The 57,671-nt window shown below is 61.0% G+C and carries 52 protein-coding genes, 1 rRNA gene and 1 pseudogene (1 of these 54 running past the window's edge); 26 read left to right on the forward strand and 28 right to left on the reverse strand.

The genetic code is table 11. The annotated features are described in order from the left end of the window. Together F0185_RS05060 and F0185_RS05065 are read right to left on the reverse strand one after the other, a co-directional pair. Window positions 1–76, reverse strand: a 16S ribosomal RNA gene (locus tag F0185_RS05060); the annotation flags it as partial. A 404-nt stretch (window positions 77–480) separates the two neighbouring features. Then, window positions 481–1,131: a DUF4124 domain-containing protein gene (locus F0185_RS05065; protein ID WP_167222211.1), complete on the reverse strand. Its 651-nt coding sequence runs from the start codon at window positions 1,129–1,131 to the stop codon at window positions 481–483. A 255-nt stretch (window positions 1,132–1,386) separates the two neighbouring features. On the opposite strand from F0185_RS05065, the gene F0185_RS05070 reads away from it, so the two are divergent. From F0185_RS05070 to F0185_RS05120, 11 genes are all read left to right on the forward strand, one after another. After that, window positions 1,387–2,874, forward strand: coding sequence for a B12-binding domain-containing radical SAM protein (locus F0185_RS05070; RefSeq protein WP_167222838.1), 1,488 nt, complete (start codon window positions 1,387–1,389; stop codon window positions 2,872–2,874). A 118-nt stretch (window positions 2,875–2,992) separates the two neighbouring features. Continuing rightward, window positions 2,993–4,126 (forward strand): MlaE family ABC transporter permease, encoded by a 1,134-nt coding sequence (locus F0185_RS05075; protein WP_187362449.1) that lies wholly within the window; start codon window positions 2,993–2,995, stop codon window positions 4,124–4,126. A gap of 41 nt (window positions 4,127–4,167) precedes the next feature. Continuing rightward, entirely contained in the window at window positions 4,168–4,983 is an 816-nt protein-coding gene (locus F0185_RS05080) for an ABC transporter ATP-binding protein (protein ID WP_229476788.1), read from the forward strand. A 3-nt stretch (window positions 4,984–4,986) separates the two neighbouring features. Further along, the gene (locus F0185_RS05085; RefSeq protein ID WP_167222215.1) at window positions 4,987–5,946 is read left to right on the forward strand and encodes an MlaD family protein; all 960 of its coding nucleotides are present in this window, start codon (window positions 4,987–4,989) and stop codon (window positions 5,944–5,946) included. A gap of 8 nt (window positions 5,947–5,954) precedes the next feature. Then, on the forward strand, window positions 5,955–6,602 hold the full coding sequence (locus tag F0185_RS05090; RefSeq protein ID WP_370663977.1) for an ABC-type transport auxiliary lipoprotein family protein: 648 nt from the start codon (window positions 5,955–5,957) through the stop codon (window positions 6,600–6,602). Beyond that, a complete protein-coding gene (locus tag F0185_RS05095) occupies window positions 6,599–7,804 on the forward strand; it encodes a VanZ family protein (RefSeq protein WP_167222219.1) in 1,206 nt (401 codons plus the stop codon). The genes F0185_RS05090 and F0185_RS05095 overlap by 4 nt, the downstream gene beginning before the upstream one ends. Beyond that, window positions 7,801–8,118, forward strand: coding sequence for a (2Fe-2S) ferredoxin domain-containing protein (locus F0185_RS05100; protein WP_054265111.1), 318 nt, complete (start codon window positions 7,801–7,803; stop codon window positions 8,116–8,118). The genes F0185_RS05095 and F0185_RS05100 overlap by 4 nt, the downstream gene beginning before the upstream one ends. A gap of 12 nt (window positions 8,119–8,130) precedes the next feature. After that, window positions 8,131–8,796, forward strand: coding sequence for an alpha/beta hydrolase (locus F0185_RS05105; protein WP_370663978.1), 666 nt, complete (start codon window positions 8,131–8,133; stop codon window positions 8,794–8,796). Between the two features lie 54 nt (window positions 8,797–8,850). Beyond that, window positions 8,851–9,996, forward strand: coding sequence for a D-alanyl-D-alanine carboxypeptidase family protein (locus F0185_RS05110; RefSeq protein WP_167222221.1), 1,146 nt, complete (start codon window positions 8,851–8,853; stop codon window positions 9,994–9,996). Window positions 9,997–10,101: 105 nt separating this feature from the next. After that, window positions 10,102–11,028, forward strand: a complete 927-nt coding sequence (locus tag F0185_RS05115; protein ID WP_167222223.1) for an aldo/keto reductase — start codon at window positions 10,102–10,104, stop codon at window positions 11,026–11,028. 25 nt (window positions 11,029–11,053) lie between these two features. Beyond that, entirely contained in the window at window positions 11,054–11,353 is a 300-nt protein-coding gene (locus F0185_RS05120; protein WP_166885372.1) for a metal-sensitive transcriptional regulator, read from the forward strand. An 11-nt stretch (window positions 11,354–11,364) separates the two neighbouring features. On the opposite strand, the gene pssA is transcribed toward F0185_RS05120, so the two are convergent. Beyond that, window positions 11,365–12,144, reverse strand: a complete 780-nt coding sequence (gene pssA, locus F0185_RS05125) for a CDP-diacylglycerol--serine O-phosphatidyltransferase (protein ID WP_229476759.1) — start codon at window positions 12,142–12,144, stop codon at window positions 11,365–11,367. Between the two features lie 148 nt (window positions 12,145–12,292). Between pssA and F0185_RS05130 the strand changes: the two genes are divergently transcribed. Both F0185_RS05130 and F0185_RS05135 read left to right on the forward strand, forming a co-directional pair. Beyond that, entirely contained in the window at window positions 12,293–13,243 is a 951-nt protein-coding gene (locus tag F0185_RS05130; protein ID WP_167222227.1) for a CAP domain-containing protein, read from the forward strand. A 75-nt stretch (window positions 13,244–13,318) separates the two neighbouring features. Further along, window positions 13,319–13,951 (forward strand): Hpt domain-containing protein, encoded by a 633-nt coding sequence (locus F0185_RS05135; RefSeq protein WP_167222228.1) that lies wholly within the window; start codon window positions 13,319–13,321, stop codon window positions 13,949–13,951. Between the two features lies 1 nt (window position 13,952). Here the strand turns inward: F0185_RS05135 and F0185_RS05140 are convergent, their stop codons facing one another. The 15 genes from F0185_RS05140 to rpmH all read right to left on the reverse strand — a co-directional run bounded on the left by F0185_RS05140 (window position 13,953) and on the right by rpmH (window position 24,679). Next, window positions 13,953–14,159, reverse strand: a complete 207-nt coding sequence (locus F0185_RS05140; RefSeq protein WP_187362469.1) for a hypothetical protein — start codon at window positions 14,157–14,159, stop codon at window positions 13,953–13,955. A gap of 282 nt (window positions 14,160–14,441) precedes the next feature. Then, window positions 14,442–14,996 carry a DUF1439 domain-containing protein gene (locus F0185_RS05145; RefSeq protein ID WP_167222230.1) on the reverse strand — a complete coding sequence of 185 codons (555 nt, stop codon included), beginning with the start codon at window positions 14,994–14,996 and terminating at the stop codon, window positions 14,442–14,444. A gap of 118 nt (window positions 14,997–15,114) precedes the next feature. Further along, the gene (locus tag F0185_RS05150) at window positions 15,115–16,413 is read right to left on the reverse strand and encodes an RNA polymerase sigma factor (protein ID WP_167222232.1); all 1,299 of its coding nucleotides are present in this window, start codon (window positions 16,411–16,413) and stop codon (window positions 15,115–15,117) included. A 3-nt stretch (window positions 16,414–16,416) separates the two neighbouring features. Then, the gene (locus tag F0185_RS05155) at window positions 16,417–17,241 is read right to left on the reverse strand and encodes a YciI family protein (protein ID WP_167222234.1); all 825 of its coding nucleotides are present in this window, start codon (window positions 17,239–17,241) and stop codon (window positions 16,417–16,419) included. A gap of 88 nt (window positions 17,242–17,329) precedes the next feature. Then, window positions 17,330–17,743, reverse strand: coding sequence for a YciI family protein (locus F0185_RS05160; protein WP_167222236.1), 414 nt, complete (start codon window positions 17,741–17,743; stop codon window positions 17,330–17,332). Window positions 17,744–17,756: 13 nt separating this feature from the next. Continuing rightward, window positions 17,757–18,242, reverse strand: coding sequence for a VOC family protein (locus F0185_RS05165; RefSeq protein ID WP_167222238.1), 486 nt, complete (start codon window positions 18,240–18,242; stop codon window positions 17,757–17,759). Between the two features lie 26 nt (window positions 18,243–18,268). Continuing rightward, on the reverse strand, window positions 18,269–18,733 hold the full coding sequence (locus F0185_RS05170; protein WP_167222240.1) for a GyrI-like domain-containing protein: 465 nt from the start codon (window positions 18,731–18,733) through the stop codon (window positions 18,269–18,271). Between the two features lie 100 nt (window positions 18,734–18,833). After that, window positions 18,834–19,616, reverse strand: coding sequence for an EAL domain-containing protein (locus tag F0185_RS05175; protein WP_167222242.1), 783 nt, complete (start codon window positions 19,614–19,616; stop codon window positions 18,834–18,836). 92 nt (window positions 19,617–19,708) lie between these two features. After that, window positions 19,709–20,266 carry a riboflavin biosynthesis intermediates N-glycosidase gene (ybiA, locus tag F0185_RS05180; protein WP_167222244.1) on the reverse strand — a complete coding sequence of 186 codons (558 nt, stop codon included), beginning with the start codon at window positions 20,264–20,266 and terminating at the stop codon, window positions 19,709–19,711. 40 nt (window positions 20,267–20,306) lie between these two features. Beyond that, window positions 20,307–20,618, reverse strand: a complete 312-nt coding sequence (locus F0185_RS05185; protein WP_167222246.1) for a hypothetical protein — start codon at window positions 20,616–20,618, stop codon at window positions 20,307–20,309. Between the two features lie 4 nt (window positions 20,619–20,622). Next, a complete protein-coding gene (gene mnmE, locus F0185_RS05190; RefSeq protein ID WP_167222248.1) occupies window positions 20,623–22,002 on the reverse strand; it encodes a tRNA uridine-5-carboxymethylaminomethyl(34) synthesis GTPase MnmE in 1,380 nt (459 codons plus the stop codon). A gap of 112 nt (window positions 22,003–22,114) precedes the next feature. Continuing rightward, window positions 22,115–23,779: a membrane protein insertase YidC gene (gene yidC, locus F0185_RS05195; protein WP_167222250.1), complete on the reverse strand. Its 1,665-nt coding sequence runs from the start codon at window positions 23,777–23,779 to the stop codon at window positions 22,115–22,117. An 11-nt stretch (window positions 23,780–23,790) separates the two neighbouring features. Further along, window positions 23,791–24,051: a membrane protein insertion efficiency factor YidD gene (yidD, locus tag F0185_RS05200; protein ID WP_166885400.1), complete on the reverse strand. Its 261-nt coding sequence runs from the start codon at window positions 24,049–24,051 to the stop codon at window positions 23,791–23,793. Continuing rightward, entirely contained in the window at window positions 24,048–24,512 is a 465-nt protein-coding gene (rnpA, locus tag F0185_RS05205; RefSeq protein ID WP_167222252.1) for a ribonuclease P protein component, read from the reverse strand. Before rnpA ends, yidD begins: the two co-directional genes overlap by 4 nt. 32 nt (window positions 24,513–24,544) lie before the next feature. After that, window positions 24,545–24,679 carry a 50S ribosomal protein L34 gene (gene rpmH, locus F0185_RS05210; RefSeq protein WP_010401996.1) on the reverse strand — a complete coding sequence of 45 codons (135 nt, stop codon included), beginning with the start codon at window positions 24,677–24,679 and terminating at the stop codon, window positions 24,545–24,547. 676 nt (window positions 24,680–25,355) lie between these two features. Between rpmH and dnaA the strand changes: the two genes are divergently transcribed. The 3 genes from dnaA to gyrB all read left to right on the forward strand — a co-directional run bounded on the left by dnaA (window position 25,356) and on the right by gyrB (window position 30,868). Continuing rightward, on the forward strand, window positions 25,356–26,771 hold the full coding sequence (gene dnaA / locus F0185_RS05215) for a chromosomal replication initiator protein DnaA (RefSeq protein ID WP_166885403.1): 1,416 nt from the start codon (window positions 25,356–25,358) through the stop codon (window positions 26,769–26,771). 330 nt (window positions 26,772–27,101) lie between these two features. Next, window positions 27,102–28,208 (forward strand): DNA polymerase III subunit beta, encoded by a 1,107-nt coding sequence (gene dnaN, locus F0185_RS05220; RefSeq protein ID WP_054265133.1) that lies wholly within the window; start codon window positions 27,102–27,104, stop codon window positions 28,206–28,208. A 167-nt stretch (window positions 28,209–28,375) separates the two neighbouring features. Next, entirely contained in the window at window positions 28,376–30,868 is a 2,493-nt protein-coding gene (gene gyrB / locus F0185_RS05225) for a DNA topoisomerase (ATP-hydrolyzing) subunit B (protein WP_167222254.1), read from the forward strand. A gap of 638 nt (window positions 30,869–31,506) precedes the next feature. Here the strand turns inward: gyrB and F0185_RS05230 are convergent. From F0185_RS05230 to F0185_RS05255, 6 genes are all read right to left on the reverse strand, one after another. Next, a complete protein-coding gene (locus F0185_RS05230) occupies window positions 31,507–31,941 on the reverse strand; it encodes a very short patch repair endonuclease (RefSeq protein WP_167222256.1) in 435 nt (144 codons plus the stop codon). A 175-nt stretch (window positions 31,942–32,116) separates the two neighbouring features. Continuing rightward, window positions 32,117–33,778, reverse strand: a complete 1,662-nt coding sequence (locus F0185_RS05235; RefSeq protein ID WP_167222258.1) for a DNA cytosine methyltransferase — start codon at window positions 33,776–33,778, stop codon at window positions 32,117–32,119. A 498-nt stretch (window positions 33,779–34,276) separates the two neighbouring features. After that, on the reverse strand, window positions 34,277–39,811 hold the full coding sequence (locus F0185_RS05240) for a putative type IV secretion/conjugal transfer ATPase (protein WP_167222260.1): 5,535 nt from the start codon (window positions 39,809–39,811) through the stop codon (window positions 34,277–34,279). Then, window positions 39,808–41,340: a hypothetical protein gene (locus F0185_RS05245; protein ID WP_167222262.1), complete on the reverse strand. Its 1,533-nt coding sequence runs from the start codon at window positions 41,338–41,340 to the stop codon at window positions 39,808–39,810. Before F0185_RS05245 ends, F0185_RS05240 begins: the two co-directional genes overlap by 4 nt. Then, window positions 41,337–43,466 (reverse strand): ATP-binding protein, encoded by a 2,130-nt coding sequence (locus F0185_RS05250; protein WP_167222264.1) that lies wholly within the window; start codon window positions 43,464–43,466, stop codon window positions 41,337–41,339. Before F0185_RS05250 ends, F0185_RS05245 begins: the two co-directional genes overlap by 4 nt. Before the next feature lie 419 nt (window positions 43,467–43,885). Then, window positions 43,886–44,236, reverse strand: a complete 351-nt coding sequence (locus tag F0185_RS05255; protein ID WP_167222266.1) for a hypothetical protein — start codon at window positions 44,234–44,236, stop codon at window positions 43,886–43,888. Between F0185_RS05255 and F0185_RS05260 the strand changes: the two are divergent. The 8 genes and pseudogenes from F0185_RS05260 to F0185_RS05295 all read left to right on the forward strand — a co-directional run. Beyond that, window positions 44,235–44,592, forward strand: a pseudogene (locus F0185_RS05260) (transposase); the annotation flags it as partial. The gene F0185_RS05255 and the pseudogene F0185_RS05260 sit on opposite strands and share 2 nt — an antisense overlap. Before the next feature lie 199 nt (window positions 44,593–44,791). After that, complete coding sequence (locus F0185_RS05265; protein WP_167222268.1) at window positions 44,792–45,118, forward strand: cupin domain-containing protein; 327 nt, start codon at window positions 44,792–44,794, stop codon at window positions 45,116–45,118. Beyond that, window positions 45,115–45,714 carry a TetR/AcrR family transcriptional regulator gene (locus F0185_RS05270; RefSeq protein ID WP_167222270.1) on the forward strand — a complete coding sequence of 200 codons (600 nt, stop codon included), beginning with the start codon at window positions 45,115–45,117 and terminating at the stop codon, window positions 45,712–45,714. Before F0185_RS05265 ends, F0185_RS05270 begins: the two co-directional genes overlap by 4 nt. 164 nt (window positions 45,715–45,878) lie before the next feature. After that, window positions 45,879–47,060, forward strand: a complete 1,182-nt coding sequence (locus tag F0185_RS05275) for a hypothetical protein (protein ID WP_167222272.1) — start codon at window positions 45,879–45,881, stop codon at window positions 47,058–47,060. A gap of 252 nt (window positions 47,061–47,312) precedes the next feature. Further along, window positions 47,313–47,921, forward strand: coding sequence for a DUF2760 domain-containing protein (locus F0185_RS05280; RefSeq protein WP_167222274.1), 609 nt, complete (start codon window positions 47,313–47,315; stop codon window positions 47,919–47,921). Then, entirely contained in the window at window positions 47,918–49,759 is a 1,842-nt protein-coding gene (locus tag F0185_RS05285) for an Hsp70 family protein (RefSeq protein ID WP_167222276.1), read from the forward strand. The genes F0185_RS05280 and F0185_RS05285 overlap by 4 nt, the downstream gene beginning before the upstream one ends. Window positions 49,760–49,767: 8 nt before the next feature. Beyond that, window positions 49,768–52,581 carry an Hsp70 family protein gene (locus F0185_RS05290; RefSeq protein WP_167222278.1) on the forward strand — a complete coding sequence of 938 codons (2,814 nt, stop codon included), beginning with the start codon at window positions 49,768–49,770 and terminating at the stop codon, window positions 52,579–52,581. 179 nt (window positions 52,582–52,760) lie between these two features. Then, the gene (locus tag F0185_RS05295) at window positions 52,761–53,855 is read left to right on the forward strand and encodes a phospholipase A (RefSeq protein WP_167222280.1); all 1,095 of its coding nucleotides are present in this window, start codon (window positions 52,761–52,763) and stop codon (window positions 53,853–53,855) included. 211 nt (window positions 53,856–54,066) lie between these two features. Here F0185_RS05295 and F0185_RS05300 read toward each other — a convergent pair whose 3' ends face one another. Genes F0185_RS05300 through F0185_RS05310 form a run of 3 tightly spaced genes read right to left on the reverse strand, consistent with a single transcriptional unit; the run spans window position 54,067 to window position 56,236 of the window. Continuing rightward, window positions 54,067–54,831 (reverse strand): hypothetical protein, encoded by a 765-nt coding sequence (locus F0185_RS05300; protein WP_166885430.1) that lies wholly within the window; start codon window positions 54,829–54,831, stop codon window positions 54,067–54,069. Window positions 54,832–54,876: 45 nt separating this feature from the next. Continuing rightward, the gene (locus F0185_RS05305) at window positions 54,877–55,665 is read right to left on the reverse strand and encodes a DUF2491 family protein (RefSeq protein WP_167222282.1); all 789 of its coding nucleotides are present in this window, start codon (window positions 55,663–55,665) and stop codon (window positions 54,877–54,879) included. A 1-nt stretch (window position 55,666) separates the two neighbouring features. After that, window positions 55,667–56,236 carry a hypothetical protein gene (locus F0185_RS05310; protein ID WP_223164452.1) on the reverse strand — a complete coding sequence of 190 codons (570 nt, stop codon included), beginning with the start codon at window positions 56,234–56,236 and terminating at the stop codon, window positions 55,667–55,669. Between F0185_RS05310 and F0185_RS05315 the strand changes: the two genes are divergently transcribed. Beyond that, complete coding sequence (locus F0185_RS05315) at window positions 56,214–56,672, forward strand: hypothetical protein (RefSeq protein ID WP_223164453.1); 459 nt, start codon at window positions 56,214–56,216, stop codon at window positions 56,670–56,672. The two genes, F0185_RS05310 and F0185_RS05315, sit on opposite strands and share 23 nt — an antisense overlap. Before the next feature lie 95 nt (window positions 56,673–56,767). Further along, window positions 56,768–57,253 (forward strand): phage regulatory CII family protein, encoded by a 486-nt coding sequence (locus F0185_RS05320; protein ID WP_167222289.1) that lies wholly within the window; start codon window positions 56,768–56,770, stop codon window positions 57,251–57,253. Between the two features lie 40 nt (window positions 57,254–57,293). Here F0185_RS05320 and F0185_RS05325 read toward each other — a convergent pair whose 3' ends face one another. Next, window positions 57,294–57,671 carry the 3' portion of a hypothetical protein gene (locus F0185_RS05325; protein WP_167222291.1) on the reverse strand. It continues 39 nt past the right edge of the window, so 378 of the gene's 417 nt are visible here — the last part of the coding sequence; the start codon falls outside the window, past its right edge; it ends in the stop codon at window positions 57,294–57,296.

Raw genomic sequence — 57,671 nt, forward strand, 5'->3', positions numbered from 1 at the left:
CGCGCTGCCGTTCGACTTGCATGTGTAAGGCATGCCGCCAGCGTTCAATCTGAGCCAGGATCAAACTCTTCAGTTCAATCTCTGTTTAATGTCCTTGCGGACAGATCGCTCACTCAAAATACTGACAAGCTCATCTTTCGATGCGCCGTGTTTCTTTTTTGTGAACATTTGATAATTTAAGTATTCAACATTGCTTACGCTTTGTTGGCACCTTCATCAAACGCCCACACTTATCGACTGTTAATTGTTAAAGAACTTGTTCTGTACTACCTTCTGCCGTTTGCTACGAAGCGTTGTGTTCGTTGCAGCAGAGACGTGAGATTATGCAGCGTTTCGCGTTTCTCGTCAACCTCTTTTTGTTACTTCGCCTCTTTCGAAACGCCCCTGAACTGCCTGCCAACTACTTGATTTCGCTGGCGTTTCAGCGGGGAGGCGAACTATAGCAAAGCGGCGGCGTTTGCACAAGCCACCACCTCCACATTACTTGGGTTTGTAGGTGATCAGCGGCAAGGCCACGTCCGCATTATTGACGACGTCGTTGCCGCCACCGGACATATCGATAGTTGCCTTCTCGCACCAGCGCACCTGCCCCGCAGGCCCTTGCGCCAGTACGTCGGTCATGGCTTCGTGAATCTTGGCCGCTACCTCATTTTGCAATGCGGTGCGCCTGGCTGGGGCCATGTCGGCCATCGCGCGCCGCTGCTTCTCAATAAAGCTGCTGTTGCGTTGCGTCCAGCCATTGGCTGCGGTAACGAACTTCTTGCTCTGCGCTGTCGCCTTCGAGCACACGGGCTCGAACTTGGCGGCCACTTCCGACATGAGCGACACCACCAGCACCGCATGCTGGAGTTCGGGCGAAGGGATGCCGGCGGCCGAGATGCCGGTACCCGCCCCCTCGGCGCCAGAGCCCTTCGGCGCCGGCCCTATCTTGGGCTGGGGCGGCGGCGGACCTTCCACCGGACGCAGCACGGAGCCCTTCATCACGCTGACCTTGAGCTTCTCGCCATTTTGCGGGCGGTCGGAAAACGTGACTTTCCCATCCGGACCGACGGTCTTGTACATCTGCTGCGCGGATGCGGCGCAGCAGAACAGGGCGGCAGCGATGACAAAAATGGGCTGTAATTTATTCATGTGACAAAAAATGGCGCAACACTCCACGCGAGGGCGATCGATTCATATACTAACGTAGCATTGGGACGGAATGCGTAAACATATTTCTCGTACGCACGATTCTGGACGAGAACACAACAGCTTGGTCCTTCAACTCCAGACAGATGCAAGATTTATGCCTGTTGATGTTACGGAGTAGCAACACCAAGCCGGAGCGCGCCGATGCCAGTCGCGCGCGCAGGTAGAATGTCAGCTTTTGCCGAACCCGCGCCCGCCATGACCATCCTGCTCTCGACCCTGAACGCCCGCTACGCCCACGCATCGCTGGGGCTGCGCTATCTGCTGGCAAACATGGGGCCGCTGCAGCAGCAAACCAGCCTGCTCGAATTCGTGATCGGGGCCAAGACCACCGAAATCGTCGAACGCTTGCTGGCGCAGTCGCCGCGCATCATCGGTTTCGGTATCTATATATGGAACGTCGAGGAAACCACCAGGGTCGTCGCCATGCTCAAGCGCGTCGCGCCCCAGGTCACCATTGTGCTGGGCGGGCCGGAAGTGTCGCACGAACCGGGCGAGCAGGACATCGTGCGCATGGCGGACTACCTGGTGACCGGCTGGGGCGACGTCACCTTCCCCAAGCTGTGCGGCGAGATCCTGCACGGCCCCAAGCCGCTGATGAAGATCCACGCCGGCGTGCAGCCGCCGATGGCCGACATCGCCATGCCCTACTCTTTGTATACAGATAACGACATCGCCAACCGCACGCTGTATGTGGAAGCCTCGCGCGGCTGCCCCTTCAAGTGCGAGTTCTGCCTGTCGGCGCTGGACAAGACCGCCTGGCCCTTCGGCCTGGATACCTTTTTGGGCGAGCTCGAAACGCTGCATGCCCGCGGCGCGCGCCTGTTCAAGTTTGTCGACCGCACCTTCAACCTCAATATCAAGACCAGCCTGAAGATCATGCAGTTCTTCCTCGACAAACTCGAAGCGAACCCGGACGACCCGGTCTACGCCCACTTCGAGCTGGTGCCCGACCACCTGCCGGACGCGCTGAAAGAAGGCATCCGCAAGTTCCCGCCCGGCGCGCTGCAGTTCGAAATCGGCATCCAGAGCTTCAATCCGGCGGTGCAGGCGCTGGTGAGCCGGCGCCAGGACAACGCCAAGGCCGCCGAGAACATCCGCTGGCTGTGCGAGCAGTCGCACGCCCACCTGCACGTCGACCTGATCGCCGGCCTGCCGGGCGAAGACATGGACAGCTTCGCGCGCGGCTTCGACCAACTGGTCGCGCTCAAACCGCACGAGATCCAGTTCGGCATCCTCAAGCGCCTGCGCGGCACGCCGATCATCCGCCATACCGAAGAACACGGCCTGGTGTTCGATCCCTACCCGCCGTACACCATCCTGGCCACCAAACTGATCGACTTCCAGACCATGCAGCGCCTGGTGCGCTTTGCGCGCTACTGGGACCTGGTGGCCAACTCGGGACGCTTCGCGCACACCCTGGTCCATGTGCTGGGCGAGTCCCCGTTCGCCAATTTCATGGCCTTCTCGGACTGGATCTACGCCAAAACCGACGCCACCCACCGCATCGCGCTCGAGCGCCTGGCCAAACTGGTCACCGAATGGCTCGAGACGCGCGGCATGCCCCGTACCAAAGCCGAAGCACTGGTCGGCAGCGATTACGCCGGTCGCGTCGATGCGCCGGCCGAGAAAGCCAGGCCGGTGGCGAGCGTGCCGCAGCGGCAGGCGCGCCACCTGGCGGCATAAGTGGGTGGCGTCAGCGGCGTGCATACAGCGGCGCTGTCGACAAGCGATTCCACGCGCCGCGCCGGCCCGCGCACGAACTCCTATAGCGGTCGCGGCGATTCTCTTTTACACTGGCGCAATGCAGATTGAAAATGCGCCAACTTTAACCCTAAAACCGCCTGATGCAGGCTCGCCCCAATCGGTCGTCGCCAACGGGACCTGGCAGGTCCACGCGCTGGCCCAGTGCGGCGCGATCAAGACCATCAACGCCACCCTGGTCTCGCTCAAGGACAAGCCGGCGCTGGTATGGGACCTGACCCAGATCGTCCGCCTCGACCATATCGGCGCCCAGATGTTCTGGAACGCCTGGGGCAAGAAGCGCCCCGACCAGCTGCAACTGGCCGAAAAACAGGAAGAACTGTTCAAGCGCATCGAAGAAGCGGGCAAGCTGCAACTGCCGCGCACCCGCGAGAGCCGCTTCAACTGGGTGATGACCCTGGGCGCGGGCATGCTCAACTTCTTCGAGCATACGCAAGGCTTCATCCGCCTGATCGGCCAGGTGGTGCAGGATATCGGCCGCTTCATCCGCCATCCGATGACCGGGCCGTGGCGCGAAGTGTCGGCCAATATCTTCCACTCGGGTTTCCAGGCGCTCGGCATCACCGCGCTGGTCGGCTTCTTGATCGGCGTGGTGCTGTCCTACCTGTCGGCCCAGCAGCTGCGCATGTTCGGCGGCGATATGTACCTGGTTAACATCCTCGGCATGAGCGTGATCCGCGAACTGGGGCCGCTGCTGGCCGCCATCCTGGTGGCGGGCCGCTCCGGCTCCTCGATCACCGCGCAGCTCGGGGTGATGCGGGTGACCGAGGAACTCGACGCCATGCTGGTCATGGGCATCTCGCACGGCTACCGCCTGATCATGCCAAAGGTGGTCGCGCTGGCGATCTCGATGCCTCTGCTGGTGGTGTGGACCGACGCCATGGCCCTGATCGGCGGCATGGTCTCGGCCAAGGTCGAACTGAACCTGTCGGCGCGCTACTTCCTGCAAAAGCTGCCGGACGCGGTGCCGCTGTCGAACTACATCATCGGCCTGCTCAAAGGGACCACGTTCGGCATGCTGATCGCGCTGGTATCGTGCCACTTCGGCCTGCGCATCAAACCGAATACCGAAAGCCTCGGGCGCGGCACCACCACCTCGGTCGTGACCGCGATCACGGTGGTGATCCTGGCCGACGCGGTCTTTGCCATTATTTTCAGCGGAGTCGGTTTCTGATGGACGAACAAACAGCGCCTGTCAAACGCCAGCACCTGAACATGCGCCCCGACGAGGAAGTCGGCCCGCCGGTGGTCCAGATCACCAAGCTGTGGACCAGGTTCGGGCGCACCGTGGTGCACCAGGACCTCAATCTCGATATTTACCAGGGCGAGATCTTGTCGATCGTGGGCGGCTCGGGCACCGGCAAGACGGTGCTGCTGCGCCAGATGCTGGGCCTTGAAAGGCCCTCGAAAGGCTGCGTGCGCGTGTTCGGCGAAGACATCAGCGAGGCCGACGCCGACCAGCTGCAGCGCATGCGCAACCACTGGGGCATGCTGTTCCAGCAGGGGGCGCTGTATTCGGCGCTGACCGTGTTCGACAACATCGCCCAACCGCTGCGCGAGCTGCGCGCCCTGCCCGAAGACGTGATTTACGACGCCGTGCTCCTCAAAATGAACATGGTGGGCCTGGGCATCGAGCACGCCAAGAAAATGCCGTCGGACCTGTCGGGCGGCATGATCAAGCGCGCCTCGCTGGCGCGCGCGCTGGCGCTCGAACCGCAACTGCTGTTCCTCGACGAACCCACCGCGGGGCTCGACCCCGACCTGTCGGACGCCTTTGTCGCCCTGATTCAATCGCTGCACCGCGAACTGGGCCTGACCGTGGTCATGGTCACCCACGACCTGGACACCTTGTTCGCGCTGTCGACCCGGATCGCGGTGCTGGCCGAAAAACACGTGATCGCGATCGGACCGACGCGCGATGTGCTGAAAGTGGAGCACCCCTTCATCAAACAATTCTTCCTGGGTGCGCGCGGCCAGCGCGCCCTCGAAGTGCTCGACGAATACGACGCCGAGCACGCACCGGAGCACTAGTATATGGAAAACAGATCACACGCCCTGATGACAGGTATGTTCACGATTGCGCTGCTGGTGGCCACGGTCCTGGCGGGCATCTGGTTCAACCGCGACCGGGTCGAACGCGTGCCCTACCAGATCGCCACCACCCAGTCGATCCCGGGCCTGAACCCGCAGGCGGCGGTGCGCTACCGCGGCCTGGAAGTGGGCAAGGTCGACGACATCAGCTTCGACACCAAAACCGCCGGCCAGATCCTGATCCGCCTGTCGATCGACCCGGAAGCGCCGATCACCCGCACCACGTTTGCCACCCTGGGCTACCAGGGCGTGACCGGGATCGCCTTCATCCAGCTCGATGACGAAAAAACCGGCTCGCCCCTGATGGCCAGCAATGACAAGGCCCTGGCGCGCATTCCGCTGCGTCCCGGCCTGCTCGACCAGCTCGAAAAACGCGGCCTGGTGATCCTCGACAAAGCCGAGGAACTGACCACCCGCCTCGACGCCATGGCCTCGCCCGAAAACCAGAAAGTCATCCTGGACGCCTTTGCCGATGTGAGCAAGGCGGCCAATGCCTACGCCGCGATCCCGGCCAAACTGGAACCGACCCTGGCGCGCCTGCCGCAACTGACCGCCAGGGCCGAGCAGAGTTTCGCCGCGTTCGACACCTTCAGCAATAACGCCAGCACCATGACGCGCAGCTACACCAAGCTGGCCGACGACCTGCAGTCGCCCAACGGGGCCATTGCGCGCCTGAACAGCACCGTGGACCGGGTCGGCGGCTCGCTCGAAGCGGTCACCGCCGATCTCGAAATGCAAACCCTGCCGCACTTCGTGCTCATGACCGACGAAGCGCGCACCTCGCTGCGCGCCGTGCGGCGCACCATGAATTCGCTCAACGACCGTCCGCAAAGCCTGCTGTTCGGCGCCGCGCCGCCGACCCCGGGGCCAGGCGAACCGGGTTTTACCGCACCGACCAAATGAGGACCACCGTGCATCCTATTCCGACCCACACCCCGCCCCCGCGTACCACCGCGCGCCGCCTGCTGCTGGCCGCAAGCGCCGGCGCCGCCCTGCTGCTGGCCGGCTGCGCCAGCGAAAAGCCGGCCCAGAACACCACCTTCGATTTCGGCCCCGCCGCCAGCGCCGCCGCGCCCGCGCGCGCGCCGATGGCCGCCGTGGTGGTGGGCGACGTCACCGGCTCGGCCGCCCTCGACAGCGAACGCATGTTCTACCGCCTGAACTACAGCGACCCGCTGCAGGCGCGCGCCTACGCCAACAGCCGCTGGTCCGCCACGCCGCTGCAGATGGTCACCCAGCGCTTGAAATCGCGCATCGCGCAGTCGGGCGCCAAGGTATTGAGCGTGAGCGACGCCTCCGACGGCGTACCGATCCTGCGCCTGGAAATCGACGACTTCAGCCACCACTTCGACAGCCAGGCCAGCAGCCACGGGCAACTGGTGCTGCGCGCCTCGCTGTTCCAGGGGCATAAACTGGTCGACCAGAAGACCTTCGAGCGCAAGACGCCCGCCACCAGCGCCGATGCCGGCGGTGGCGCGCGCGCGCTGGCCGGCGCCACCGACACGGTCGCCTCCGACGTCATCGCGTGGCTCGCCACGCTGCCGCTCAAAAAAGAATGACCGCGCCGGACGCGCCAGGGCCAGCTCCCACCACAGCGCCGCCCACGGCCGCCGCGCGCGGTTCGCCCGTCTCGCGCGCCGCGCTGCTGGCCTACATGCTGCTGATCGTGTACGCCAGCTGGTTTCCGTTTTCGGGCTGGCGCGGCAGCGGCCTGTCGCCCTTCATCTTCCTGACCCTGTCGATGCCGCAGTACTGGACCGGCTTCGACGTGATGGTCAACATCATCGGCTACATCCCGCTCGGCACCCTGCTGGTGCTGGCCATGTACCCGCGCGTGCGCGGCGTCTGGGCGGTGCTGGCCGCCGCCATGCTCGGGGTGCTGGTGTCGGGCGCGATGGAAGCGGTGCAGACCTACCTGCCCAGCCGCGTGCCATCGAGCCTGGACTTCATCACCAATGCGGCCGGCGCGCTGGTGGGCGCCATCATCGGCGCGCTGGGCGCGCGCTCGTTCCTGGACCAGAGCCGCCTGTACAAGCTGCGCCAGCGCTGGTTCGCCGCCCACGCCAGCCAGGGCCTGGTGCTGCTGGCCCTGTGGCCGCTGGCGCAGGTCTACCCGCTCGGCTACATGTTCGGACACGGCCAGCTGCTGCCGATTTTTTCGGAATGGCTGTCGGCCTGGCTCGATACCGACATCGACCTGGTGACCATGCTGCGTCCCGGCGCCGCCATGAGCGTGGAACAATACTGGCTGTCGGAAACCATCATCACCGCCTGCGGCATGACCGGCGCCGTCCTCACCATGCTGTGCCTGCTGCGGCGCGGCGCCCCGCGCCTGTTCCTGATCGGCGCCATGCTCGGCGCGGCCCTGCTGACCAAGACCCTGGCCAGTTCCCTGCTGTTCAAGCCCGACAATGCGCTGGCCTGGATCACGCCCGGCGCCCAGGGCGGCTTCTTGATCGGCCTGATCATGCTGGCGGGCCTGGCGTTCGCGCCCGAAAAGGCGCAGCGGCGGCTGGCGGTCGTTACCCTTGTGCTCAGCCTGCTGGTGGTGAACACGATCCCGGTCAACCCCTACTTTAGTGCCACCTTGCAAGGTTGGGTCCAGGGTAAGTTTCTGAACTTCAATGGCGCAGCGCAATTCCTGTCCTTGCTATGGCCGTTTTTCGCGATCTGGTTCCTGCTGCTGCCCTCGCATAAACTCAATCGGCGCGAAGAACGCGTATCATTGCGCCAGCCAACACAGAATCGGGAACCACCATGAGCGATACCCCCTACTTCGAACAGCACGTCTTTATCTGCATGAACGTGCGCGAGGATGGACGCCAGTGCTGCGGCAAGCTCGGCGCCGAAATTGCGCAAAAGCACGCCAAGCGCCGCATGAAGGAACTGGGCTTGAACGGGCACGGCAAAGTGCGCATCAACCAGGCCGGCTGCCTCGACCGTTGCGACGAAGGACCGGTGCTGGTGGTCTATCCGCAAGGCACCTGGTACACCTACGTCGACACCAGCGACATCGATGAAATCATCGACTCCCACCTGGTTGGCGGCAAAGTCGTCGACCGCCTCAAAATCTGACCGCTTGGTTCCATGACTACTGCCACACATAATTTGCTGAACAAAAACGCCGAAAAATTCACCCTGGCCGGCGGCGCCGGGCCGATGGAATGCCTGCTCGACCTGCCCCCGGGCGCGCCGCGCGGCATCGCCCTGGTGGCCCATCCGCACCCGCTGTACGGCGGCACCATGGACAACAAGGTGGCCCAGACGCTGGCGCGCACGTTTGTCGCGCTCGGCTACGCGGTGGCGCGCTTTAACTTCCGCGGCGTCGGCGCCTCGGGCGGCGTGCACGATGACGGCGTCGGCGAAACCGACGACATGGCCCTGATGCTGGCGCACATGCAAGCGCAGTATCCGGGCTTGCCGGTGGCGCTGTCGGGTTTTTCGTTCGGCACCTTTGTGCAGGCCCAGTTGCAACAGCGTTTGCTTGCCGAAGGCCGCCCGGCCGAGCGCCTGGTGCTGGTCGGCAGCGCCGCCGGCAAATGGCCGATGCCCGACGTGCCGGCCGATACCATCCTGATCCACGGCGAAGTCGACGACACCATTACATTAACGCAGGTGCTGGACTGGGCGCGACCGCAAGACATTCCGGTCATCGTCATTCCCGGCGCCGACCATTTCTTCCACCGCAAGCTGGCCCACATCAAGACACTGGTGGTCCAACTGTGGCGGCGTGAGGGTGAAACCCCAGTATAGCCACTATAATTGGGCGCCCTTTTTTTGCACCACCTTTTTTGAGTACTGATTCCCATGAGAAAACTTATTGCCGCACTGGCTGCCAGTGTCCTGGCGCTATCGACCGCCGTTGCGCAAACCATGCCGCCGCCGACCGTGGCAGCGCGCTCCTGGCTGCTGCTCGACGCCACCAGCGGGCAGGTCATCGCCTCGCAAGACCCCAACGCCCGCATCGAACCGGCCTCGCTGACCAAGATCATGACGGCCTACCTGACCTTCGCCGCGCTCAAGGAAAAGAAGCTGACCCTGAACCAGATGATCAACGTCTCGGTCAAGGCATGGAAGGTCGATTCGAGCAGTTCCAAGATGTTCATCGACCCGGCCACGCCGGTATCGGTCGACGACCTGCTGCACGGCTTGATGGTGCAGTCCGGTAACGACGCCGCCGTGGCCCTGGCCGAAGCGGTGGCCGGCGACGAAAGCGCGTTCGTGTTCCTGATGAACCGCGAAGCCCAGCGCATGGGCCTGAAAAACACGCGCTTCGCCAACCCGCACGGCTTGCCGCATCCCGACAATTTCTCGACCGCGCACGACCTGTCGGTACTGGCCGCGCGCGTGATCGCCGACTACCCCGAGTACTACAAGATCGACTCGGTGAAAAGCTTCACCTACAACAAGATCACCCAGCCGAACCGCAACCGCCTGTTGTGGCTCGACCCGACGGTCGACGGCATGAAGACCGGCCACACCGAAGCGGCCGGCTTTTGCATGATCGCCTCGGCGCGCCGTCCCAACGGCAGCGGCCAGCGCCGCCTGATTTCGGTGGTGCTCGGCACCAACTCGGACCAGGCCCGTACCCAGGAAAGCCAGAAGCTGCTCAACTGGGGCTTCCAGAACTTCGAGACGGTCAAGCTGTACGCCAAGGGCCAGGCGATCCAGACACCGGAAGTGTGGAAAGGCTCGGCCAATTCGGTCAAGATCGGTTTTAACAGCGACGTGCTGGTGACGGTGCCGAAAGGTGTGGCGGGCAAGATGAAGCCGGTACTCGAGCGCAACGACCCGCTGGTGGCCCCGCTGCCGCTCAACAGCAAAGTCGGCACCCTGAAAATGATGGTCGATGGCAAGCCGGTGCTGGAACTGCCGGTGGTGGCGCTGGAAGAAGTGCCGCAAGCGTCGATCTTCGGCCGCGCCTGGGACTCGATGCGCCTCTGGCTCAAGTAAACAAGCCGTTTTGCAGCACCCTCAAACCGGGGTCTGACCTCTGATTCGAAATATTTCGAATCAGAGGTCAGACCCCGGTTGTTGAATACTCTTAGAAAGAAACCGATGACCGCAGCCCTGCCCGCCGACCTGTTTTGCCCGCGCGTGAACACCCGTCTCCATGGCCCCGCACTCTCGCGCATCGTGGCCGGGATGTGGCGCATGGGCGAATGGGGCATGTCGGCCGAGCAGCGCGTGGCCTTCATCGAGCAGTGCATCGCGCTCGGCGTCACCAGCTTCGACCATGCCGATATCTACGGCAACTACAGCGTCGAAGGCTTGTTCGGCGAAGCGCTGCGCCTGCAACCGTCGCTGCGCGACCGCATCGAGCTGATCAGCAAGTGCGGGATCAAGCTGTTTTCCCCGCAACGCCCCCTACATTCAATCCAGCATTACGACACCAGCGCCGCCCACATCGTGGCCTCGGTCGAGCAATCGCTGCGCCAGTTGCACACCGACCGCCTCGACCTGCTGCTGATCCACCGTCCCGATCCCTTGATGGAGTTCGACGAGATCGCCGCCGCTTTCAACAGCCTGCGCCAGGCCGGCAAGGTCTTGCACTTCGGCGTGTCGAATTTTTCGCGTCACCAGTTCGAGTCGCTCAACCGCCGCATCGAACTGGCCACCAACCAGGTCGAGTTCTCGCCCCTGCACACCACGCCGATGTTCGATGAGACCTTCGACGGCCTGCAAGACCTGGGCGTGGCGCCGATGATCTGGTCGCCGCTGGCCGGTGGGCGCCTGTTCGCCAGCAGCGACGACCATGCCGACCGCCTGCGCCTGGTGATCAAAGGTATCGCCGACGAACTCAATCAACCGTTCGCCAGCGTGGTGTTCGCGTGGATCATGCAGTTGCCGTGCCGCCCCGTGCCGCTGACCGGCAGCGGCCGCATCGAAGCGATCGCGGTGGCCGTGGCCGGCACCCGCTTTACGCTCGGGCGCGACCACTGGTTCACCATCCTGCGCGCCGCGCGCGGCCACGACGTGGCCTAAGCCGCTTCACGCAACGGAGCAGCGCATGCCGCAGATCGTCGAGAGCAGCGCCCTGAGCGCCTTGCAAAAGAAGGAGTTGCTGCACCGTCTGGCGCGCATCGAGGGCCAGTTGCGCGGGGTGCAGAAGTTGATCGCGCAGGCGGCCACGCCGGCCGATTGCGACGCCGTGGCACAGCAGATGGCGGCGGCGCGCAAGGCGCTCGACCGCTCGTTCGTCCAGTTGCTCACCAATACCATGCAGACCCAGAGCGCCAACGCGACCAGCCTGGCCGAAGCGCAAGCGAGCGCCAGCAAGCTGGCCGCCATGCTCGACAAGTTTGCTTAGTTCCCTCTTGCTTAATCCTCGTACACGGCCGGCGCCGGCACGCCGCGCCAGCCCAGTTGCCATGCGATATTGAGCAGCAGGGTAAAGCTGATATACAGCACGAAAAACAGCACGAAGAAGCGCGTTTGCAGCCAGGCCAGCAAGGCCAGCCCGACGCCGATGACGACCCACAGCCCCATGCTTTTCGGCTGCTTGGAACTTGGAAAACGCACCGTCGAGACCATCAGCGTGCCCACGCCCACCATCAGGGCCATGACCAGATAGCCCTGCACGACGGTGGTCAGCGGCGCCGGCCAGGCCACCACGACGGCGGCCACGCAGGCGGCGCCGGCGGTGATCGGCATGCCGACGAAGTAGCGCGGGTCGGTGCGCCCCACATTCACATTGAAACGGGCCAGGCGCAGCGCGCCGCAGGCGACGAACACGAAGCAGGCCAGGCCGCCGGCGCGCAGCAGGGTCGGATGCTCCACGCCCAGTTGCACGAAGCCGTAGCAGTACAGCAGCATGGCCGGGGCGCAGCCGAAGTTCATGACGTCGGCGATCGAGTCGAGCTGCATGCCGAATTCGGACGAGGTATTGGTGGCGCGCGCCACAAAACCGTCGAGCGCGTCGAACACGCCGGCCAGCACCAGCAAAATGGCCGACATGCGGTAATCGGCGGCCAGGCCGACGTGGGCGTTGTCGACCGACATGACGATGCTGCCGAAGCCGCACGCAATCGATAGCAGCGTGACAAAGCTCGGCAGGGCAAACTTGGCGCGCGCGAGGCGCTGCTGGCGGGTGGGTTTCAAGTGGTTTCGCAATCGCATCAGGAATAGTGTTGGTATTTTACAGCGTCATCCTGTCTGCGCCAGATCAATCCCGGGCAAACAAACCTCACCGATTTTCAAATTCCCCTAGAATCAATTTTTAGCGGATTTTCTGCACGGAGAACTCGGGATGAACGGATTTCAACGCTCACACATGGCTGCGGCGCTGTCATGCGCGCTGTTGCTGTCCGCCTGCGGGGGCGATGGCGGGAGCAACAAGGGCACGCCGACCCAGAGCAGCGCCTCGACCGCCCTCGCGCAGATGCCGGGCGCGCCGCCGGCGACCAACGACACCGCCATCGACGGCCTGAACTGGATCAATTTCCGCCGCACCCAGATCGGCATGCCGGCGCTGGCGCGCAACGCCAGTATCGACCGCGCCGCCCAGGGCCATTCCGACTATCAAAAGATCAATGACAAGGTCACCCACGACCAGGCCAGCGGCGCTCCCGGTTTCACCGGCGCGCAACTGAGCGACCGCCTGAGCGGCGCGGGCTATCTGTTCGCGCCGACCGAGCGCGCCTATGGCGAGGTCATCTCGGCGACCTCGAACGCGTCCGGCTTTTACATGGCGGAAGAATTGATCACGGCGATCTATCACCGTTTCGTGATGTTCGAGCCCAAGTTCAAGGAAATCGGCACCGGCGCGGCAGCCAACGCGAGCGGCTATATCTACTTTACCAGCAACTTTGCCGCGAATAATGGCTTCGGCCCAGGCATGGGACGCGGCAATATCGCCACCTGGCCCAGCGATGGCCAGACCGGCATCACGCCGAACTTTTTCAGTAACTATGAAGAACCGGACCCGGTCGAGAACCTGAACGAAGTGGGCTACCCGATCAGCGTGCATGCCGACCTCGACGCCACCCTGACGGTGCAAAGTTTTACCGTGCGCCCGCGTGGCGGGGCGCTGCTCAACGTCAAGCTGCTCAAGCTCGGGGTGGACAGCCACACGCCCAAGTCGGCGGCGGCGATCATTCCGCTGACCGTGCTGGCCGCGCGCACCGTGTACGAGGTGAGTTTTTCGGGCGCCATCGACGACGTGCCCGTCACGAAAACCTGGTCCTTTACCAGCAAATAGAGGGCGTGATCGGCGCGGTTTGCCCGCTCAAGTCTGCTATCGTTTGGTTTTAAGATAATGAACGCAAGCCCGTCCATGCCATCGAGAGAGAAGCCGCCCGTCACCGTCGAATTGCGTGCCGATAGCGCCACGCGCGAGGTCATCGACATGGCCGACGGCATCGACCGCATCATGGGCAACCGCGCCCTGTATGCGCGCATGCTCAAGCGCTTTCGCAGCGATTACGCGCTCGGTGCGGTGCCGATCGGGGCCGCGCTGGCCGATGGCGACACCATCCTGGCGCACCGCCTGGCGCATACCCTCAAAGGCGCCGCCGGCCTGATCGGCGCGCGCCGCCTGCACCAGCAGGCCAGCACGCTGGAACTGGCGATCCGCACCAATCCACCAGCGCAGCAGGCCGCGCTGGCGGCGCTGGTCGATCCCTTTTACCAGGTCTTGCACCTGCTCGACCGGGTACTGGCGGGCGGCGCGCCGGACGGTATGGCGACGGAGGCGCCGCAGCGCACCCTGATGCAGGACCCGGCCCTGCTGGCGCGGCTGGTGCAATTGCTGATCGACGCCGACGGCGCGGCGGTCGACCTGCTGGAAGAGTCGGGAGCGAGCCTGCGCGTGATCCTGGGCGAGGCCAGGCTGGCGCAGCTCACAAAAGCGGTGAATGACTTCGATTTCGACGGTGCCTTGCGTGCGCTGAGGCAAACGGCAAGCTGATTTAGCGCGTGTATTCGGCTTCCTCGTCGAAGGCGTCGGCGCAGGTCTTGCCGCAGAAGCGCTTGACGCTGTCGAGCGGCTTTTCGCAATACCAGCACGAGCCCTTCGGCGGCAAGGCCTGGCGCGGTCGCACCGGGGCCGATTGCGCCTCGGACTGGCGCTCGCCCCCCGCGTCCTTTTCCGGAAAATCTTCCTCTATCGTTCCCACAAGTCCCCCCCAAAATGGCAGCACAGCGAATTCTCAAAGCAAGATTACTTTAGCGGAATACTTTGGACATGAGAATTCGCAAGTCCTGGGGCATTCAGTGACATGGTCACGATTAATCTCAAGTTTGCACGCAATATGCGGCTGCCGCAATCAAGGGAAAACACGCTTTCGTTGCGACGCAACAACCACGGAGATACCCGACAGTGCGTAAAAACGAGGCAGCAAAGCGCAAACCGCCCGCGCCGCCGGGCCGGGAGGGGAAGCGCACGGCGGGGGCCGGACTTACTTGACCGGCTCGACCGTGACAATCAGGGAAGATGGCGTGGTTTGTATGCGCGTCGGCACGAATTGCACGCCCGCATAACGCAAATCTTCGGGGCGGAAGTTGTAGACGGCCACGTCGGCGACGACCTTGTTCATCAGCACATTGGCGGCGGCGGCGAGCTGGCGCTGGCGCGCGTCGTCGATGCCGTCGATGGCGAAGCGGTCCACGCGCGGCTCGGCCATCAGCACGGCGTTGCGCGCCGCATCGATGTACGGGCGGCCGGACATGGCCAGGCTGCCGCGCCAGGACTGGCGTGTGAAAGGGGACGACAGCGCCGCGTCGAGGGTGACGCCGACGCGGCCGTTACCGGCTGCCAGCGACAGCTGCGGGCGGTTGAGCTGGATGTCGATCACTTCCAGCGCCCGGTTGCTGATCGGGAAGCGCCGGTCCATGCCAGCTTGCAGTTTAGTCAGCGGCAATTCGATCTGGCGCGGGCCGATCACGCTGGCGCAGGAGGCCAGCAAAGCGCCGGCCAGCGCCAGCGGCACGCAGGTGCGGAGGAGGTTTTTCATGGGGGAAGGCTAGCATAATTCGGGCGCGGCGGCCGCCGGGGTGGAGGGCTTGCGACAGGTGCCGCCCCGGCGCCGGCACCACCAGCGCCGCATGACCCTGCCCTTGCCCCTGCCCCGCCTATCGGCCGCACCCTTGCGCCCTTGCCAGCAGCAAGGCCCGTTCGCGCAGGTTGTTGGTCAGCGCCGCGGCCTGCTCGAACTCGGCGCGCGCCTCCTCCATCCGCCCCAAACGCGACAGCAAATCCCCGCGCACGCTGGGCAGCAAGTGATAGTTGCGCAGCGAGTTGCGCAGCGCGTCGGCGGCGATCAGCGCATCGACCAGTTCCAGCCCCAGCGCCGGCCCATACGCCATCCCGATCACCACCGCGCGGTTGAGTTCGACCACCGGCGATGGCATCAGTTGTGCCAGCGCATCGTACAGCGCGGCGATGCGCGGCCAGTCGGTCTGCTCCGGCGTCAAGGCGCGCGCGTGGCAAGCGGCAATCGCCGCCTGCAGCGCGTACGGACCATACTCGCCCAACTGCCCGGCGCGCGCCAACGCGGCCAGTCCGCGCCGGATCAGCAACTGGTCCCAGCGGCTGCGGTCCTGCTCGAGCAGCAGGACCGGCTCGCCCTGCGCCCCGAGCCGGGCGCGCGCGCGCGAGGACTGGATTTCCATCAGCGCCACCAGGCCGTGCACCTCCGCTTCATCGGGCAACAGGCCGGCCAGGATGCGCCCCAGCCGCAAGGCCTCGTCGCACAGCGTGGGCCGCATCCAGTCGCCGCCGGCGCTGGCCGAATAGCCCTCGTTGTAGATCAGGTAGATCACTTGCAGCACCGAGGCCAGGCGCGCCACCAGCTGGTCGGCGCGCGGCACCTCGAACGGGACCTTCGCTTCGGCCAGCGTGCGCTTGGCGCGCACGATGCGCTGCGCCACCGTCGCTTCGGACACCAGGAACGCATGGGCGATTTCCTCGGTGGTGAGCCCGCCCAGCAAGCGCAAAGTGAGCGCCACGCGCGCCTCGGTCGAGAGCACCGGATGGCAGGAAATGAACATCAGCCGCAGCAGGTCGTCGCCGATGTCGTCTTCCAGGGCGGCGTCGAGATCGGGCGCGGCATCTTGCAGCAGGGTTTCGATCGCGTAGGTCAGCTCGGATTGCTTGTTGCGCTGCAGGGTGGCGTGGCGCAAGTGGTCGAGCGCGCGGTTTTTGGCGACCGTCATCAGCCAGGCGGCGGGATTGTCGGGAATGCCGGCCTCGGGCCAGCGTTCGAGCGCGCTGACCAGGGCATCTTGCGCCAGTTCCTCGGCCAGGCCGACATTGCGCAGCATGCGCGCCAGCGCACCGATGATGCGCGCCGACTCGATGCGCCAGACGCCGTCGATGACGCGCGCGGCCGCCTGCCTTGCCTCTGCCTCGGGCGGTCCCTTGGCCGGCATCGCCTAGCGCGGCGGCGGCGCGCGCACGCCGGCCTCGCTCTGGTGGGCGGACAGGCGCTGCCCGGCAGGCGTGACGGCGTCGGCGGCGCCGATATCGGCCAGCTGGCGGATTTCCACCTCGACCGGCGGGCCGACCGGATACGGATTGCGCGTGGCCCAGGCGATGGCGTCTTGCAGCGTGGGCGCGCGGATCAGCCAGTAGCCGGCGATCATTTCCTTGATTTCGGTGAAGGGGCCGTCCACCACCGTGAGCTTGCCGGACGCCAGCCTGACCCGCGCCCCGAAAGCGCTCGAGCGCAATCCGTCCGCCCCGAGCAGCACGCCGGCGCGCGCTTCGGCTGCGTTGTGCTGGTCCAGCGCGTCGAGCCGGGCGCGGGCGACCGGTGTTTCGTTTTCCAGGTCCTTGCTGGAGCGCAGCAGGATAGCGAAGCGCCGGCCCGCCGCATCGGGTTCGCTGTCGGCCTGGACATTGGCGCAACCACCGGGACAGCCGCTCAGGCGCACCTCGACCTCGGCGGCGCCGGCGGCGCCCGCCGGCCAGCGCGCCGCCCACGCCAGTGCGTCGTCCCTGGTGGCGACATCGATGACGGCGAAGCCGGCGATCAGTTCTTGTGTGTCGGGAAACGGGCCGGCGGCCTGGGTGGCGCGGCCGTCGGCAATGGCAAGGCGCACGCCGCCGGCGCTGGGCAAGAAATGTTCGCAGTCGCGCAGGATGCCGGCCTCGGCCATCTGGCCGGTGTAGGCGGCGAGGGCTTCGCGCTCGCTGGCGGACCAGGGCTGGCCGGCTTCGTGAGCCGGGTCGGATCGCCGCAAGAGCATGTAACGCATGGTGTTCTCCAGGTTGGGCGCAGCGCCCCGCCGGGGCGCCTGCAACGCCGTTCCCGCACCGGGCTGGCCGGACGGGAACGGCATGGATTTACATCTGCGCGCGCAAACGTGCTTCTTGCTCGCGCAACTCCGGCGTGAATTCGGCGCCGAAGTCATCGGCTTCAAACACTTGCCGGATCTCGATCTCGGAATCGCTTTCCATCGGATTCGGACAACGCTTGACCCACTCGATCGCTTCTTCCTTCGACTTTACCTGGATCAGCCAGAAGCCGGCAATGAGCTCCCTGGTGTCGGCAAAGGGACCGTCCAGCACGGTGCGCTGCGTGCCTGAGAAATGGACGCGCGCGCCGCGCGAACTCGGATGCAGGCCTTCGCCGGCGAGCATCACGCCGGCCTTGACCAGCTCTTCGTTGAATTTGCCCATTTCGGTCAACAACTGTTCGCTGGGCATTTTCCCGGCTTCGGACTCGGGACTGGCCTTGACGATGATCATGAATCGCATGGCGGGCCTCCTCTCAGTCGCCGGGCTTGTTGCAGCTCGCGGCCGCAACTGCGCCCGCCTGCATTTCTTCCCGGCTCATGTCGCGCACATGGTGGGCGAGCGACCAGCTGTGGCCGTACGGATCCTTGACCATGCCATAGCGGTCGCCCCAGAACATGTCGGCCGGCGGCATGACGGCGGTGGCGCCGGCGTCGACGGCGCGCTGGAAGGCGGCATCGGCATCTTGCACGTACAGGTGCAGGGTGACCGGCGAGCCCTTGAGGGTCAGCGGGCCGAGGGCGCCCCATTCCGGGGTTTCTTCGCCCAGCATGATGGCGGAGTCGCCGATGCGGATCATGCCGTGGATTAGCTTGCCGTTGGGCGCCAGCATCTTGCCGGCATCGGTGGCGCCGAAAGCCTTGACGTAGAAATCGATGGCGGACACGGCGTCGGCGCAGATGAGGTGGGGCGTGACGGTGTGCATGTCCGAGGGAATCCGTTCGACAGCAGGTGTGCTCATGGTGATATCTCCTGTAAGTTAAAAGATTAGTCAGTCAAAGCTTGGTTAAGTTCCGTGCGCCAGGTGGAGGGATCGGGATCGAGATCCGGACCGCTGACGTACACTTCCCACAGGCCAGGCGCTTTGCTCAGGCCCTGCGCCTCGATCCAGGCCATTAATTTGCCCCATGCGGCGGGCAAACCGTCGTAGGGGCCGTGCAGGACGGCGCGCGCCACCCGCGCCGCCGGTAGCACGCCGGGCCGCACGCGGCCGGCCGGCGCCAGCGGGGCCGAGACCGGCACGCCGATCTCGAAGTCGAAGCGCTCGGGCTGCATGCGAAAGTGGTGCGCGTAGATGCGCCCGGCGGGGCCGACGCCCTGGGCGGCGACGGTGGCCAGCACTTCGGCCATGCCGGGCCCCATGACGTGGACGATCTCGGCGCGTGGAATGTCGAAGCGAATGACGGCCGCCTGCACCGGGTCGGTGCGGGTGATGAACGGCGTGTCGAGCATAGCGTTTCTCCTTGAAGAGTGGGTTGCTACTACGACGACGTTGCAGCCGCCGTGAAATCGACAGCGTGTTGATGTATTTTTTAGTCTGTTTGGCGGCTGGTTACCAGGACGCCGGATCGATCACGCCGATCGCGCGGAAAGCGGGCTTGCAGAACAGGTAGCCCTGCATCAGGTCGACGCCGGCATCGCGCAGAAAGTCGCGCTCGCCCGGGGTTTCGATGCCTTCGGCCAATACCGCGATCTCCAGGCTGGCGCAGATGCCCACGATGCCGGCCACGATGGCTTGCTTGGCCGGGCTGGTATCGATATCGCGCACCAGCTGCATATCGATCTTGATGATATCGGGCTGGAATTCGGATAGCAAGTTCAAACCGGCGTAACCGGCGCCGAAATCGTCGATGGCGGTGCGGAAACCGAAGCGGCGGTATTCTTCGAAAATATTGACCAGGTGCGGCCGGTCCATCACCTGTTCGCTTTCGGTGACCTCGAAGATAATCCGCTCGATCGGAAAGCCATATTCGCGCGCGGCATTGAAGGTGCTGCGGATGCAGGCTTCGGGCCGGTACACGGCATTCGGCAGGAAGTTAATCGACAGCAATTCGGTGATGCCCAATGCGGCCGCGCCGCGAATGGCGCGCACGCGACAGGCCTGGTCGAACATGTAGCGGTTGCCGTCGGTGACCTTCGACAGCACCGAATACGCCGACTCGCCATTCGGCCCGCGCACCAGCGCCTCGTGGGCGTAAATGGCGCGCTGGCGCAGGTGAATGATGGGCTGGTAGGCGTAGTCGAAATCGAAACCGAGTTCGTCGTTGTTCCGGCATTGGACGCAGGCCGGAACGGGCGTGACGTGGGCATCGTCGGCGGGGCAAATGGGGATCATCGGGCGGCCAGTTCTGAAATGCGGCGAATGAGCCACTATAGCAAATGAGCGGGCTCATGCGCGCACTGTGCGGCGCGCCGCCAGCCGCTTGTTTATGCCAGTTGTAACTGGTTGCGCGCCGCCATCAGGGCGAAGCCGAGCAGGTTCGGGCCTTCCCACAAGTTGGGGTCGTTCGAGCGGGGATCGTCCGCCGCCAGGCCGGTGCCCCAGATGCGGTCGAGTGGACTGGCTTCCACCAGCACATGCTTGCCGGTGCCGGTGAGAAAATCGCGCAGGGCCGGGTTTTGTCCGAATTTCGCCACATTGGCGCGGCAGACGATCTCGAAACGCTGCGCCAGCCAGTCGGCTTCAACAAAATTGGCGACACCCCGGCCGAGCGCCTTGGCCGCGCCCGGCGTTGGCGCGGCCAGCACCTTGGTGCGGGTCGCTTCATCGTTGAACAGGCGCGCCTTTTCAGCCATCATGTAATGCTCGGCGGTGGGATAGTGGTCGCCGTCGAGCTCGAACGGCGCCTGGTACCACTGGCTGAAGCAACTGCGCGTGATGACACCATCCTTGGGCGGGGTATGGCCCCAAAAATGTAAAAACGAGAACGATTCGCCTGTATTGAAACGGCTGCGTAGTTCTTCCAGGGTGTTGGGCAAGGCCATGGTGCGGACTTTCTGTTGGTGTCAGGATATGACAGCAAGTTTACCCGGTTTCGGACGGCAAGGCGTTCACCGCGCGCCGCAAGCTTTTAGGCAGGCAATAGACCAGCAAGACCGGCGGGACCGCGACCACGCAGATCATTTTCCATCCCCCCACATCGCGATGCCACAGCCAGCTGACAAAGCGCGCCAGCACCCAGGTGCCCAGCACGCGTGCCACGCCATGCGGTCCGGTCCAGTACAACACGATAGCCGCGATGCACAATACCGTGAGCATGCCGAGCATGCTATCGGCCGGCCGCGGCGCCAGGGCGCGCGCTGGCGGAACAACCGGCGAGGAATGGTTCGTGCTCACGCTCTCATTTGCCGATGCAAAAGCGGCTGAAAATCACGCCCAGCAAGTCATCCGAGGAAAATTGCCCGGTAATGCTGGACAGTTGCGTCTGCGCCAGCCGCAATTCCTCGGCGAACAGGTCGAGCGACTGGTCGTTTTGCGCGGCATGCTCGCCCGCCAGCGCCAGGTGCTTGTGGGCCGAGCGCAGGGCGATCAGGTGCCGTTCGCGCGCCAAAAACAGCGATTCCCCGGTTTGCTGCCAGCCGGCGATACGCAACAATTCGGCGCGCAGCAAGTCCATGCCCACGTGCTCGTGCGCCGACAGGTAGATATTGATCGCTTCCTCGGTCGGGTCGACCGAGGGCTTGTGGCCCGACAGGTCGATCTTGTTCCACACGCGCAGCACCGGCACGCCGGCCGGAAAGGCGGCCACGATGCCGTCGTCGGCCCGGGTCGGGCCCTGGTCGGCGTCGAGCAGGTGCAAGATGACGTCGGCCTTGGCCACTTCGCCCCAGGTGCGCTCGATGCCGATGCGCTCGACGACATCGACGGCGTCGTCGATGGTGCGGATGCCGGCGGTGTCGATGATGTTGAGCGGAATGCCTTCGATCTGGATGGTTTCGCTGACCTTGTCGCGCGTGGTGCCGGCGATCGGGGTGACGATGGCCACGTCGGCCCCGGCCAGGGCGTTCAGGAGTGAAGACTTACCCACGTTGGGCTGGCCGACCAGCACCACGTTCAGCCCCTCGCGCAACAGCGCGCCTTGGGCCGCCTGCTGGAACACGCGCTCGAGCGAGGCCACGATCACGGCCAGCTGGCCGCGCGCGTCGGATTTTTCGAGGAAGTCGATTTCTTCTTCCGGAAAATCGAGGGTTGCTTCGACCAGCATGCGCAGGCCGATGGTCTGTTCCACCAGGGTATTGATGGTCTTCGAAAACGCGCCCGACAGCGATTGCGTGGCCGACTTGGCGGCCGCTTCGGTGGAAGCGTCGATCAGGTCGGCGACGGCTTCGGCCTGGGCCAGGTCGAGCTTGTCGTTCAGATAGGCGCGGCGCGTGAATTCGCCGGGCTCGGCCAGGCGCAGGCCGGCTTCGGCGCCCGCCTCGAGCACGCGCGCGAGCAGCATCTGCAACACGATCGGCCCGCCGTGGCCCTGCAACTCCAGCACGTCTTCGCCGGTGTACGAGTTCGGTCCCTTGAAATACAGGGCGATGCCCTGGTCGATGACCGCGCCATCGGCCTGCCTGAAGGGAATGTAGGTGGCGCGGCGCGGCGTCAAGGCGACCTCCGGGAACAGCGCGGCCAGCAGGGGCGCGAGCGACTTGCCGGAGGCGCGCACGACGCCGATGCCGCCGCGGCCCGGGGCGGTGGCAATCGCGGCAATGGGGGAAGTATCGAGTTTCATAGGTGTGATTGTAATTTAATTGCCGCAACAGGCTGGCGGATTGTCGTTGCCGCGCGCGGACATAAAAAAAGCCCGTGGGATACACGGGCTTTCTGGACCTTACGGCGACCGCTTATTTCTTCGCTGCCGCATCTTCGAATTTCTTGGTGATGACCCATTGCTGGGCGATCGACAAGATGTTGTTCACAACCCAGTACAGCACCAGGCCGGACGGGAAGAAGATGAACATGACCGAGAACGCCAGCGGCATGAACAGCATCATCTTGGCCTGCATCGGATCGGCTGGCGCCGGGTTCAGCTTGGTCGTGATGAACATCGAGATCGCGTACAGCACCGGCAGGATGTAGAACGGGTCAGGCGCGGTCAGGTCGGTGATCCAGCCGATCCATGGGGCGCCGCGCATTTCGGCGGACGCTTGCAGCACCCAGTACAGGGCGATAAAGACCGGCATCTGGACCACGATCGGCAGGCAGCCGCCGACCGGGTTGATCTTTTCGGTCTTGTACAGTTCCATGGTGGCCTGGTTCATCTTGGCCGGGTCGTTCTTGTACTTCTCGCGGATCGCCTGCATCTTCGGCGTGACCACCTTGATGCGCGCCATGCTCTTGTAACCGGCAGCCGAGAGCGGGAAGAACACCAGCTTGATCAGGATGGTAAAGGCGATGATGGTCCAGCCCCAGTTGCCCAGGACCTTGTGGATCTGGTCCATGACCCAGAAAATCGGCTTGGCGATAATCGTCAGGAAACCGTAATCCTTGACCAGTTCCAGGCCGGGGGCGATTTTTTCCAGCTTGTTCTCGTCCTGCGGACCCGAATACAGCTTGACCTGGTTCGATACGCTCGCGCCCGGTGCGATGGCGCCCAAAGGCATCAGGGTACCGATCGCGTACAGATTGGTGGCCACTTTCTTGGTGTAGATTTCGCGCGGCATCTTGGCTGGCGGCAGGAAAGCCGAGACAAAATAGTGCTGCGAAATCGCGACCCAGCCGTCGTCCGCCTGCTTGGCGTGGTCGGCCGTGCCTTTTTTCTCGATGGTCTCGAACTGCAGCTTCTTATAGTGCTCGTTCGGGGTGTACATGGTCGGACCGGTGTAGCTGGAGTTGAAGTAGGACTCGCCCTCTGGCTTGTTACCGTGGTGCAGCAGTTCGACGAACAGCGACGGCGCGACCGGCGTGGCGCCGATGTTGGCGATGTCGTGACGCATGTCGATCAGGTAGTCGCCGCGCTTGAAGACATAGGTCTTGGTCAGCTTGATACCGCCCTGCTCGGCTTCGAGCACGAGTTGCACTTCGTTGGCGCTGTCGAGCGCGCGCGGGCCGGACTTGGCGACGAAGCCGCTGAACTGGGTCGGCACCGGTTCGCCCGGCGCGTTACGCACCAGCCCGGTCTGGGCCACATACACGCCCTTCGGATTGACGTCGAACAAGACCTGGTTGCGGGTCTTGTCGTGGGCATCTTTGAACTTAAGCAATTCAAGCCGCTTGATCACGCCACCCATGGTATCGATGTCGACTTTCATGACATCGGTGGTGATGGTAATGATTTCGTTCTTGAACGGGGCCGGCGCGGTGGAACCGGCGGCGCCAGGCGCGCCAGGCACGGCGGCGGCAGTCGGCAAGCCGGTGGCTGGTGCGGTGTTGGCGACCGTGGCCGTCTTCACAGGCGCTGCCCATGGGTAGATCGACTGTTTGCCGTTCGATACCATCCAGTCGTTCCAGAGAACCACCAGCGATACGGAAAACACGATCCACAGGATAGTACGTTTATTGATTTCCATTGAGGTATTGGTCAGGAGTGGTTGCAACCGCAAGCGGCTGTAGAAGAATTCTCGGGGTGCGCAGGCGGCACCGGATCGAATCCGCCATCATCCCACGGATGGCAGCGGCACAGGCGGCGCGCGCCCAGCAGGCTGCCGCGCGCGGCGCCGTGGGTACGGATTGCTTCGATCGCATAATTGGAGCAGGTCGGGTAAAAGCGGCAGCGCTGTCCCAGCATCGGAGATAACATCAGCTGGTAGCCACGCAATAACCAGACGAGCAGGGTATTCATGGTGACGCTTTCGGCGCGGGCGTCCCGGAGGGCGTCCCATCGGGCGTCCCGGAGGTCGTCGGCGCGGGCGTCCCGTCGGGTGGCGCGGCGCGCGGCGCTTGCGACGAGAACAGGCGTGCAATTTCAGCGCGCAGGATCGCCTTGAGCGCGGCGGTGGTGGCCGGGCCTTGCTTGGTATTGACCGGGCGCGCGAGGCGCACGATGCAGTCGACGGCCGGCAACGGCGCCATGCGGAACAGCTCGCGCGTCACGCGCTTGATCGTATTGCGGGTCACGGCACGGGGCGCAAAGCGCTTGGCCACGACCACGCCGAGCCGCGCATGCGGCAAGTCGTTCGAGCGGGTGTAGAGCACGAAATGGGCCGTTTTTTGGGCGGGGCGCAAACGAAAAACGGATGAAAATTCATCCGTTTTAACGATACGCCGAACGCGCGCGAAGTCGTGTGAACCTTCGCTAGTCATAGCCAACCGCGATCGGGCAGTAAGTGCCAGACTTATACAGCCAGGCGTTTGCGACCCTTGGCGCGGCGTGCATTGAGCACATCGCGACCGCCACGGGTTGCCATACGTGCGCGGAAGCCGTGCGTACGCTTGCGACGAACGACGGAAGGTTGGTAAGTACGTTTCATGGTGGTCTCGCTTAAAGCAAAATAAAATGCAAAATCGGGTCTGACGTCCCGTCAGTTTTCGGCGCCAATGACATTTCGCAGATGTTAAGCCAGCGTCACGCCACAGCAAAAATACTCATATTTACCCGCTAAGCCACAGCTACAAGTCGGAACAGACTGACTCATTTGCACGGAGTACGGGCGGGGAACCTTGGATTAGAACGCATTTTGCCCTCTTCTGTCAAGGATGGCGGTGCTTTGGCGGGCTGGTCGGCGGGTTTTCGGGCGGCAAATGTGGGGTGGAAAGCACAGTGCCGCCGCCCGCCCGGCTGCGCCCGCGCCCTCTGCCCCGTCGTTCCCGCGCAGGCGGGAACCCAATTCCGTACCAAAGCCGCTAGCTGCGCAACAAACTTGGGTTCCCGCCTGCGCGGGAACGACGAATTTGGTAACGCGGCCAGCTTTGACGTCATGCATAAGCAGAAGCAGCGGCAGAACAACGTAGCTTTACGACAACTTACTTTCTACCAATTTCCGCTCTGCCAGGTCGCCCCTGCACGTAAAATAAGCGGCGTGCCTGTGGATAACTCGGGCCTTCGCGGGTAGAATAGCGTGTTACGTGTGGCGAACCGCTCGCAACGCATGCGCTAGCGAAGCATCATCGAACCGCCCCTCCACACCTTATTCAGACAGAAGATTCATGGAAAATTTTTGGCAGACCTGTTCCGCGCAGTTGGAACTGGAGCTGACGCCGCAACAATTCAGTGCGTGGATCAAACCGCTGGTTGCCCTCGACTACGAGGACGGCAAGTTGCGCATCGCAGCACCGAACCGCTTCAAGCTGGACTGGGTGAAGTCGCAGTTCGCCAACCGCATCACGGCCCTGGCCTCCCAGTATTGGGAAGCGCCGACCGAAGTGCAGTTCGTGCTCGACCCGCGTAACGCCCTGCCGAAAAAACCGGTGGCCCCGCACCCGGCCCCGAACGACGGCCCGCTGCCCGGCACCATCAACCATGGCCAGGGCAACGGCAACGTGGCGGCGGACAATCCGGCTGCGCCGGAAATGTTCAACATCGGCAATTCACCGCGCCGCGAGCAGAGCCGCGTCAACACCGACCTGACCTTCGACAGCTTCGTGACCGGTAAGGCCAACCAGCTGGCGCGCGCCGCCGCGATCCAGGTGGCCAACAATCCGGGCGTGAGCTACAACCCGCTGTTCTTCTACGGCGGCGTGGGCCTGGGTAAAACCCACCTGATCCACGCGATCGGCAACCAGGTGATGGCCGACCAGCCGGGCGCCAAGATTCGCTATATCCACGCGGAACAGTATGTACGCGATGTCGTCACCGCCTATCAACGCAAGGGCTTCGACGACTTCAAGCATTACTACCACTCGCTGGACATGCTGCTGATCGATGATATCCAGTTTTTTGGGGGCAAGAGCCGCACGCAGGAAGAGTTTTTCTATGCCTTCGAAGCCCTGATCGCCGCGAAGAAACAGATCATCATCACCAGCGATACGTATCCAAAAGAAATCACCGGCATGGACGACCGCCTGATCTCGCGTTTCGATTCCGGCCTGACGGTGGCGATCGAGCCGCCGGAGCTGGAAATGCGGGTGGCCATCCTGCTGAAAAAAGCCCAGTCCGAAGGCGTGACGTTTTCGGACGACGTGGCCTTTTTCGTGGCCAAGCACCTGCGCTCGAACGTGCGCGAGCTCGAAGGCGCGCTGCGCAAGATCCTGGCGTACTCGCGCTTCCACGGCAAGGACATCACCATCGATGTGGTGAAAGAAGCGCTGAAGGACTTGCTGTCGGTCCAGAACCGCCAGATCTCGGTGGAAAACATCCAGAAAACGGTGGCCGACTTCTTCAGCATCAAGGTGGCCGACATGTATTCCAAGCGTCGCCCGGCCAACATTGCGCGGCCGCGCCAGATCGCCATGTACCTGGCCAAGGAACTGACCCAGAAGAGCTTGCCGGAGATCGGCGAACTGTTCGGCGGACGCGACCACACCACGGTCCTGCACGCGGTGCGCAAGATCGCACTCGACCGCACCAAGAATGCCGAATGCAACCACGAGTTGCACGTCCTGGAACAGACGTTAAAGGGCTAAAGGTGACCCTGAAAGTTCAAATTAATGTGCGAACGGCAATTTCTGGCAAAATATAGCATTAGCAGCAAGGTTACCGTGGCCCTGTTGTTGCGTTGTCAGCCTCGGGGCAAGCCTGCTTGCCGCGGGCGGGGGGCGTGGCGGCATAGCTTACCGGGCCATACAGGAGCCTAGAAAAACCGTCGCGAGCGGTGCCAGTTTCGTCCGGGACGCGAAGTCCGAGAAGCGCAGCCGTACGAAGGTACGGTGAGCATCGCAGGACGAAAATGGCACCGCGCAGTAGGTTTTTCTCAGCTCCACAGTACATTTCTGACAACTTTACCGAGGATTACTATGCAATTGGTCAAAACCACCCGAGATACCCTTCTCCGGCCACTGCAGATCGTGAGCGGTATTGTCGAGCGTCGGCACACTATGCCGATTCTGGCCAATATCCTCATCCGCAAGGACGGCGAAAACGTCTCGTTCCTGTCGACCGACACCGAAGTGCAGATCACCACGCACGCCAGCATCGGCTCGGGTGCCGATGTGGCCGGCACCACCGTGGCCGCGCGCAAGCTGCTGGACATTTTGCGCGCCCTGCCCGAATCGGGCGACGTCACGATGACCTTGCTGAACAAGCGCCTGACGGTGCAGACCGGCAAGTCGCGCTTCGCGCTGCAAACGCTGGCGGCGGAAGAATTCCCGACCGTTTCGGTCGCGGACACCTACAACGCCACGGTCACCCTGCCGCAAAAGACGCTCAAGCACCTGTTCAACATGGTGCACTTTTCGATGGCGCAACAGGATATCCGTTACTACCTGAACGGCCTGCTGCTGGTGCTCGACGGCCGCAACGTCATCGCCGTGGCCACCGACGGCCACCGCCTGGCGTTTTGCCAAGTCGAGACCGAGCAGGAATTCACGCGCCAGGAAGTCATCATTCCGCGCAAGACGATCATTGAGCTGCAGCGTTTGCTGGAAGAAAGCGACGAGACGGTCCAGCTGGACATTTCGACATCGCAAGTCAAGCTGACCTTCGCCGACATCGAGCTGGTCTCGAAGCTGGTGGAAGGCAAGTTCCCGGATTACACGCGTGTGATTCCGAAGGGCTACAAGAACGACTTCACGATCGGCCGCGACGAGCTGCTGCGTTCGCTGCAACGCGCGGCGATCATGACCAGCGACAAGTTCAAAGGCGTACGCTGCATCATCAGCCCGGGCAGCATGAAAATCAGCTCGACCAATGCGGACCAGGAAGAAGCCGTTGAAGAACTCGAAATCGATTACGGCGGCGACAGTGTCGACATCGGTTTCAACGTAACGTACCTGCTGGACGTGTTGAACAACCTGAAGTGCGACCAGATCAACATTGCGCTGGGCGATTCGAATTCGTCGGCGCTGATTTCGATTCCGGACAACGCGGACTTCAAGTACGTCGTCATGCCGATGCGGATTTAAGCGGCACGCAATACCCGGAACCCATGCTCCGTCGTTCCCGCGCAGGCGGGAACCCAAGTTAATCGCGCTACCTGCAGCGCCAAAGACTTGGGTTCCCGCCTGCGCGGGAACGACGGGACGGTTCCGACACTGAGCACCCGATACATCGTTTTTTGAGAAAGCAGTCCATGTCCGAGAACACACCAGCAATCCCCGCCAAGATCGAAGAATACGGAGCCTCCTCAATCCAGATCCTCGAAGGTCTGGAAGCGGTGCGCAAGCGCCCCGGCATGTACATTGGCGACACCTCGGACGGCACCGGCCTGCACCATCTGGTGTTCGAAGTGCTGGACAACTCAATCGACGAATCGCTGGCCGGCCACTGTACCGAAATCCATGTCACGATCCATTCGGACAATTCGATTTCGATCACCGATAACGGCCGCGGCGTACCGACCGGCCTCAAATTCGACGACAAGCACGAGCCAAAGCGCAGCGCCGCCGAAATCGTCATGACCGAACTGCACGCCGGCGGCAAGTTCGACCAGAACTCGTACAAGGTCTCGGGCGGCCTGCACGGCGTCGGCGTTTCCTGCGTCAACGGCCTGTCGAAACTGCTGAAACTGACCATCCGCCGCGACGGTAAAGTCCATTACATGGAATTCGTGCGCGGCGTGCCGCAAAACCGCGAGATCGAGATGATCGACGGCGTTGCGGTTTCCCCGATCAAGGTGATCGGCGAAACCGACAAGCGCGGCACCGACGTCCACTTCTGGGCCGACGAACAGATTTTCACGCACGTCGAATTTCACTACGAAATCCTGGCCAAGCGGATCCGCGAACTGTCGTTCCTCAATAACGGCGTCAATATCAAGCTGACCGACCAGCGCACCGGCAAGGAAGAAATCTTCGCCTTTGAAGGCGGTACGCGCGGCTTCGTCGAATACATCAACAAAGCCAAGACGGTGCTGCACCCGACCGTGTTCCAGGCCACCGGCGAGCGCCTGTCGGACCAGGGCACCAATATCAGCGTCGACGTCTCCATGCAATGGAACGACGCCTACAACGAACAAGTCCTGTGCTTTACCAATAACATCCCGCAGCGCGACGGCGGCACCCACCTTACCGGCCTGCGCGCGGCGATGACGCGCGTGATCAACAAATATATCGACGAGCACGATTTCGCCAAGAAGGCCAAGGTCGAAATCAGCGGCGACGATATGCGCGAAGGCCTGACCTGCGTGCTGTCGGTCAAAGTACCGGAGCCGAAATTCAGCTCGCAGACCAAAGACAAACTGGTATCGAGCGAAGTGCGCGGCCCGGTCGAGGAAATCGTCGCCAAGACCTTGACCGACTACCTGATGGAAAAGCCGAACGACGCCAAAATCATCTGCGGCAAAATCGTGGAAGCGGCGCGTGCGCGTGAAGCGGCGCGCAAGGCGCGCGACCTGACCCGCCGCAAAGGCATCATGGACGGTTTGGGCTTGTCGGCCAAACTGGCCGATTGCCAGGAAAAAGACCCGGCGCTGTGCGAACTGTACATCGTCGAGGGTGATTCCGCGGGTGGCTCGGCAAAACAAGGGCGCGACCGTAAATTCCAGGCCATTTTGCCGCTGCGCGGCAAGGTGCTGAACGTGGAAAAAGCGCGCTTCGAGAAGATGCTGTCGTCGGAACAGATCACGACCCTGATCGCGACCCTGGGTACGTCGATCGGGCCGGACGAATTCAACGTCGACAAGCTGCGTTATCACCGCATCATTATCATGACCGATGCGGATGTCGACGGCGCCCACATCCGCACCTTGCTCCTCACCTTGTTCTATCGCCAGATGCCGCAACTGGTGGAACGCGGCCATATCTATATCGCGCAACCGCCGCTGTACAAGGTCAAGGCTGGCCGCGACGAGCGTTATCTGAAGGATGACCTGGAAGAAGCGAGCTACATGATGACGGTGGCGTTAAACAGCGCCGTGCTGGTGCCGCGCGAAGGCGGCGAGCCGATTTCGGGCGAACCGCTGGCCGAACTGGTACGCCAGTTCAACCTGTCGAACGCGATCATGATGCGCCTGACGCGCGTGATCGACCGCGCCGCGCTGACCGCCATCATGACCGGCGTGACGCTCGACCTGGGCACACTCGAGGGCGCCGGCGTGTCGGCCGCCGCGATGGAAAAGATGATCGACGACAAAGCCGTCAAGGTGAGCGTGCGTTCGGACGACCTGAGCGAAAAACACGCGCTGCGCATCGAGCGTATGCACCACGGCAATATCCAGGTCAGCTCGATCGATGCCGATTTTGTCCAGGGAGCCGATTATTCGACCTTGGCCAGTGCGGCGGCGACGTTCCAGGGTTTGATTGGCGAAGGCGCGTTTATCCGCCGCGGCGAAGGCGAGCGCATGAAGGAATCGGCGGTGGATGACTTCCATCACGCGATGCAATGGCTGCGCGACGAAGCCGAGCGCACCGTGACCAAACAGCGCTACAAAGGGCTGGGCGAGATGAATCCGGAACAGCTGTGGGAAACCACGATGGACCCGACCGTGCGCCGTTTGCTGAAGGTGCAGATCGATGATGCGATTGCGGCGGATCAGATTTTCACCACCTTGATGGGTGATGAGGTTGAGCCGCGCAGGAATTTCATTGAGTCGAATGCGCTGCGCGCCGGGAATATCGACGCTTAAAACTACGTCAGTCAACTTAAAATTTAGGTTTTAGAACCTCTGCTCCTTAAAACCGTGAACAGTTACAATATAAACACACAATAAAAGTCTGCTCGGCATCCAGACTTTTGTTGTCGTTTTATCTTGTGCGTATATTATGATCTTCTGGCCTCAACAATGAGGCCTCATCCATTACCCACGCTTCTGATCCAGCGCTCTTTCTCTTGATCGAAGATAAAAAATGTTTACTATTGTGGATGGGATAACGATAAGATTGAACGATTTTTTTAAGTCCATAAGCCACATCAAAAAATAGCATAGAACTGGTCAGGCAATTATGAGCAACTTCTAATGATCTAAACTTCGCTAAATTTAGATCGACTTCCCGAGTCCATATAGGACGTCGGCAAGAAACATCATTGCAAATTTCGCTAAAGAATTGCCCCAAGCGTGAATCCCTCCGTGGGCTTGACCGTTAGCTAATTCATGGAGATGTATCCTAGATGATCCGAGCAAAAACAAACCTTGGGCGACGCTCATATGTGCTAAAGCAATATCCAGAGCGGCTAGATTGACACCCATTTTCCAAATCGGACGGTGCAGCTCATGCTTATGCTCAGGCGCGGTATGAGTTTTAATCTTTTTGATGAGCTAACCGCTTACCCAGTCGTAAGTGTGCATTTGATGACTTCTGCTATCCTCGTCGCGGTCACTTCAGCCTTGGCTGGCGTCGAGACTTCGCATTCCCATACAACAACGACCTTCCATCCCATCGATTCGAGCGCATGAATATTGCGAGCATCTCGATCGGTATTTTTTCTAAATTTTTCTAACCAGAAATCAGTATTGGATTTCGGCGTAGATGCAACCTTGCACCCGTCATGCCGATGCCAGAAGCATCCATGTACAAACATAGCGGTGCGGAAGCGCGGAAATACAAGGTCTGGCTTACCTGGGAGGCCTTTCGCATGTAGCCGATAGCGCATGCCCAATGCATGGATCGCCTTTCGAAGTGCCAACTCAGGCGCGGTGTTTTTTCCCTGAATAAGTGCCATCCGGGCGGAGCGTTCCACCGAGGTAAGGGTGTCTACCATCGGATAATCCTCGGAAATTTGTGAAAATATCTATGAGTATTCTAGCTCGCCTGAGCCTAGATACCAAGGGGGAACAGGTCGTCACGCAGCCGTGCATACCCGATGAAAACACGTCTGATGAGTGAACCTAATTCCCTGCACTTGTAAGACAAAAAATTTTCATTGTGAAATATCACTAATCCACCACCGAAACGGCCTTTGCAGTTGCCATCGGATCGTGCGCTGCATGGTACCGATCAAGTAGATCTTGAACAATGAGGCCCAGAGCGCGGCCGAGTAATGGAGGAACTGCATTTCCAACCTGTGTATATTGAGGGACTTCGAACCTACGCGACTTACCACCAGTGGTGGCCTTCGAGCAAAAGGTAAACTTATCCGGAAAGGACTGTATGCGTGCCATTTCACGCACCGTGAGCGTGCGTAGGCAATCTTGGTCCTCGTAGTAGTGGCACATATCATCGGGAATGGATAGGGCAGCTGGTGCCGGCATACTGGCCACCATGGCCTTCTGCTTATGCTTGCCCGTTTCGTGATCCATCAAGAAATCTTCCAATCCTGCCTTGGTTCCAAACGACGTGAAGGCTCCATCAGGCTTTAAGTAGAAAGCGTGCGCGCGTAGCTCGCCCCAAGCTGCATCGTCTAGAGTCGTCTTCTTACGCTTAAGGATCTGGAACGCCGCGGTTGCGGTTTCCGGGCGAACCTTGCTAAGTACTTGGTAAATCCGGAAGCGGCGCTTCACATCAATACAATGCCTGCGAAAGTCGTGGTTCGCCTTTGGCTCGCCCGCCAGCCCCCTAGACAGTATTGTGTTGATGCTCTTGACGTATGCTGATTCCCATACTTCGTCCGACCTTAAATCGTCAATCGCCTCGCGTACTGACGTAGGCCTACCATTCACTAATCCCTTCAAGAATGTGCCCAGGAAGATGCTCGGATTTTTGTCAGCGTCATGTAATGGCAAGTCCTTTAGCTCAACAGGCTGTCTCTTTCTTATCTTTTCGAAGAATGCCTTGGATGAGTTTAAAATTTCACGGTCACGCATTGGTAATTCATTCCGGAGCGTATCGTAGACATCCTTTCGGATTGATAGCATGATGAAACGGGGGCGATTCTGTGCGACGCCTGCGAATTTTGCGTTGACGTGTAGACATATGGGTACATATCCACAAGAAGGATTACCCGGTTCCATGCCAATCTGGGCAAAGGCTTGCGCAACCTCGAACCATGCATAGACCTTCTTACCTTCAACGACGAACGGCCGTAGTATTCCCGTCACATTTTCCAATAACGCGAACTTTGGCTGGATAAGTTGGACGAACTTGGCGAATTCCCAAGGCAGTACATTACGAGCATTTGTGTACTGACGCATACCTGCCATGCTGAAACTCTGGCACGGAGGGCCTCCAGAAACTAGATCGATGTTTCCCTCGCCAAATCCATTCCTTAGCAATTCCATCGCAGTCTTGTTTTTCACGTCGTTGAGCCATCTATTTAACTCGACCACGCTTCCGACAACCATCGATCCTGCCAAGTCGCGGCCGTCGCTGCGAAGATCGCATACGCCCTTGCCGAGAGGAGGGAACTCCTGTGGATTTTCGCTCAAGCGAGATGTCATGTCCTGCAACTCATACTTGCTGCTGAGCCACTTTGTCAATATTGGTCCTTTTGACAATATTTTACTTTTTGCGAGAGTGGTCAGAGGCTCTCCTAACAAGTTGAAGGAAAAGGTTTCGCTAGCCATTGGCGATAGCTCGTTGGCAAGCAGCATCTTGCCGCCAGTGGATTTAAGGCCAAGCGATAAGCCTCCGCAACCAGCGAAAAGCTCTACGTAATTCATTATTTCTCCAACGACTCTATTGTCAGGGTACAGGTTTTCCGGGAGAGGAAATCACATGCAAGCGGGGCAATAGGATATACCAACTGGCATCCGGCAGCCATAAGAACCTAAACATTCCACTTCCAACTTGAACCAATGGCATGTCAGGTCGATGTCCAAGCGAGACGTAAACTTAGGAAGGTCCATCATCCGAGTAAGGCAACGACTGGCATACGACATGCTGGACATGGCGCCAACGTTGGTGAAGTGATAACATCAATCGCTTGCAAATGACATACAGTGCTTCAGCGGAGCCGGCCTGCTACATTGCATCATACGCGCAAAAATGGTCTAGGCTCGGCAGCAAGTATCGCACGCAGACGTAGCCTGAGAGGCTCGTCATGGACGAGGATTGCCCTCGCCACATCGAAGGACCAATCATCCACCGATGAGTCGCCCACTGCGTTGAACCGGGCGCAAGAAATGAGGTCCTAGAAATTTCCACGCCGCGCCGGTTTGCTATTTATTGGGAGCTTTACTTGTCAACTCATAGAACGGAAGTCCACGCATTATTTCCCCTAAAGAGTCAAACGACTTGTATAGGCAGTGATGATTCGGCAATGTTTTGACGCGTTCAGATAGGTCCCCAAGATCGGAGGTAAATCCCAGCGCGCCTAGTTCAGCTGGCGTAACGTTAGGAACTTTGTGGATGAACCAAGTTAGTAGTGGCTCACGGTAGTCCGTTCCAGCCGTCTTGAAATGCCTTAGGTACTGCGAAGCCAAAATCACTCCCGTGCCAAACTCGCGACCTTGCAGCAGCAATTTGCGGAGTACGTCGAACTCGTATCTCATAATATTGTCAGCTTCGTCCACTAGAAGATAGGAGTCAATTACTCGCAGTTGGGGCGCCGTACCAAGGAAAGGCCGTTTGGGTACCTTCAACATGTTCTCGTAGAACATGTTGAGCATAATCGCCACCAGCATGTTCTTGCTACGGTCGTCCTGACCCATTGCGTCGAGGGAAACGACTACAATCCCATCGAGAAACTGATCGAAGGGCTTCGTTTTCGCAGGATCCATTTCAAAAATTTGCATATCAACCAAATCGTCGATGATCGACATCGGCGAGTCTGACTTCCCGGCAAGCAAGTCGCGATATTCAGAGTGGATATCGTAGATCGTGGGTGGCCGCCCTTGGCTAGCGCATGCCTCGTACGCGCTTCTCACCGCGCCTTTGAGCTTGTCACGCTGGACTGGCCCGATTCCTGTGTACACCTTGTCTAAGACATCGGCGAAGAAACGAAACCTGTCGAGCCAGGGTGCGACGGATTCGCCAATGCACGTCGTGTCGAATAAATTCAGTGGCAACCGCGTCGGCTTGACCACTCTCGCACCGGTGGCTTCAAGGAACTCCGGACTGCTGTAGTCGCGCTTGTAGTCGAAGATGAGAAATCTCGGCTTGACGCCTCGGTTTTCTTTATGTGCTATTGCGATTTGAAGAATGAGCGATTTCAGAAGTTGGGTTTTGCCAGTTCCTAAGTCACCGACCACCCCGATGTTCAGTTGATTTAAACGGGTGTCGGATAAGTTGAGAGCTAGCGACCGCGGCTCAAACCCATCAACCGTCTGGCCCAAGGAGAGGACGATACCATCACTCGGTTCTCCTACTTCGATTAAGGGCAAAACTGTCAAGGCTGGCAGGCACTCTTCCGGGGTGTCGAGCATGAAAAGGCCGCGGGGCCCCTCCAGTTCATCAAGGACGGGCACACAAGCAGGGTTACCTTCCTGATTACAAGGGAGAAGTGCTGGCCGTATTGCCGCGGCCTCGTAGGGGGCGTGCATGACACCCGTTGGAAGAAGGCTCCATGTCCCTACCTTCGCACGCACCTTGTCATAGAAATTCTGTGCATCCCCAGCGACGATGCGCCAAGCATCCTTGGGGGAGATGAAGATGCTCTCGTCAAAGCCATCGCCATCATGATCGCGTGCCTCGCTCTCTGATCCGTCTACGACGATCAAACGTCCCTTGGGGTCGATGGAAATAGCCGTGCCTGGGCTAAGAATGGTAGCAACGATCCGCTCATGATAACTAGCCCACCTCGCGGCTTGATTCGCGACACCTTCCTGCTGGCTGTATACCCTTAAGCCAAAGCCAACCATCGAAAGCAGCAGGTGCTTGTATGCAAGCTCCCAGAGCGGCGAGCCGGCGGCCCGTTCGCTTAGTCTCGCAAGCAGTGAAGACATGGACTTCGCTTGTGCTAGTGCGTCCCTTGCATCGTTTGGGCTGAATATCGTGTTCTGCTGGCGACACTTGACCTCGACGGGTGTCAAGTGCAGGCGTATCGCGCTTTCGGTGGCGTGGATGCCAATAACAAGCAAGTCGGGCCGTGACAAGGAAACCTCCCTCCGGTCGTTGCCAAGCGAGCGAGCAAGGTCGGATAGGTAGCCACGGAATGGATCCACCGGGACGATGATCGAAATGATGGCATCTTCTGCTGTGCCGGCAAGGACAGGCAGTACGCTGTCAAGGTTGCCCGACACGCGGAACTTATCTTGCAGCAAGCGGACGGCAAGGAACAAGCCCAGATCGCCGGTGGCCCCTGTGTCATCGCCAGAAAGGCCCCGGACTGTCGGTATTCCTCTCCTCGCCACCTCGAGCAGGATGTCATCGACCTGTGCGTCGGATAGCCGGTTGCCACCCGACAGACCTTGCAGTGCGCGTCGGATGGCGTCACGGTCTGCTTCTTTGACCTGAGAGAGCAAGTAATAACCACTTGTATCACCGGCCCGATGGGAATACGACGGCAAGTCGTAGTCCCATAGATAAGCGCCCTTGATCCATCCGCCAAGGAAACACGCGGGATCGATCGCGGAGGATGAAACGGCGACGAATCCTGCCCGCTTCTTCTCAAGCATCTCTGCAATTGCATGTACGTTTGGAGCGAACTGGAGTCCGACCGACGATTGCTGGCTTTTTTCCATGGCGACGATACAAGCCGCGACCTTGTCACCGAAAATATCGCCGCTCGCCGGCATCGACAATCCTTGCCGCGACTCGCTGACGAAAGCGCCGTGCAACTGGCGCCGCACGCGATGCCGGATGAGCCCTCCCATGCTCAGCGGAGAGCCCATCCCGACGGTCGTGCACTCAGGTTGCGCGGAGTCAAGTTGGGCAATGATTCCCAAGTCGGGATTCGTGCCCGCTGGCTGCTTGTCATACCAGCGCACGCTATTCGACGTGTCCTCCGACAGGTTGGCGATGGTGGCCTGGTCTGGGCGCGAACCTACCGGGCGCGTGTCGAACACTTCCAGCATCCTAGGACCAACTAATTGTCGTGCCTCTGCCTTGTCACCGCTACCGAATCGATTCAAGCACCAATTTGCCAATCCATCGTTGCACGCGTCCGTGGCCCCGCCAGCGCTGGAAACGACGAGGCTGATGATGGGCTTGGCCGCTAAAAGGTCTGAGACGTCTTCAAGTGCGCGACCGACCTGAGCCGGGCTAAAGCCGCTCGAAATGCCACCGACTACCAGACCTAGCTCATTATCGAACGGCGCCTGCCTTGACTCGTCAGCAATTTCCCTCAGACGCGTGCCATTCCAAAGGACGGACCAATAATCAGAGCTGCATTCGACGGAAAGGAAATTTACAAGCTCAATACCAGTCGGCCCACCCGGGGCTTGCAACGACATCGCGAGCAAATCGGGAATGCAGTCAGGGTCGAGGATACTGGCCGCTGGGCATGGGCGCTCGGTGTCGCCATGGGCACCGCTATAAAGCACTCGCTGGGCTAGGCAATGCCATGCCAGTCGTAACGGATGGAGGGGCGAGAGGATGATCGCGTCCGGAACGCGCGACAATGTGCGCCCCTGGGACTCCCTCGAACAAACGGCAATCGCGTCCACCCAGCATGCAACATCGCGGTCAGTCGCAAACCAGGCCATGTACGCATCTAAATATGCTTCAACCAGAACACGAAAACTTTCGTCTTGAACCATCCATTTACCTAGTGGGGCAGATTCAAGGAGTCCAGCAAGATCGCTAGTTTCCCTGACGCGCGCCGCGATCTGTATTCGTGCCTCGACGAATCCAGCAGGTGGCTTGAACAAGGTGATTGGAGGCCGTGGATCATGCAGGAAACGGGCCTGGGAGAGAATCGGCCCATGGGCCGCGCTCCAGTCCGGGGAGGTCCACTGGGCAGCGTAGTCATCCGCAAGCACCACTGGAAGGAATGAATTTGATACGTTTTGCTCGTCCAGCATCCATGACTGCAGGCTTGACAACCGTGCATGGCGATCAAGCTGTACGATTGCTTTGGCGTCAAACTTGTCGAGATGACGGCGATTAAGCTTTATCAAACGCTCGAACTCGCTCTTACAGCCTTCTTCCTTCGTTTCTTCGCAGGAAATGTAGATTCTACAAGTCTGAGCTGCACGCTGTCCGGCTAACTGAAAGCTAATTTCAAGCTGGAACTTTCCCTCTGCCTCAATCTCGAGCTGATACTCATCAGTTCTCAGGGAGTGGATGACGAGTGGCTGTGGCTCCTCGCCGAGTTGTTCCGTCGCATCGTCGGCAACACCCCTTGCTCCCACAAGTGTGACCCCGGATGCAACCAATACGATTAGCTCATAACGACCGGGGCCTGGCAGTGCGAGCGAGGATTCCCAATTGATACCAGTGCTTCCCTTTCGAGGCTTCTTCGGTGGTGAGAGCTTACTTGCGATACGACAAGTAACAACGATGCCAGGTATCCAGCTTGCCAGCGAGATCACCTTTTGCGCCGCAGCCTTGCGGCCTGCCGCGGTAACCTTGTAGCTGATCGGACTTCGTTGCCCACTCGACGGAGGAGAGTCGCTTCGAGGTTCGATGCCATCCACTGTCACTAGCGTTCCCTGCTTGCCAAAAGAACCGCCCGTCATCAACACATCGATCGCCCCAACATCTGGAGCATTTAGCGACGATATTTCCAGCTCCACACCGGCCCGCACTATGGCAGGCATGCCCCTGCCAATAGGAATAATCGGGTTGGTGCAGGTGATCTGAAGGTCGCCTCCCGCCTGATCTGGCTCATCAAACAAGAGCTCTGCCCAGCACTCGACCGTCAATGTCTGCCACCATATTGGAGGTGGCTCGAGCGCGAATGTGTTCGAAGGAAGGTAAAACGCCGCAGTCGAGCGCTCAAACGAAGTCGGTATTTCGCAATTCGCGCGAACATGCGTCAACAATGCCGCCAGTGCGTCCTTAACCGTCGTATCCACACTGCCGTTGGCAACCAAGCCGTCAATGCCAATTTTAAAGCCATCCGCCAGCTCGTCGGCGACGCCTTTAAGAGTCTCCAACTGGACTTTCGCAGCGATACTGCCATCTGCCATAGGTGGCACGCCACATGCAAGTGACAGCGCAGAGCCAGGCGCGAGGCCATGAAGGTCTTCCCCGATTGAGTATATGCGTGAAAACAAGCGCCAGGCTGCATCCCGTCCTCCCTTGCGCGGCTCCACCTCATCGACCGCGGCAGCTGCAAGCTCTACTATGGCTGTAGCTTCATCGAAAGAGCTCGGTTCGATGCCAGCAAGACGCAATCCCTCTCTTACAATGTACTGGACGAATCCGTCCTTCCACCACTCCTCGAACGCGGCATGGCCGGTATTGCACGAGGCGCTAATGCCGAATTCTTCCGTGGTTGAGGCAACGGACATGTTCGTATGCTGACCTGGCGGCATGAGCGCAACGTAGCTTGCGCTATTCGGGTCATTACGTATGTGAAGAAGGTGGCTTTCGTCGCACTTGCCCGACTCTCCAATTCTCGGGTTGGCGCCAGCCATTCTGTCACGCGGAAGCTGGAGAAGCACTGGCAGCGTATTTGACATGCCCTCTGCGTCGGGCAGGACAAGGATGCCGCCATCCCCCGTTAGTTCAGTGAATATCTCCTCGAGCATATCGAGCGGCGGGCCATGGAATATGAACCGTGACTCGATTTTTGCTCCCGTACCCTTGATGTTGTCGTTGGCCTTGTTCCGGATGATGGTAGCAAGCGTTTGTACTAGTCTTTTCATTTGTCGTCTTCGGCAAGCGTTGGCGCAAGAAATGGAGGAAGCAAGAGCATGCCGCTCTCTGCATCCGGGCTATCGAGTACCAGCCCAAGCATTCTAAGTTGTTGGCCGAGATCGTTGCGGGCAATATCGTAGCGGTCCACGGCGATTCCATAGGCTGCAAGATGCTGGGCGAGCCGATGAATGGAACGGGGCCCACCCATTCCTGCCAACGCACAATGGACCAGTGCCAATACCGCGACAGGGCCAAGCGAGACCACCCAAGGACTACTCGGGCTGCTTCCCTTTTTCTTCAGGACATAGCCTTGGTCATATCCTTTCAATAGCTGCACGGCGGTAATTCGCTGCCCGAGCGAATGTCGTGCGAACTCGAGCATGTTTGCGCCGATGCCCTTGTTGCAACTTAGCGCACGGGCCTCGCGGTCGCGCAATTCCTCGATATGTGAGGCGAGCTGCAATGCCTGCAACGCGCCCTGATTGTTGCGGACGTGCTCGCACAGCGCCGCGATATCACTGCTCGAAGAAATATTGCCCTCATATGGCATATTGATGCTGTCCAGCGACCACAAGAACGAATTGATGCCAAGTCTGGCCGCTAAGTAGCTTGACGCCTTGTCCTTGAGTCCATTCAGAGCCTTGCCACCGTAGGTCATGTACTGTGCGCTAGCAGGGAAGACCTGAGCCCTTGCCCCGGCGCTCCCGAAGGGCCCCTTGCCTTCCAGCGCATTCGAGAGGCAGCGCCAGATACCTACTTGCACATCACATAACCAAGTAACGTGCGCCACCATAGCTAGGCGTAGTAGCGCTTCCAGCAGGCTCGTCCACTGTCGGCGTGTCATTGAGCCCTTTGCTTGGATTACCGATCGCAAGTCCTTTGCAAACTGTCGCGCTGGCATGAAGTCGATGCCATCGAAGTCCTCGCCCGCGAAGCTTGAAACGTCCGAGGGCGGTACCGGAGCAAGCTTCCATGGGGACCGTATTCCCCAGGCCAAGGTCTCCTGTTCGAGCCAGCGCGCAAATACATCATCATCTTGACCTACGCCCAGTGCCACGAACAGATCCTTCCAAAGTGTCGAAGCAGCGGCTTCGTTCCTGGAGCCGAGCCAGACCATCTTGCGAACAAGGACACCAGGAGACCATGGATTGCCCGCCAGTCGAGCCGAGCCCGAGACAAGCGCAACGGACGGCACCAAAGGGGTAACCTGCAGGAAGCGCTTCGCGGACTGGTTAGGTAACTTTGGACTTTCCAGCACTCCGTGTAACAATGTGTTCCAAGTATCGACGCCCAACGTCGTGCCCTCTGGGGAGGCCTGGCGGCGATCGCGCAGCTTTTGAAGCCGTTGCTCCAAATCGCGCCCCGCTCCGGGTATGCTTCCCTCTTTAACGTCGTCGTATCCGATGACTCGATACAGCGAGGCCAGAAGCACTTCAGAATTCGCGTATTCGGGCGCGGGGCTAATAGCCAACGCAGATTCCCGATAGGTCTTATGGGATGACTTCCATGGAGAAGCGAAGAAATTTTCCAAACTCATAGCGTCTCCCCGAGTCCGGAGGCAACGAAGCCATTCCAGGAGCTACCGATTTCCGTTCCGTCGATACCTATCCTAATCCTCGCATCCGAGAGTGTCTCAAGGTCCCTGACGATGGGCCCCGACAACATGGCCTTGGTCGTGTCTAGCAAGGTCACGACCGCGCCTGGCAAGGACGCTTGCGAGAGGCCACGATCCAGTTCCTTGACTGCCTTAAAAAGATCGTATGTCAATGGGATCGGTTGCGAAGACTTACCGGAACCAACGGCAAGATAAGCGATGGGCGAGCGCGGTCTTCCGGCGGTCGAAACCGGCAGCATCCGCACCTGTCGCACCGGTACTACGAGCGTTGCCTGCCGTTGTCTTGGCGGCAAAGGCTGCCCAAACGTCGTAGTGAGGGATACCTCGAACCCAGCCCCTTTGTTCAATAGATTCTTGACCTGTCTTGCCACTTCAAATAGCCGTTGCCCATTCTCATCATGGTCCACGACTTGCCGGAATTCTTCCAGAATATCCGCGTCAGCGACCACTGCCGAGCGACTACAGATGCTACGACGCACGAGCCGACATGAAAAATCACGTATCAGTCGCTGCATGCGGCTGGCCGAGGCGGGGCTCTTGCGCCGCGTCTGCGACGAGGAAAGGAAATTATCGACCTTGACCAGACGTCCTAGCAAATCGAGCTCGACCGATGACAAAACCTTGTATTTTTGTATGAAGTCGATACCGCCAGCGAGCGAACGACTAAACCGCAAATCGAGATCGGCCAGCATGATTTTGTTTCGAGCGCTGACCAAGACCTCATGGTCCGGGCTGGCAAGCGCGGGATCGAGTAGGTGGACGAGATCATCTAACAGGGTAGCGATCGTCGCAGGCAAGTATGGATCCTTCCGCTCTGCCAGAAAATGTTGAAGGCCCAGTAAGGTGCGGCCCTCGCTTGATCCTTTGTCCATGCCTAGGTCCTTCATTCCCTGTCGCAAGACCATGGACGCTTCCGCATTCCATGCATGGAAAAGCGCGTGCTGGTAGCCGGACATTGCAATCTTAAAAATTGCAGAAAGCTGATGCTTGCGCGGTATTGGAGCGACTTGTCCCAGCCTGTCCTGTTCGAACATGTATGCCGCCCATTTACAGGGACTGCCCTGCTGTCCATCGCCGTCCGGGCGTTGGCCCGCGAGTAAGTAAGAAACGAGGGTGAATAGGTCGCGGAAGCTCCATCGTTTACCACTGGCGAGCTCGTACCAGCGCAGCATCTTTAGCAAGCTGACACGGCATCCTTCATTCGCCAGCAGCATCTGACTATGGCAAAACGGGCAACCACTCCCGGCCGCACAAGTCCCCGGGGCCGGCCAATATCTTGCATTAACCGCGTGCTCAAGCAATTTAGCAGCTGGTGACCGCGAATCATCATCAGGAGTGATCATCAAGGATTCCGCATCCATCGGCCAGATCGCGATCGACGGAAAGTTTTCCAGTGGCCAGCACGACGGAGCGCTGGACGAGAGGCTTACGGACCGTGTGATGGCCTCTAATAGTATCCGCGCGTTATCCAGGCCTTGGTCGATTGCATATATCAAGGCGTCGTCGAGTACACCCCGGTTAACGCAGCACAGGTAGTGAGCCGAGGGGGGACTATCCAGCAGCACTGACAGCTCTTCAATAAGGAGCTCTGGTGCATTGCGGCCTTCGTGCCCAGCGATAGTCGACGCGTCTTGAATGATTTGTATCTCAAAAAGAGAGGCATTTGGGAAAAAACCGCTCGCATCGACACAGATGCTCCGTGGCACTGGCTTGCCAAGAAGTGGGTGGAACGCGATAGAAAGCAGATCTACCAAGCGTCCCTCGGCAACTAGCTCGTCGTCGATGCGGCGGATCGTATGCTCGATCGCCTCCGTCTTTCCATTCCCGGGGCCTCCCACGAGCAAGAGGATTCTAGGAGTATTCGCTTGGCCACTAGCGATCCTGCGAGACCAATCCTCCAGACGCGAGATCAGGTTCGTCCTCAATAGCTCCTTGCCCGGCCGGCCGCTGTTAGAATCGAAAAGTCGTTTCACGCCACCAGAGTGATGCCCCGACCAATCAAGTAGGTCCTCAGGAAAGCGAGATTCATGTGTGACGTTTTCTTCCATTACTCGTTCCTCTCACACTGTCGGGGTCTGCTTGCCTCACCCCAAAGTGCAGGACAATAGCGATTAAAAAATCCGGTGATGGCCACACTTGGCAAGTACTCATAATCAACCAATGAGAAGCCTCGATTTTTCTGCCGGAGTACGTAGTTTTTAATTGTCAAAATAGCACCATAAACAAGGCCTCGTAAATCTCCGGCCGCCGCGCGAGGCGAGGCTCCCGCGAGGAGTCTATGTCTCATGGAAGGCAGCCTTACATTGCGTCGGGTCGATTGAAGAACGACCGGTAAACAGACAATATTCCCCAATGTGGGGAAAAATTCCTGAAAAAACTAAAATTCCAGAGACTGAATTAGTCGTGGTGGCTTATATCACCCCGGTACATCGAAAGCATACATGCCCTAACAATTGTTGAATAGTTATCAAAAGTCCCAAATAACCAAATGTTGCAGCATTAAATCGCTCACTATACGATCGCCGGATGGCATTGCACAATCACAAGCGACGATGTTTTCATGGATTGCAAGATTTGCATTGTCTAGTTGCGTCCTATCAACGGAACTAAATACGATGTAATTGTTGGTCATAAACATCCGTTTGGCAATGTTTCTTTTTATAGCCACGCACAGGAGGAAACTTCTCTTTCGTAAAGTGGCTACATCATCAAGACAATTTTGCCTAAGGAAGCGCTGATTTATTCCCCCTGCGATGTCCCTGACGAGGCGACGACCTGAGACAATATCGAGGTATCCAAGCGCCTTGCCACCGATCATGCAAAAGAGTTTTTCCGACCTCGAATACGCTGCCAAGAAGAAGCTGACACGGCGCGACCGTTTTCTCGCCGAGATCAACAGCGTAACCCCGGGGGCAAGCTGCACAAGCTGATTGAACCGTTCTATCCAAAGGTGGTGGGTGCAGGTCGTCCGCCGATCGGACTCGCGCGCATGCTGCGCATGTATGTGGCCCAGCAGTGCTTCGGTCTGTCTGACGAAGGCATCGAAGATGCGATCTATGACAGCCAGTCCATTCGTGCATTTGTCGGTATCGATCTGGTCTGGAAACCGCGCCCGATGCAACCACGCTACTTGTCAAGTTTCGCCATCTGCTGGAGGCCAACGGCCTGACTCGGTGAATGGATAATTTATAGATACTGAACACTATAACTACACTAACACAGGGGGAAATCAATAGGAATCCCATCAATTAACCTTCGTCAACAAAACAAGAATCTCGGCCAGCTTCCATCCATCCTGACGTGAAGGCCCCATTGACAACCTAACGAACGTTAGTTAGAGTTGTGCCTTCTGATCAAATACAGGAGTGAAAACATGATGTTGGCTCGACAAGAAGCACGCGACTGGTGCGATTCAGGTATTGCCGGGGTGCAGATCTGTTCGACCTGGACCGGCAACGACGGCGATGGCGGCTACCTGGCCCGATTTCAGGCTGGAGCACGCTTCCCCAAGCATGCGCATCATGGATGGGAACAAATCCTGGTGGTAGCGGGCGCGATTCGCTTTAACGACGTCGAGCTGCGCGCCGGCGATGTGCTGCAGGTTCAGGGAAGCGATGAGCATGAAGCGTGCGCGCTCGAAGAAACGCTGCTGTTCGTCGCCCACCATGGCGGCATCGACATGCTGGAGCAGGCACCTTGACGCCTGCCAAAAAAAGTCAGCCCTCGCTAACCCGGGAAACCATCCTCGGCGCAGCAATCGGCCTGTTTCAACAGCGCGGATTCAGCGGCCTCGGCATGCGTCAGATCGCCGACTGCCTGCAAATCAAGGCACCGAGCCTGTACCACCATTTCAGCTCGAAAGAAGACCTGGCCCGCCAGGCGCTGCAACTGTATCGGGAGGACCAAGCCGCCCGCTTGCTCGCCATCGAGGCAACAGGCGACTTTAAAGAGCAGCTTCGGATGTATGCGGAGCTGTTTGCCGCAATGTTGAACGATGGCAGCCGTCCCTGCATGTACTTGATGATGGTGCGCGAACCGTCGTTTCAGGAGCCCGCCTGCATTGACGAGTTGCGCCTGTTTGTGAAGCAAAATGTCGATTGGCTGGAGGGCATCTTGCGCACTGGCAAAGACCTGTTACGTGTGCCGGCCGGCGTCAGCGAGCGCGATCTCGCAGAGACGATCTTTGCGGCTTTCGAAGGGGCTATGGCAGTGTCCCTGGTCGATCCAATGCCATCCGTGACATTTCGGGAAAGAGCGAACAAGTTCCTCAAGCTCGTGATCAACACCACGACCTGAGAACGGGCGGAGCGTCCCTTCTGGAATCGTTCCGCCGCCGACCCGCCTGGGCTGGCGTCGGATCACGCATTGACAGGTGTTGCATTCGCAGCAGTCAGGCGCAATTCCTCGGCGATAGTTACCTTTTGTTAAACATATATTCTATAATGTAATTACTTTCCCGTTTGGATGCTGCGGTTTTCCCAGGCGCCCGAGCAATCCACTGCCTCCGATCCCACCGTGCCGCGCTGCGGCAACGTATCGACCAATCACTGTCAAACATGAACTCCACGCTCCGCTCGTTCCTCCTGCCCCTTTTCGTGACCGCGCTCGCCGCCGCCAGCCCTTCCTTCGCCCAGGACAGCTCCCAGGCAAGCACGCCTGCCGCCGCCGCGCAGCCTGCCGCAACACCGGCGCTGCCACGCGAACGGGCGTATGCCTCCAAGGGTCCCGTGTCGCTGTACGTCAATACCTACGGCGACGAACTGACGTATTTGCGGATCGTGCACCGCTCGCATGTGGTTGGCGGCAACGTCGGGCGAATGGCGCTTTCCCTGCTTGGTACGGGCGGACAGACGCACAACAAGGAAGATTTTCTGGGCGACGCCGTGACGGATACCCGCAAACCGCTCAACCTGGTCAGCCCCATGCTGCTGGACTTGCCCAAAGCGCTCGACGAGAAATTCGTTGCCGTGCTGGCCGAGAACGAGGGCAGCGGCGCCGCAGCACGCAAAAATGGCATGACCATCACGCCCTTGGGCTGGCAACTGCTGTACCACGAGCTCATGGCCGGTACGGAACGTGAAGACGAGTATGTGCTGCGTTTCGCTGCCCGTTTCAGCAAGCGCCCCGAAGGCGCGACAGACAGCTTCTTCCGCAAAGTGCAAGACACCGTCCGCTCGTGCGCATATGTCTCCAAGCCACGCAAGCTGAGCGCATGGAAAGCGAATGACTACGAAGCCGTCGCGGCCGAACAAAAGCTGGCGACCCAGTCGTGTATCGATAGCATAACGTCCGAACTGCCGGGATGGTTGGGGATCGATACGAGCTCCAAAATCAAATCGGCCAAGCTCAATTGCCAGACCGAGATGAACCTGTGCGTTGCGGAAGCCGATACCACGGCCGATCCGAAAGCGGCCAAAGTCGAATGCAAGGTGGAATACAAGCAGTGCGTCAGCGAGGACGTCAAACCGCTGGTCGACAGCACGCCGATCGGCGCATGCAAAGCCACGTTCGCCACCTGCAAGGCAGCGGTCATCGACAAGGCCCGCGCTATCAATCCCGGCGTGAAACCGGAAAAATCGGAATATCTGCCGTGCACGACCGAGCTCAAGGCATGCGTCAAAACCGTCAAGGACGCCCGATAAGTCCTCCAGCGCGGTAATTCGCGCATCGGCACCACCAAAAACCAGGCCCCGCGCCTGGTTTTTGCATTCATGCCCCAGAACGCCATCGCGCAGTTGCGCCATCAAATGATTTATACTGCCGCGCAGCATAAATTCAGGCCTTGCGCAGATTCAGGCCTTATACAGCATACAATCCCGGTTCCGGCCCTGCGGCTCACTAGCCCGGCCAACCACATCAGTCCGACATACAGCCGGCATACTCAGGAGTAATTGATGATCGACTCGTCGCCGAATTCGAATCACCCGTCCCACGATAACAACCCGCCTTCTTTCCTGCGCCGTATTCCGATCGCTTTCGGCGCCTTCTTCGGCGCGCTGTCGGACGGCGGCTTCGCCGGCCGCATCGAGCTGGTGCGTGATGGCATGCCCGTGCCAACGCCCGCCCCTGTCCCAGTCGCCCCGGTGGCCGCCGCACCAGCGCCAGCGCCAAAACCAGCCGCCCCAACGCCAGACACCGCCCTGCAGCTGTTGTCCCTGCTTCAGCGCGATGCGCGCCTGATCGACTTTACCCAGGAAAACCTGAGCGGCTTCTCGGACGCCGACATCGGCGCCGCCGCGCGCGTAGTGCATGAGGGCTGCGCCAAGGTGCTGCGCGAACACTTCACCATCGTCCCCGTGCGCGACGAAGCCGAAGGCAGCCGCGTCACCCTGAACGAGGGCTTCGACGCCCGCGCCGTGCGCCTGACCGGCAATGTGGTCGGCAAGGCCCCGTTTAACGGCAGCATCAGCCATCGCGGCTGGCGCGCGGCCGACGTGCGCCTGCCCACCCTGGCCGCCGGCCACGACGCCACCGTGCTGGCCCAGGCGGAGGTGGAACTGTGAGCAACGCCTACTTCTCGATCGGCATCGATCTCGGCACCACCCACTGCGCCCTGGCCTATGTGGACCTGACCGCCAGCGATGGCGAAAAGACTTCCCACGGCGTCCTTGAGATTCCGCAACTGGTCGATGCCGGCGCGGTTGGCAACAGCCACCTGCTGCCCTCCTTCCTGTACATGCCGCACGGCGATGAATTGCCGCCCGGTGCGCTGAACCTGCCATGGACCAGCAGCCAGGACTACGCCGTCGGCGAATTTGCCCGCGCGCGTGGCGCCCAGACCCCGATCCGCTTGGTGTCGAGCGCTAAAAGCTGGCTGTGCCACCCGGGCGTGGACCGCCGCGCGGCCATTTTGCCGAGCGACGCGCCGCCGGAAGTGACCAGGCTCTCGCCGCTGGAAGCGTCCACCCGCTACCTGGCGCACCTGCGCAACGCGTGGAACGCGGCCCATCCGGAAGCGCCGTTCGACGAGCAAGACATCACCGTCACCATCCCGGCCTCGTTCGACCCGGCCGCGCGCGAGCTGACGGTGGAAGCGGCCAAGGCCGCCGGTTACGTCAACCTGACCCTGCTGGAAGAGCCGCAAGCGGCGCTCTACAACTGGATCCAGAACAGCGGCGGACGCTGGCGCAAGGACGCCAAGCCGGGCGACATCATCCTCGTCATCGACGTGGGCGGCGGCACCAGCGACTTTTCGCTGGTCACCGTCCTCGAGCGCGAAGGCAACCTGGAACTGCACCGCATCGCCGTGGGCGACCACATCCTGCTCGGCGGCGACAATATGGACCTGGCGCTGGCGCACCTGGTGGCGCGCAAGGTCGCCGCCACCGGCGCCCAGCTGGACGCCTGGCAAATGCGCGCGCTGGCCTATGCTTGCCGCGCCGCCAAGGAAAACCTGCTCAGCGATGCCACCCTGGCCACCCAGCCAATCGTCGTGCCGAGCCGCGGCTCCAAGCTGATCGGCGGTTCGATCCGCACCGAGCTGACCCAGGAAGAAGTGCGCGCCACCATCCTCGAAGGTTTCTTCCCGCAGGTGGAAGCGGCCGCGCGCCCGGTCAGCCGTCCGCGCGGCGGCCTGGTCCAACTGGGCCTGCCGTATGCGCAGGATGCCGGCGTCACCCGTCACCTCGCCGCCCTGCTGGGACGCCAGGCCGGCGCCACGGCCGAGCTGGAAGGCTTCGCCGGCACGGTCAGCGAAACCGCCAGCTTCCTGCACCCGACCGCCGTGCTGTTCAACGGCGGCGTGTTCAAGTCGGATGTATTGGCCGAACGCACCCTCACCACCCTCAATGACTGGCTGGCCGGCGAAGGCGCGCAGCCTGCGCGCATGCTCACCGGCGCCGACCTCGACCTGGCCGTGGCGCGTGGCGCCGCCTACTACGGCTACGTGCGTCGCGGCAAGGGCATCCGCATCCGTGGCGGCACCGCGCGCGCCTATTACGTCGCGATCGAATCGTCGATGCCGGCCGTGCCCGGTTTCGAACCACCGATCCAGCTGCTGTGCGTGGCCCCGTTCGGCATGGAAGAAGGCATCGAAGCCCAGCTCAAGACCCAGCAGTTCGGACTGGTGGTCGGGCACGCCATCACCTTGCGCTTCTTCGGCTCGTCGGTACGGCGCCAGGACCGCCTGGGCGACCTGCTCGACTTCTGGCATCCGGATGAAATGCAGGAAGTCGGCGAAATCCAGGCCACCCTGCCTGCCGAAGGCCGCCAGGCCGGCGACGTGGTCGCCGTGACCCTGGCCGCGGTCGCCACCGATACCGGCACCCTGGAACTGGTGGCGCAAGCCGTCCAGGGCGAGGAGCGCTGGAAGGTGGAGTTCGACGTGCGCGGCAACAACTAGGGCACGAGGTGGCGCGCCAGTACATCGTCGGCATCGACCTCGGGACCACCAATACGGTGGTCGCGTATGCGCCTGTCGATGCGCCTGAGGGGCGCGCCGCCATTACCTTGTTTGAAATCGAGCAACTGGTAGCGCCGGGGCAAGTCGCCGCCCTGCCGCTGCTGCCCTCGGTACGCTACCATCCGGCGGACGGCGAATTGCCGGCGGCCGATCTGCGGCTGCCATGGGCACCAGATGCTGCCGAGGCGCAGCCGGTCGTGTTCGGCCAGCTGGCGCGCCGGCTCGGGGCGCAAGTGCCGGGACGCATGGTGGCCAGCGCCAAAAGCTGGCTGTCGCACACGGCGGTCGACCGCCTGGCGCCGATTTTGCCATGGGGCGCCGCGCCCGATGTGGCCAAGGTGTCGCCAGTGGCGGCCAGCGCCAGTTACCTGGCTTATCTTCGCTCATCCTGGAACCACAAGTTTCCCAATCACCCTCTGGAACAGCAGGACCTGGTGCTGACGGTCCCGGCCTCCTTCGACGAAGGCGCGCGTGCGCTGACCCTCGCCGCGGCGCGCCAGGCCGGGCTGCACCAACTGCGCCTGCTGGAAGAGCCGCAGGCCGTGTTCTACGACTGGCTGTTCCGCCATCGCGGCGAGCTGGCGGGCGAACTGGCGCACACGCGCATGGTGCTGGTGTGCGACGTCGGCGGCGGCACCACCGACCTGAGCCTCATCAAAGTCGCGTTGCAAGATGGCCAGCCGCACCTGACGCGCATCGGCGTGGGCAACCACGTCATGCTCGGCGGCGACAATATGGACCTGGCGCTGGCCCATGTGACGGAAGCGAAAATGGCGCAGATGGCGGGCACGGAGCAAGCGCGCCTTTCCTCCGGCGCCCTGTCGCAGCTGATGGAACGCTGCCGCGCCGCCAAGGAACAATTGCTGGCGGCCGATGCGCCCGAGCAGGCCCAGGTGACCTTGCTCGGCAGCGGGTCGCGCATGATCGGCGGCATGCGTTCGGTGTCGCTGACCAAAGAGGAAGTCGGCAGCGTCATCGTCGATGGCTTTTTCCCGCTGGTGGCCTCCACCGAGCGGGTGCAACAGGCGCGCGCCGGCATCGTCGAGTTCGGTTTACCGTACGCGCGCGATGCGGCCGTCACCCGTCACATCGCCGACTTTTTGCAGCAGCACGCCAGTGCCCTGCAAGCGGCGCAGGAAGACGGCACGGCCATGCCCGATACCTTGTTGCTCAACGGCGGCGTGTTCCGCGCCGCGGCGCTGGTGCAACGCTTGCAGGAAACCCTGGGCCACTGGCGCGGGGCGCCCCTGCGCCTGCTGCACAACGACAATCCCGACGTGGCCGTTGCGCGTGGCGCGGTGGCGTACGCGCTGGCGTTGCAAGGCCAGGCGCCGCGCATCGACGCCGGCGCGGCGCGCAGCTATTTCCTGGTGCTGGACGACGCGAAAGGGCCGAAGCGCGGCATCTGCATCCTGCCGCGCGGCAGCGAAAGCGGCCGTGAAATCCTGCTTGCGGACCGTACCTTCGCCTTGCGCCTGGGGCAACCGGTGCGCTTTCATGTGATGACCTCGAACGCCGACGGCGCCGATGCCCCGCCCTTGCCCGGCGAACTGGTCGAGCTCGACGATCCGAAGTACGAGCGCCTGCCGCCGATTGCGACGGTGTTGCAAGGCGCCGCGTCCGCAGGCAACAAGCAAGAGACGGCCGTACAGCTGGCCACCGCGCTGACCGAGGTCGGCACCTTGGAAATGCACTGCGTCAACCTGACCGATGCCAGCCAGCGCTGGTTGCTGGAATTCGACCTGCGCCACGACAACGCCGATGGCGCGGGCGACAAGCCGGCGGGAGCGCCCTCGCCGCAAGTGGCGGCCGCGTTTGAGAAGATCGACCGCATCTTCGGCAAGAAAGCGCAACAGGTGACGGCGAAGGAAGTCAAGCAACTGCGCGCGCAGCTGGAACAACTGCTGGGCGAGCGCGAGCAATGGCCGACATCCCTGCTGCGCCAGCTGTTCGACGCCCTGTGGCAACGCGCGCGCGGGCGGCACCGGTCCACCGAGCATGAACGCGTGTGGCTGAACCTGGCCGGCTACTGCCTGCGTCCCGGCTTCGGCCATGCGCTCGACGACTGGCGCCTGGAGCAATTGTGGACCCTGTTCGAGTCCGGCGTACGCCATGCCGACGACAAACAGGCGCGCGCCGAATGGTGGACCCTGTGGCGCCGCGTCGCGGGCGGGCTGGGCGCTACCGAACAGCTGCGCCTGCTCGACGATTTCGCCTTCAACCTGCAAACCAATAAAGAAGGCGGCGATACGAGCGCCACCGTGGTGGCCGGCAGCGACGACGACATGCTGCGCCTGGGCGCCTCGCTCGAACGCATTCCGGTCGAGTACAAGGCCGAAATCGGCGGCTGGCTGCTCGAGCGCATACAGGCGGCGCCAGCCGTGCCGGCCAAGGACAACACCAGCGCCAGCCGCTACCTGTGGGCGCTGGGCCGCATCGGCGCGCGCCAGCCCTTCCACGGCAGCACGCACGACGTGGTGCCGACCGAGGTGGTGGAAGGCTGGCTCGACGCCATCCTGGCGCTCGACTGGAAAAAGGTCGAGTCGGCCGCCTTTGCCGCCGTGCATCTTGCGCGCATGACCGACGACCGTGCGCGCGACTTGCCGCTGGCCTTGCGCGAACGGATCGTGCAGCGCCTGCTGGCGATCAACGCGCCGCCGGCGACGATGACCATGGTGCAGCAGGTGGTGCAGCTCGACCAGGCGACCGAGCGCTGGATTCTGGGCGAATCGCTACCGCCGGGGCTCAAGCTGATTGCCTGAGAGCGAGGGTACGCCTCATGCTCGAGGTGCCCGAGCCGATCCTGCTTGAGAACGCCGTATATATCGACCCATCAAACAACACTTGAGGCCGTTCCGCGCATATATATACATGCAGCGCGACATCTTTTCTCATATTGCGCTACAGTAACCTCCCTTTGTCATTTTAGAAACATCACTACATGCACGCCGCCCGACTGCCCCTCCTCCTGACCACCCTCTTCATTTCCGCCGGCGTCGCCCAGGCCGGCGAGCTCGAGCAGCAAATGCTGCGCTGCTCCATGCTTGGCGACCCGAGCGCGCGCCTGGGATGTTTCGACACGCTGACCAAGGCCGCGACGGCCGACACCGTTGCCGGTAATCCAACGCCGGACGCCACCGTCGCCGCCGACCCGGTCAAGAGGGCGGCAGCGGCCGCGACCGCCGCCGCCGAGCCAGCCAAGCCGATCCCGGCCGTGGCCTCCAACACCCCGGCGCCGCCGGAAACGCCGATTTCGCGCCTGGAGCAGTTGTGGGAGCTGAGCGATGCGTCGCGCCGCGGCACCTTTGCCGTGCGTCCGCACCGCGAAAATTATCTGTTGGTGGCCAATTACAGCACCTCGTCGAACGACGCGCCATACCGCGACTTTACCCCGGCCGGCCTGAAAACCAAGCGCGTCGAGCTGACCTATCAGCTCAGCCTGAAAATGAAGGCCGCCGAAAAAGTCGCCGGCTTGCCGGTCGATATCTGGCTCGGCTATACCCAGCAGAGTTTCTGGCAGGCGTACAACCGTTCGCAATCGAGCCCGTTCCGCGAAACGAACTACCAGCCTGAAGTCATGGCGGTGGTGCCGATCAATAAATCGTTCGGCGGGATGAACCTGCGCTTCGTCAATTTTGGTCTGATTCACCAGTCGAACGGCCAAACCTCGACCCTGTCGCGCAGCTGGAACCGCCTGTACACCGAAGTCGGTGTCGATAACGGCAATTTCGCGCTGACCGCGCGCCTGTGGCGCCGTCTGGATAACGCCAAATCCAACAACGATAATCCGGACATCACCGATTACCTGGCGCGCGGCGACGTGCGTGCGAGTTATCGCAAGGATGGCTACGAGTATTCGATCATGGCGCGCCGGAATATGTCGACCGACCACGGCGCGATCCAGGCCGCGATTGCGTATCCGCTGGCAACCAACCTGAAGGGCTATGTACAGGCGTTTTCGGGCTACGGACAAAGCCTGATCGACTATAACTATTCGCAGCGTTCGATCGGCGCCGGTTTTACCGTCGATTTCTGATGCGCGCTTCGGTGATAGCATAAAAAAAACGGCCTCGAAAGAGGCCGTTTTCATGTGCGCCCAGCCGCCGTATGAAGCCGTCATTCCCGCGCAGGCGGGAATCCAAGGAATCTTGGCTGAGCGACGGTGCCTTGGATTCCCGCCTGCGCGGGAATGACGGCTATTAAACTAACGGCTAAAGATATTACGGTCGGGCGCGGATGCTGCGATGTTATGCCGCAGCGGGTTTACCCGACAGGCGCTGGAGGCGTTGCAGCGCCGTTTCGCCGCTGGTATCGTTCTGCACCGACTTGCGGATCGCATCGATTTCGGCAGCCTGGTCGAGCGGCTTCTGGCCGATGTCGGCGACGATGCGCATGCCTTCGGCTTCGTTGCTCACTTCCTGGGCGCGGCGCGTCAGTGCATTCAAGGCGGTCGAATTGCCTTTCATGCCGGTCAGGCCAGCCAATTGGCTCTGGCGCTCGGCGCGCATCGATTGCAGATCCTTCTGCGCCTGGGCCGCTGCCAGCTGCTGCAGCGCTTTCTTGGCTTGCGCATCGAACTCGGCGAGCTGCTTGGACAGCGCGTCGATGATCTTTTGCAGCTCGTCCATGTACGCCTTGGCATCGGCTTCTTCCTGAATTTCTTGCGGCAGGCGGCTCTTGTTCGCTTCGAGTTCGTCGCAGAACATGGTGACGGTCGCTTCCGAAATCTTGCCGGCGGCCAGACGCTCGGCCAGCGTTTCCGTGGCTTTTTCATCGTTGGCGATCAGTTCACGCAGGCTGACCACATCTTTATGTTCCTTCTCGAAAGAGGAACGCGCCGATGCCAGCACTTGCGCGGTGGCGCGCAGGGTGTCCGCCAGGCGGTCGCGGTCGGCTTCGGTCGCCGTTTCAGGGTCAAAATTGGCGATCGCTGACGATATACGGTCGCCCAGCACACCGAAGTGCTTCGAAATCAAACGCGCCGTCAGTCCCCATCCACTTGCATTGCTCATCTTGAATCCCTTTCGTTGTTAAGTAAAACTGCCTTTACCGAACCGTTACTGGATAACGACCCGTTCTTGCTCCACCGGTAAGCCAATGACGAAATCGACATGGATACCGCGTTTTGAGTTATCGCCGTTCACGCTGGAGAGTATCTCCGTCGTGATGAGCAAAAATTCGCTGCCGCCGCCTGGCAATTCGCGCACATACGGCATGAAATACATTTCCTGCTTGAGACCCTTTTCGCCGCCGGCGTCGTCGATCCGGGTTTCGGTGCCCGTGAATGGACTGACAAAACTGGCGTTGCGGTCGCCCGCGTCGCGCACATAATCGAGGCGGTCGCTCTCGCCGAACACCGTGGCCAGTTCCTCTTCGGAGAGGCCGACGTCGTCGAGCTGCTCGCGCCACAAGGTGTAGGTCTGGTCGCCCAGGCCGAAACCGGCGCGGCCGGTGTAGGCATCCTGGTCTTCCGCCGTTTCAGGAATCACCCGTGCCAGCTGGGTGCAGTACATGATCTCGGCAACCTGGCCTTTTTCATCGGCGTACAGCTGTAAAAACTTCTCCTTGGCGTCATCGTCGCCCTTGGCCAGGTAATAGCGATACAGCCCGCCGGCCAGATTGAGCTTGATCTTCGATACCGCCTGGATCAAGGTGTCGGCGTCGCGCGGCATGGCGATCAAGGAGCCGTTGGCCTGCGCCCGGATCAGGGGCGACATCTGCAGCTTGAGCATGCCGCCGATGCGCGCGCCCAGCGGCAAGCCATCATCTTCGCGCCGGGCTTTGCCATCGGCGCCATGGTTGCCTGCAATGCCGCGCATATAGTCGAATGCGTTCTTCCAGCCCATCTCAATTCCGATCAAAAGAATAGTTTGCGGTGCTCGGCGCTTTGCCGCGCCTTAAAAACTTCCATCCCAGATAAGCAATCCAGCCCAGTACCGAGAGAATCACCAGCCACACAAAAGTCCGCAACAGCGATTTACCCAGCGAGCGTTCCGGCGGCGCCTCGACCGTTCCTGCCGGACCCGGGATGCTGGCGCTGCTGCCCGGCGTGGCGCTGGCCATGCCGCTATTGTTCGTATTGCCCTGATAACCGCCATTCGCATGCGAACTGGACATCGAGCGGCCCAGTAAAAACCCCAGGATCGCACTACCCATCCCGTTACTATTATTCTGCGGCACGATAATCGGCGCATTGCCGTTATATTGGCCATTCCGGTTGCCGTTGTATTGGCCGCCGTACTGGCCGCCATTTTGCCCACCATTCGTGTTGCCGTACTGCCCGCCGGACGGCTGGATCGGCGGCACCGGCCGGATATCGCGTGGCGCATTCGCCGCCTGCTCGGCCGCCCGGCGCGCCTCCAGCGTGCGCAAGGCATTCGCTTCGGCGTTGCCCTTGTTCAAGCGTTGCGACAGCACCGAACCCGGCTTCTGCTGCACTGGCTGGGCGCCGCTGTCCTGCCGCGCGGGCGCCCCGCCGAAGGACCCGAAACCGCCGGACCCGCCCTTTTTGTCCGCCCTGCCCGACTCCGCACTGCTGCCCTGCGACCACGCCGAACCCGACTTTTGCGGCGGCGGCGCGCTCTCTTGCGAGCGCTGCCCCCAGGACGACCCGGACCGTTGGGGCGGCGCTGACGGCGGCGAAGCCGACGACGAACGGCTGCCGAATGAGCCAAACGACGAATTGTTCGACGATGTTGACCGATTGCTACTTGTAGGACTGGATTTTTGGGAGGAAAATCCACTCTTGTACGAGCTTGAGCTCGACCGCGAACTCGAACTTGACGACGGCTTCGCCGCGGCCGTGAGCGTGGTTGCGGCGGGTAGCAGCAGAGCCAGCAGCAACATAATCTGAGTTGACTTCATTTTTATTAGGCCGGGTTGAAGGTTGAAAGAAGCATAACAGCACATCGTCTGCCAATGCACCGGTTAAAAAAGGCAAGATTTACCATGACTCGTAAATATCTGGACATGAACCAGCATGACGCGCTGTACAGCGTGGCGCGCCGCTATCCCGGCGGCCTGGAGATGCTGGCCAAGGACATCGGCATTTCCGCCAATGTGCTGCGCAATAAGCTCTCGCCCACCATTTCATCACATTACCCCTCGTTCGAGGAAGTTTCCATCATCGTCGAGCATTGCCACAAAGCCGGGGTGCAGGAAGCGATGATGCCGCTGCATGCCTTGCTGAACCGGCACGGCATGGCCGCCTTCATCGTGCCGCAGCCGGAACTGGTCGGCCGCGACGACCTGTCGCAGACGGTGTGCCGGGTCATGAGCGAAGTCGGGGCCGTGGCCGAAGCGGTCTCGGAGGCGCTGATGGATGGTGTGGTCACCAGCGCCGAAGCGGACCTGATCGAGCGCGAATTTCACTCTGCCTTATCGGCCCTGGGCGCCTGGCGCGCGCGCTTGCGCATGCGTACCGGCGCGGCCTGACTGCGGGCGGCCATGCGCCATCAAGCGCATGGCCCGCCGCTTATTGCGAGCGCGGTGGCGCCGGTTCCGACGGCTTGAGCGAACGCAGGAACAGACCGAGTCCGCCGATCGCCAGCACCAGGATGCAAATCAGTTCGAAGGCCGACATGGTGCGCAGGCTCATGCTGACCGACGAAATCACGCCGAATACCAGCGCCGCGAACGAACACAGGGCGATCAACCAGCCAAGGTAATTCTTGGAATTGTAGAACACCATGCCGATCCCGATCATCATCGGAATCATGACCATGCCGCCGCTGACGCCGAAGCGCGAGCCGAAGCCGAACATGCGCGAACCGAAGCCGAAGTCGGAACTGACCACGATCCCGTTAAGCAGTAAATAAAAGCCGCCGCACATCATGATCAGGCCGAGAAAAAA

Source organism: Massilia rubra (genome assembly GCF_011682065.1).
In the GTDB taxonomy this organism is placed as follows: domain Bacteria; phylum Pseudomonadota; class Gammaproteobacteria; order Burkholderiales; family Burkholderiaceae_D; genus Telluria_A; species Telluria_A rubra.

Bases quoted from the DNA above. Each gene is read 5' to 3' on its own strand.
- F0185_RS05240 (WP_167222260.1), bottom strand. From the start codon at position 39,811: ATGAAAAGACTAGTACAAACGCTTGCTACCATCATCCGGAACAAGGCC.
- F0185_RS05170 (WP_167222240.1), bottom strand. From the start codon at position 18,733: ATGCTCGACACGCCGTTCATCACCCGCACCGACCCGGTGCAGGCGGCC.
- dnaN (WP_054265133.1), top strand. From the start codon at position 27,102: ATGCAATTGGTCAAAACCACCCGAGATACCCTTCTCCGGCCACTGCAG.
- F0185_RS05300 (WP_166885430.1), bottom strand. From the start codon at position 54,831: ATGAGCAATGCAAGTGGATGGGGACTGACGGCGCGTTTGATTTCGAAG.
- yidD (WP_166885400.1), bottom strand. From the start codon at position 24,051: ATGAATACCCTGCTCGTCTGGTTATTGCGTGGCTACCAGCTGATGTTA.
- ybiA (WP_167222244.1), bottom strand. From the start codon at position 20,266: ATGGCCTTGCCCAACACCCTGGAAGAACTACGCAGCCGTTTCAATACA.
- F0185_RS05110 (WP_167222221.1), top strand. From the start codon at position 8,851: ATGAGAAAACTTATTGCCGCACTGGCTGCCAGTGTCCTGGCGCTATCG.
- F0185_RS05165 (WP_167222238.1), bottom strand. From the start codon at position 18,242: ATGAGCACACCTGCTGTCGAACGGATTCCCTCGGACATGCACACCGTC.
- F0185_RS05155 (WP_167222234.1), bottom strand. From the start codon at position 17,241: ATGCGTTACATGCTCTTGCGGCGATCCGACCCGGCTCACGAAGCCGGC.
- rnpA (WP_167222252.1), bottom strand. From the start codon at position 24,512: ATGACTAGCGAAGGTTCACACGACTTCGCGCGCGTTCGGCGTATCGTT.
- F0185_RS05075 (WP_187362449.1), top strand. From the start codon at position 2,993: ATGCAGATTGAAAATGCGCCAACTTTAACCCTAAAACCGCCTGATGCA.
- F0185_RS05145 (WP_167222230.1), bottom strand. From the start codon at position 14,996: ATGAAAAACCTCCTCCGCACCTGCGTGCCGCTGGCGCTGGCCGGCGCT.
- F0185_RS05065 (WP_167222211.1), bottom strand. From the start codon at position 1,131: ATGAATAAATTACAGCCCATTTTTGTCATCGCTGCCGCCCTGTTCTGC.
- F0185_RS05280 (WP_167222274.1), top strand. From the start codon at position 47,313: ATGATCGACTCGTCGCCGAATTCGAATCACCCGTCCCACGATAACAAC.
- F0185_RS05100 (WP_054265111.1), top strand. From the start codon at position 7,801: ATGAGCGATACCCCCTACTTCGAACAGCACGTCTTTATCTGCATGAAC.
- F0185_RS05235 (WP_167222258.1), bottom strand. From the start codon at position 33,778: ATGAATTACGTAGAGCTTTTCGCTGGTTGCGGAGGCTTATCGCTTGGC.
- mnmE (WP_167222248.1), bottom strand. From the start codon at position 22,002: ATGAAACTCGATACTTCCCCCATTGCCGCGATTGCCACCGCCCCGGGC.
- F0185_RS05115 (WP_167222223.1), top strand. From the start codon at position 10,102: ATGACCGCAGCCCTGCCCGCCGACCTGTTTTGCCCGCGCGTGAACACC.
- F0185_RS05175 (WP_167222242.1), bottom strand. From the start codon at position 19,616: ATGATCCCCATTTGCCCCGCCGACGATGCCCACGTCACGCCCGTTCCG.
- F0185_RS05130 (WP_167222227.1), top strand. From the start codon at position 12,293: ATGAACGGATTTCAACGCTCACACATGGCTGCGGCGCTGTCATGCGCG.
- F0185_RS05250 (WP_167222264.1), bottom strand. From the start codon at position 43,466: ATGGAAGAAAACGTCACACATGAATCTCGCTTTCCTGAGGACCTACTT.
- F0185_RS05095 (WP_167222219.1), top strand. From the start codon at position 6,599: ATGACCGCGCCGGACGCGCCAGGGCCAGCTCCCACCACAGCGCCGCCC.
- F0185_RS05245 (WP_167222262.1), bottom strand. From the start codon at position 41,340: ATGAGTTTGGAAAATTTCTTCGCTTCTCCATGGAAGTCATCCCATAAG.
- F0185_RS05135 (WP_167222228.1), top strand. From the start codon at position 13,319: ATGCCATCGAGAGAGAAGCCGCCCGTCACCGTCGAATTGCGTGCCGAT.
- F0185_RS05085 (WP_167222215.1), top strand. From the start codon at position 4,987: ATGGAAAACAGATCACACGCCCTGATGACAGGTATGTTCACGATTGCG.
- F0185_RS05305 (WP_167222282.1), bottom strand. From the start codon at position 55,665: ATGGGCTGGAAGAACGCATTCGACTATATGCGCGGCATTGCAGGCAAC.
- F0185_RS05230 (WP_167222256.1), bottom strand. From the start codon at position 31,941: ATGGTAGACACCCTTACCTCGGTGGAACGCTCCGCCCGGATGGCACTT.
- F0185_RS05160 (WP_167222236.1), bottom strand. From the start codon at position 17,743: ATGCGATTCATGATCATCGTCAAGGCCAGTCCCGAGTCCGAAGCCGGG.
- F0185_RS05150 (WP_167222232.1), bottom strand. From the start codon at position 16,413: ATGCCGGCCAAGGGACCGCCCGAGGCAGAGGCAAGGCAGGCGGCCGCG.
- F0185_RS05080 (WP_229476788.1), top strand. From the start codon at position 4,168: ATGCGCCCCGACGAGGAAGTCGGCCCGCCGGTGGTCCAGATCACCAAG.
- gyrB (WP_167222254.1), top strand. From the start codon at position 28,376: ATGTCCGAGAACACACCAGCAATCCCCGCCAAGATCGAAGAATACGGA.
- dnaA (WP_166885403.1), top strand. From the start codon at position 25,356: ATGGAAAATTTTTGGCAGACCTGTTCCGCGCAGTTGGAACTGGAGCTG.
- yidC (WP_167222250.1), bottom strand. From the start codon at position 23,779: ATGGAAATCAATAAACGTACTATCCTGTGGATCGTGTTTTCCGTATCG.
- rpmH (WP_010401996.1), bottom strand. From the start codon at position 24,679: ATGAAACGTACTTACCAACCTTCCGTCGTTCGTCGCAAGCGTACGCAC.
- F0185_RS05105 (WP_370663978.1), top strand. From the start codon at position 8,131: ATGACTACTGCCACACATAATTTGCTGAACAAAAACGCCGAAAAATTC.
- F0185_RS05070 (WP_167222838.1), top strand. From the start codon at position 1,387: ATGACCATCCTGCTCTCGACCCTGAACGCCCGCTACGCCCACGCATCG.
- F0185_RS05320 (WP_167222289.1), top strand. From the start codon at position 56,768: ATGACTCGTAAATATCTGGACATGAACCAGCATGACGCGCTGTACAGC.
- F0185_RS05265 (WP_167222268.1), top strand. From the start codon at position 44,792: ATGATGTTGGCTCGACAAGAAGCACGCGACTGGTGCGATTCAGGTATT.
- F0185_RS05255 (WP_167222266.1), bottom strand. From the start codon at position 44,236: ATGATCGGTGGCAAGGCGCTTGGATACCTCGATATTGTCTCAGGTCGT.
- F0185_RS05120 (WP_166885372.1), top strand. From the start codon at position 11,054: ATGCCGCAGATCGTCGAGAGCAGCGCCCTGAGCGCCTTGCAAAAGAAG.
- F0185_RS05295 (WP_167222280.1), top strand. From the start codon at position 52,761: ATGCACGCCGCCCGACTGCCCCTCCTCCTGACCACCCTCTTCATTTCC.